This is a genomic window from Streptomyces sp. NPDC046876 (assembly GCF_040645035.1).
Classification (GTDB): domain Bacteria; phylum Actinomycetota; class Actinomycetes; order Streptomycetales; family Streptomycetaceae; genus Streptomyces.
On sequence record NZ_JBEYXK010000002.1, the window covers coordinates 191,774 to 241,954 of the forward strand.

Consider the following 50,181-nt stretch of genomic DNA (forward strand, 5'->3'; position numbering starts at 1 on the left):
ATCCGGTCGCCGGGTCGTTGAGGATCAGTACGGCGGACGCCCGCGGAATGCCGGCCGCCACATTCTCGGGGAAGCTGGAAATCCATTTCACCCCGTCGACCGGGGCCGCTCCCCCGAGCGAGGCCGGCAGCGCGATGATCCGCGAGGTCGGGCGATCGGGAAAACGCAGGAAATAGGAGGGCGGATTCACCGTCCCTCCCTCGCCGTGCACCCGGTAGGCGGATTCGATCAATCCCACCACCTCGGGCGCACGGCCTTCGAGGACTTCGTGCACCTGGGCGCCGGGGATCACGGCGAAGGAAGGCGCGCCGATCTCTAGGGGCATCGCGGACTCCACAAACTCGGCAGTTTTCTCGTCTGCGACGACGCTAGGCATCGGCTTTATCGGCGGGTTATTGGCCGGTTACGCCGCCTCCTGCGAAGGGCGGGTCCCCGGGCGGGCCCGAGGGGGCGGTCCGCTCCAGCGCGCGGGCCGCCTTCTCCTCCCACGGCGGGGAGCCGATCTCCCGGAACATCGCGAGGGCGGCGCTCAGGTGGGCGCGGCCCTCCTCCTGCCGGCCGCCGTCGCAGTAGACCTGGCCGAGGCCCAGGCAGATCTGCCCCTCGACCATCGGGCTCTGGGTGCGCCGGGCGACGTCGAGGGCCTCCAGGTACGTCCTCTCGGCCGACTCGCCGGCCCCGGCCGACAGCCGGGTCTCCGCGAGTCCCAGCAGCGCGTACGCCAGGCCCAGCAGGTCGGACTTGGCCTTGACGATCCGGATCACCCTGGTGAAGGCCTCCTCCGCCGGCTCCAGCTGCCCGAGGGCGAGGTAGGAGACGGCCAGCCGGTAGGTGGCCAGCGCCAGGCTCCGCTCGTCGCCGTCGATCCGCTCGCACAGCCGCACGGCCTCCCGGCTGAGCTCCACGGCGTTCTCCGGCCGGCCCTGGTCGAGGGCGAACTGGGCCATGTTGTGCAGGGCGTACGCCTCGGCGGCCCGGTCCTGGTGCTCCCGGAAGACGGGCAGGGCCTCCTCCAGCCGGGCCGTGCCCTGCTCGTAGTCGCCGCGGATCCGGTCGATGAAGGCGAGGTTGCTCAGCACCAGGGCGCGGCCGAGGGCGTCGCCCGCCTCGGTGTAGAGCCGCAGGGCGGTCTGCTGCTGCGCGGTGGACTCGGTCAGCCGGCGCAGCCGCAGTTCGACGACGCCCAGCTGCTGGTGCATGGCGGCCTGGCCGCGCAGGTTGCCGGCGGTGCGGGCCGCCTCGAGTGCGTAGTCGCTGCAGGTGCGCCAGTCCTCCAGGTAGTTGCGGGACTCGAAGAGCACCTCCATGGACATCACGAGGTCCCAGGCGAGGTCGTGCATGCCCATCCGGGCGGACTGCTCCACCACCGCGACGAGGGAGAGGCGCTCGGCCTCGAACCACTCCAGGGGCGCCGACAGCAGCTCCTCCAGCAGCACCGGGTCGATCTCCCGGCGCGGTACGCCGCCGTGGACGATGCCGTAGTCGCCGCCGTTCTCCCTGCGGTACGCGTGTTCGGCGATGGTCAGACAGGTGCGGAAGACCCGGTCGCAGGCGGCGATCCGGTCCTCCTCCGGCTCCTCGGCGCGGGCCAGCTCGTCCGCGTACAGCCGCATCAGGTTCTGGAAGCGGTAGCGCAGCTGCCCGGTGGCGTCGACGCCGACGACCTCCAGGAACTGGGCGTCCACGAGGTGCTCGATCAGCCGCTCGGCGTCCAGGACGTCGACGTCCATCAGCGCGGCGCCCACCCAGGCGGTGAAGTCGGGCACGCCGAGCAGCCCCAGGTAGCGGTAGAGCAGGGCCGCGTCCTTGTGCAGGTAGCGGTAGCTGAGTGCGAAGCTGGCCCGCACCTGGGACTCGCCCTGGCTCAGCTCGTCCAGGCGGCGGCGCTCGTCGCTGAGCCGGGTGACCAGGTGGCGCACCGACCAGTGCGGCTTGGAGGCCAGCCGGGCGGCGGCGATGCGCAGGGCCAGCGGCAGCCGGTCGCAGAGCTCCACCAGGCGCCGCGCCTCCTGGGGCGCCGCGGCGACACGGGTCTCGCCGACGATCCGCCCGAGCAGCTCCACGGCCCTGTCCTCGGGCAGCAGGCCGAGGTGGACGCGGGCCGCCTGCGGCCAGGTGACCAGCTGCTCCAGCTGCTCGCGGCTGGTGACCAGGACGGTGCAGCCGCTGCTGCCGGGCAGCAGCGGGCGGATCTGGGCGAAGGTGCGGACGTTGTCGAGGACGAGCAGCACCCGGCGGTCGGCGAGCACGCTGCGGTAGAGGGCGGTCAGGTCCTCCAGCCGGTTGGGCACGTCGTCGCTCTCCACGCCGAGGGAGCGCAGGAAGCGGCCCAGGATGTCGCCGGCGGCGGTGGGCGCCTGGTGCTCGTCGTAGCCCCGCAGGTCGGCGAAGAGCCGACCGTCGGGGAACTGCTCGGCCACCCGGTGCGCCCAGCGCACGGCGAGGCCGGTCTTGCCGACGCCGGCGACGCCGGTGATCAGCCCGATGGTGGGGGCGGCGTGCCCGTCGGCCTGTCGGCCGGTCACCAGGGAGTCCAGCGCTGCGAGTTCCCCGTCGCGGCCCGCGAAGCCGGGGACGTCGGGCGGGAGTTCGGACGGCACGATGGCCGCGCGGCTCCCTGAAGTCTCGCCGGGGGCGTCGGCGGCGGGCTGCGGGGCGGCCGCCGCGGGGGCCGGGGTGAGGGAGGGGTCGTCGCGCAGGATCGCGTCGTGCAGCTCCTGGAGTTCGGGCCCGGGCTCCATGCCGAGCTCGTCGATGAACTGGCGCCGCGCCTCCCGGAAGGTCTCCATGGCCTCGGCCCGCCGCCCTGAGCGGTACTGGGCGAGCATCAGATGGCGCCGGACCCGCTCGCGCAGCGGGTGCTCCCGTACGGTCGCGGCCAGTTCGGGCAGCAGCAGCTGGTGCTCGCCCAGGTCGAGCTGGACGTCCGTCAGCGCCTCGTAGGTGTTGATGCGGATCTCTTCCCAGCGCGCCGCCTCGTCCTCCACGAACTGCCCGGAGACCCCGGCCAGGGCGGGGCCGCGCCACAGGGCGAGCGCGGCCGCGTAGTGGCGGGCCGCCTCGGTGGGCTGCCGGGCGCGCACGGCCGCCTCGGCCGCGGCGACGAGGTCGGTGAAGGTGACGGCGTCCAGCTCGTGCCCGTCGGTGCGCAGCAGATAGCCGGGGTGAGAGGTGACGATGATCTCCTCGGCCACCCCCTCGGCCTTCAGCGCCTTGCGCAGGGCGGCGATGACGATGGCGACCTGGGTGCGCGCGGTGGCCGGCGGGCGTCCGTTCCACACCACATCGACCAGAGTGTCCACCGGCACGATGCGCCCCGGGCTCAGGAGCAGAAGGGCCAGAATCGTACGTTGCCGGGCACCCCCAACCGGAAGAGTTCGCTCCCCCACCGTGGCCATAAGTGGTCCGAGAATTCTGAAGCTGATTCGCTCGCCCAATGGATCTCCCCCCGTCACCGACCGGGCTCGGCAGCATGATCACCCTACCCTTCCGGCCATCGGTGGACAGCGCCGATACCTATGCCGTTCGGCCTGCACACCCCCGTGACCGAAACACGGTCGAGGGCCCCTCGATTGGCTTGAATTCGCCGCTGTGGCGCTGCCCGGAACCAGGGCTGCCCCCCTGTTTTCGCCGGCGTGCGACGCGGGCGCGTCCCGGGGATGCGGAGGGTTCGCGGGATTCGGGCGGTTCGCGGGTTTTACGCGGCGGGCCGGCCCTCGCGAAGATGTGGACGGCGCCGGCGCGCCGGGCGGCAGGACGCCCTCCGCTTCGGCCCGGCGCGCACGACGGGCGCGGCCCCGGCCGCCTCCGCCGACCACCGGATCGCCCCCGTCACAGGTCCCCTGCGACGCCACGGCCACACCGCGTCCGGAGCGCCTGCGACGGGGCCGCCGCGAGGCGGCTGCCGCCTCGCGGTGGCCCGTCCCCGTCTCGGGCTGCGGTCCCACATTGACCTGCGGGAACTTTTAGGTAAGCCTTACCTCGCTTCCCGCGGGATTCCGCTTAGGACCCCGCTCCCGCCCGTTCGCCCCCGGAGCCCCCCTGCCATGCTGTCCCCGGCCGCCTCCAGCCCCGCCACGGCCCTGGCCCCCCGCGCCCCGCAGCCGCGGCCCGTCCGCCTGTACGACTCCTGGTGGACGGTGTCGGCCGCAGCCCTGGTGGCGGTGGTCGTGCTGACCGGCGCCCTGTGGTGCTCCGCCCACGTCCAGACCGACCACTCCCTGCACACCGCTGCGCTCTTCGTCCACCTCGCGTCACTGGTGCTCGGCTTCGGCGCCGTGCTCTCCGCGGACTACTACGGCCTGCTGTGGGCCACCCGCCGCTGCTCCTTCGAGGAGGTCCTCGCGGCCACCGCGCGCCTGCACGTCCCGATCTGGGCGGGGCTGGGCGGCCTCGTCGCCAGCGGGATGCTGCTCCACCCCGACCTCGGCTCCCCCGTGACCCTGGTCAAGATCGGCCTCGTCCTGGCCCTGACCCTCAACGGCCTCCAGGCGGGGCTGCTCGGCCGCCGCCTCGAGGCCTCCGGCGGGGAGGTCGGCCGAGGCAGGCTGGCCTGGGGCGGAGCGACCGCCCTCATATCCCAGGCGTGCTGGTGGGGCGCGGTCGTGATCGGCTTCCTCAACACCAACGGCTGACGGCCCGCCACCGGTCCCGGCGGGCGCCGCCGCGATCCCGTGCGGCGAACGCCCCTGCGCCGAAGCCCCGTTCGGGGTGGCGACGATCACGTGCCCCTCGCTTAATGTGAGGGGGCGGACCGGGGCAACGGCGCCCCGGTCGACTGCAGTCCTGTTCATGCAAGACGTGCGGAGGATCGTTCCCATGGGTGACGCGAACGCGGATCGGCGGCCTCCGGGCGAGCTCGAGGCGAGTGTGCTGGCGACCCTGTGGGCGGCCGGAGGCCCGCTGACGCCGGGCCAGGTGCAGGAGGCGCTGAACACCTCGCACGCGCGCACCACCGTCACGACGATCCTGACCCGCCTGTACGACAAGGGCACGGTCACCCGCACCCGCTGCGGCCGCGGTTTCGCCTACCTCCCGACGGAGGACGCCTCCGGCCTGACCGCCCGCCGGATGTACTCGGAACTGGAGCGCAACGAGGACCGCGGCGCGGTCCTGAGCCGCTTCGTCTCCAGGCTCAGCGACGAGGACGAAAGGATTCTGCGGGCGCTCCTCGACGCCGAGGGCGGACCGGCGTGATCTACACGGTGTGGCTCCCCCTGCTCCTGCCGTTCCTGGCCGGGCCGGCGGCCCGCCGACTGGTCTCGCGCCTCGCGCCGCGGCAGGCGGTCCGGGTGCTGGCCCTCACCTCGGCGGGCCTCGCGGCGGGCAGTACCGCCGCCCTCGCCCTGCTCGTCGTCCCCGGCGCCACCCACGTGCCCGCCGTCGCCGAGCTGGGCCGGCTCCTCACTCCGGTCACCCCGCATGCGGCGGTCCCGCCCGGCGCCCCGGCGGTCGCCGGCGCGTGCGTCGCCCTGGCCCTGCTCGTGGTGTGCACGAGCCTGCTGGTCCGCGGGCTGCTGAGGCACCGCGCCCAACTGCTGCGGGCGCGGCGGCTGGCGGCCCGCGCCGGCAGCGAGCTCCTCGTCCTGCCCGACGAGGCCCCCGACGCGTACGCCCTGCCCGGCCGCCCGGGCCGGATCGTGGTGACCGCGGGCATGCTGCGCGCCCTGTCCCCCGGGGAACGCGAGGCGCTGCTCGCGCACGAACGCTCCCACCTGCGCGGCCGCCACCACCGCCACACCGCCGTGATGACGCTGGCCGCCCTGTGCCACCCGGCGCTCGGGGCGCTGCGCGAGCCGCTGGCGTACGCCCTGGAGCGCTGCGCCGACGAGGACGCCGCCCGAGCCGTCGGCGACCGGCGCCTGACGGCCCGTGCGATCGCCAAGGCCGCGCTGGCCGCCCGTACTCCCGGCTCCGGCGGGCGGCCCGGCGTCGCGCTGGCCGCCACGGCCGGCCCGGTCCCGCGCCGGGTGGCGGCCCTGCTCGACCAGGGGGCCGCTTCCGGTTCCGCCCGCAGCCGGCGCGGCACCGGAATCGCCCCGGCCTGCGCCCTGCTGTCGTGCCTGGCACTGTCGGCGGTGTCGGCCGTGGACGCCGCCGGCGACCTCCACACGAGCATCGAGATCGCCCAGGGCGAGCGCCGCCCGCGCTGACCGGGGCGGCGCCGACCGGGCCGCCGACGGGCCGGATTCCGCAGCCGTCGGCGGCGCGGTCCGCGGAAGACGTCTTCCACAGCGGGATGCGTGCTACGAAATCCGCAGCAACGACCCCTCAAGACCCATGGAATCGCAAGCTACCGGCCAGTTTCACTTTCAAAAACATTGTCCGCGGCCTTGCGTGTCGGCGGGTGCGTCCGCCAGGATCAGTGCCGACCGGGCCCCGGAACGGCCCGCTCCGCCTCGACTCCCGTCCGTGCACCGGCAATCCCGTGCCGTCGGCCGCCGGCTCGCCCGCCCCATCCGCGCGGCCGCCCGCCCGCCTCCGAGGCCCTCTCATTCACCTACCTCAAGGCAAGGCAGAGATGGCACCACTGGCCCCGCGCCGCAGACCCCGCACGACCGAGCACCCCGTCGACGAGGTCCTCCCGCTCCCACGGCTCGCGCTCTACGGCTTCCAGCACGTCCTCGCGTTCTACGCCGGAGCCGTCCTCGTCCCCGTCCTCCTCGGCAGCAGCCTCGGGCTCTCCCGCCAGGAGCTCGTCTACCTCATCAACGCCGACCTGGTCACGGCCGGCATCGCCACCGTCATCCAGGCCTGGGGCTTCTGGCGGATCGGCTCCCGCCTGCCGCTCGTCCAGGGGGCGACCTTCACGGCCGTCTCCCCGATGATCGCCATCGGCCAGGGTGCCGGCGGCGGCACCGCCGGCCTGCTGGTGGTCTACGGCGCCGTGATCACCGCCGGGCTCGCGACCTTCCTGCTGGCGCCCTTCGCCGGCCGGCTGGCCCCGTACTTCCCGCCCGTCGTCACCGGCACCCTGCTGACCGTCATCGGCATCACCCTCATCCCCGTCGCCCTCCAGGACGTCGGCGGCGGCGCCGGCCTCATCGGCACCCCCGGCTACGGCGACCCCTCCCACCTCGCGTACGCCGCCGGCACCCTGCTGTTCATCCTGCTCGTCTCCCGGCTCGGCGGGCCCTTCCTCGGCAGCATCGCCGTCCTGCTCGGCCTGGTCGGCGGCACCCTGGCCGCCTGGCTGCTCGGCGACGCCGACCTCGGGGCCGTCGACCAGGCGGACTGGCTCGGCGTCAGCGCGCCCTTCCACTACGGCCTGCCGCACTTCTCGCTGTTCCCCATCCTGGCCATGGTCGTCGTCATGATGATCACGGCGGTGGAGACCACCGGCGACGTGTACGCGATGGGCGAGATCACCGGCCGGCCCGTCGACGGCGAGACCGTGAGCCGCGCCCTGCGCGCCGACGGCGTCTCAACCGTCCTGGGCGGCCTCTTCAACTCCTTCCCGTACGTGGCCTTCGCCGAGAACATCGGCCTCGTCCGCATCACCCGCGTCACCAGCCGGTTCGTCGTGGTCGCGGCGGGGCTGTTCATGATCGCGCTGGGGCTCGTGCCCAAGGCGGGCGCGGTCGTCGCCTCGATCCCGCACCCGGTGCTCGGCGGCGCGGCCGTCGCGATGTTCGGCATGGTCGCCACCGTCGGCATCCAGATCCTCGCCCGGGTCGACCTCAAGGAGGAGCGCAACGCCCTGATCCTGGCGGTCAGCCTCGGCGCCGCCATGCTGCCGACCGTCGTCGGCCCGTTCTTCGAGCGGATGCCCACCGAACTGCGGGCGGTCCTGGGCAGCGGGATCACCCTCGGCAGCCTCACGGCCGTCCTGCTCAACCTGTTCTTCCACGGGTTCACCGCCCGCAGGTCCCGCGAGGAGATCGACTGGGACGCCCTCGCCGAACCGGACGCCCCGGCGAACCGGTGACCGCGGGCATGCACCCGGATCCCGACCTCCCCCCGTTCTCCCCGGCCGAGGCCCGGGCCGCCCGCCTGCGCATCGGCCTGACTCCCCAGCAGGTCGCGGGCCAGCTGGCCCAGCTGGGGCTGCCCCGCAGCCCCGAGACGGTCCTGGCCTGGGAGTCGGGCACGGCGGCCCCCTCGGAGGCCGACCTCTTCGCCCTCGCCGACGCCCTGTGGTGCCCGGTCCCCGCGCTCATGGCGCTGCGGCCCCGGACGCTGCGCGAGCACCGGCTGGCGCGGCAGTTCACCCGGGAGCGGCTCGCCCGGCGCATCGGCATGCCGGCCGAGGACTACGCCCGGGCCGAGGCCGGGCGGCCCTGGCCCGGCAGCGACCACCAGACCCTGCTGCTGGCCGACGCCCTGGGCCTGCCCCCCGACACCCTGCACCGCATCCTCGACCGCGACGGGGAGCTCCTCACCCTGCTGCGCGCCGCGGTGGAGGGCCGCTGGAAGCAGTACACCGTCCCGCTGGCCCGGCTCACCGGGGCCTCGCCGGACGAGGTGGCCCCGGCCCTGCGCACCCTGCACCAGGAGTTCGCCCGGTTCAACGAGCGCTACCTCGGCCATCTCGTGGCCCGCAGCGGCGAGGCGCGCCTGCGCGAGGTCGCCGCGGACCGCGCGGCCTGGCTGCGGGCCCTGCCGGAGCGCTTCCGCCGGCTGACCGGCCCGCGGTGAGCGCGGGGCCGGGCGCGCCCGGCCCGGCCGGGCGCCCGCCCCCGGCGTGGTCGCGTACCCCGGTCCGGCCGGGGCTTCAGGTGGTGTACTCCGAGTTGAGGCGGACGTACCCCTCGGTCAGGTCGCAGCCGTAGACGGTGAAGGAGCCGTCGGCGATGCCCAGGTCGATCCCGATCAGGACCTCGTCGGCGGCCTTCAGGTAGTCGGCGACCTCGGCGCGCCGGGCCTGCTCGTCGCCGGCCGGCGGGTAGACCTCGACCGCTCCGAAGGAGACGCGGACCCGGTCGGGCGCGATGTCCGTGTCGTCCTGGCACTTGCCGACGGCCATCACGACGCGGCCCCAGTTGGGGTCGGCGCCGTGCACGGCGGTCTTCACCAGGGGCGAGTTGACCACGGCCTTGCCCACCCGCTTGGCCTGGGCGTCGTCGCGGGCGCCGGTGACCGTCACCTGGATCAGTTTGGACGCGCCCTCGCCGTCCGAAGCGATCATCTTGACCAGGGCCAACGCCACCTCGCGCAGGGCCTCTTCGAACGCCTGCGGGTCGACCGGGCCGGCCAGGCCGTTGGCGAAGACCGCGGCGCTGTCGGAGGTGGAGGTGTCCGTGTCGATGGACACCGCGTTGAAGGTCACGTCCATCACCCGCTTGAAGGCGGCGGTCAGCCACGCGCCGTCGAGCTCGGCGTCCGTCACGAAGAAGGTGAGCAGGGTGGCCATGTCGGGCTCGATCATCCCGACGCCCTTCGCGATGCCGGTCAGCACGGCGTCGCCGACGGTTGCGGACACGCACTTGGGCCGGGTGTCGGTGGTCATGATGGCCCGCGCGGCCGCGTCCATGCCGGCGGCCGGCTGCTCCGGCGGCCAGGCCAGGCCGTCGAGGTGGCCGAGGATCGACGGCAGCGGGTACTGGACGCCGATCACCCCCGTGGAGGCGATGAGCAGTTCGGCGGGGTCGATGCCGACGGCGCGGGCGGCGGCGTCGCGGACCGCGGCGGCGTTGCGGGCCCCCTCGGCGCCCGTGGCCACGTTGGCGTTGCGGGCCACGACCACGACGCCGCGGGCGGAGCCGTCGGCGACGGCCTCGCGCGACAGCAGGACCGACGGCCCGGCGAACAGAGAGCGGGTGAAGACGCCCGCCGTCTTCGCGGGGACCTCGGAGGCGATGATGCACAGGTCGTCGCGGCCGTCGTCGGCGATCCCGACCGGCGCGGTGTGGACGACGAAGCCCTTCGGCAGTGCGTGCGTCACGGCAGTCCTTCCCTCGGATGGATGCGAAGCGGATCTATGTGCATCAGTATGCGTGATCTTGAAAATCTATGCAATGCGCGCCGAAAGCGGGCCGGCACGGCCATGACCCGTGCCGGCCCTTCCAAGCCTTATGCGGCGATCTGGAGCTGCTGCGCCAGGATCGACTGCATCGTCTCGCGCAGCCGGCGCCCCGGCATGATGCCGATCTCGTCCATCAGCGTCCGCTTGGCCTGGTGGAACACGTTGAGCGCGTCAGCCTGGCGGTCGGCGCCGTAGTAGGCGTACATGAGGGCCACGTAGAGGTCCTCGCGCAGCGGATCCCCGGCGATCAGCCCGTCCAGGCGGGCGATCGCCTCCTCGTTCCGGCCGAGCTTGATGTCGAGCCGCGCCCGCTGCTCCAGTGCGGCGAGCCGCTCCCGGTCGAGCCCGTCGGCGCGGGCCCGGAGCCGGGCGGAGGTGATGTTGGCGAGCGCCTGCCCGTGCCACAGGGCCAGGGCCTCGTCGAGGCGGTCGGACGCCTCCCGGTACCGGCCGGCCTGGGCCGACTCCTTCGACTCCCGGACCATGTCGCGAAAGACGTACACGTCCACCCGGCCCGCCGGGACGTGGAGCTGGTAGCCGAGGGCGTGGGAGGCGAGGATCTCCCGACCGACACCCACCCCCTCGAATGCGGTGCGAATCATCCAGGCGCTGTTCTGCAGCTGTCCGGAGACCGTCTTCGGGGGATCCGCGTCCCACGAATCCTCGACGATCGACTCCTTCGTCACCATCTGTCCCGCATGCAGAGCGAGGCTGGCCAGGAACTTCAACTGGCGCTGGCCCTGTACCGGAACCCGGGCTTCTGCATTGAAGGCGGTTACCGGTCCGAGGAGCCGGACCGTCACGCGCGTCGCAGTATCGATGTCATCCCCCTGATCATCGTATTCCCACATCCGCAAGCGACTTTTGGTCGAAAAGTCGTCTTCCGGATGACTTGACCAGGTTATTACTCAAGATCCGCTTTCGCAAACGAGGATCAGCTGCTCAGCGAAATCGCTGCATAGTCGTACATTCCGTACACCTGGGACATGCGCACGTTGGCGGCCCGACTGCCCCTGACCACCACGGACTTGACGTACATGTAGGGGCACATCACGGCCGCCTCCATCGCCGCCCGGTCCACGGCCGCCCACAGGGCCTCCCGCGCCTGCGCGTCGAAGGTCCGGGCCCCCGCATCGAGCAGGGCGTCGATCTCCTGGGACGCCAGTTCACCCAGGTTCTGGTTCCCCGCCTCCTTGATCGCGCGCGAGTCCGCGATCTGCTGCAGGTAGCCGAAGCCGTCCGGGAAGTCCGCCGCCCAGCCGAACATCACGATGCCGATGCCGTGCTCCCGCAGGTACGCCGGAACGCCCGCCGTCTCGGTGAAGTAGCCGCCCGAGGTGAACGGCACCACCTCCGCCTCGATGCCCACGCGGCCCAGGCCCCGCGCCAGTGCGAGCGCCGCGTTCCACTCCTTGCGCCGGTCCTCGCGCGCCGCGATCCGGGTCCGGAAGCCCTCCGGGAGCCCGGCCAGCGCCAACTCCCGGCGGGCGGCGTCGAGATCGCCCGTGCCGTCCGGGCCCACCGGGTACCGGTCGTGGGGCTCGTGGCCCGGCACCGTGGGCGGCAGGAGCGTGGTGGCGATGTCCCCGGCCGGCTCCCCGCCGTACGCCGCGCGCATCGCCGCCTTGTCCGTCGCGTACTGCACCGCGCGCCGCGCGTGGACGTCCCGCAGCGGCCCGACGTTCTGGTTGATGCAGTACAGCCACACGAACCCGGTGTGCGGGTTGTCCACGCCCTCCCGGGCCGCCGGATCCGCCAGCAGCCGGTCCTGGGTCTCGGGCTGCACGCCGACCCCGGCCAGGTCGATGTCCGCCTCTCCTGCCAGGAGCATCCGGTCCACCTCCGGGCCCGACACCCCCAGCCGGACCGTGACCGCGTCCGGCAGCGCCGTGCGGACGGGGTCGGTCTCCCGGACCCAGTGCGGGTTGCGGGCCAGGGCGAGGCGGTCCCCGGGCAGGTACTCCTCGATCAGGTACGGGCCCGAGGAGACCGGCCGCCACCGGTACTCGGGATAGGTGTCGGCCCGCTGCGGCACCGGGATCGTGGTGGGCAGCGCGGCCAGGTAGTCGAAGCCCGCGAACGGCTCCTTCAGCCGGAACACCACGGTCCGGTCATCGGGGGTGGCGATGCCCTCCGGTCCCGTCAGGTACTGGCGGAAGTAGGCCGGGCCCCCGCGGGTCACCGCGCCCGGGTAGACCTCCTCGGGGAAGTTGGCGCGCAGGACGGCGTAGCGGACGTCCTGCGCGGTGACGGGGATGCCGTCCTCGAAGCACACGCCCTCGCGCAGCCGGTAGGTCCAGGTGCGGCCGCCGTCGGACGGCTCGCCGAGCGAGAGGGCGAGATCCGGCACCGGCTGCGGCCGGCCGTCCTCCCCGGTCGCGTAGCCGACCAGGGGCCGGCCGAGGAGGCGGATGAAGTTCCAGGTGTACGCGTAGTACGTGTCGGCGGGGTCGAGGGAGTCGAAGTCGTCGGTGCGGACGAAGCGGAGCGTTCCGCCCGTGCTGTCCGACGGGTTCACGGTCCCGTGCGACGCGGCGTCGAAAACCACAGGGTCTCAGTCCCAACTGTGTAGCAGGTCGTGCGGTCTTGGTGGTGCGGGCGGCATGCCCCCGGTGCGGCGGGGTGGCGCGGGGCGTGCCGGCGTGGTCAGCGGAGGGGGTGCGGCGGGTGGTCAGCGGAGGGCTTCGAGGAACCGGGCGGCCACCGGGCCGGCGTCCTTGCCGCCCGAGCCGCCGTCCTCGATCAGGACGGACCAGGCCACGTCCCGGTCGCCGAGGTAGCCGATCATCCAGGCGTGCGTCTGCGGCGGCTTGGCCTCGCCGTACTCGGCCGTGCCGGTCTTGGCGTGCGCCGTGCCCGGTACGTCCTTCAGCGCGGCCGCGGCCCCGTGGGTGACCGTGGCGCGCATCATCTCCCGCAGCCCTTCGGCCACTGCGGCTTCCAGGGCCGGGGCGGTGTGCCGGTTCCTGACGTGGTCCGGCACCAGGACGGGCTGCTTGAAGGCGCCCTCCTTCACCGTGGCCGCCATGGAGGCCATCACCAGCGGCGACGCCTGGACCCGGGCCTGCCCGATGGTGCTGGCGGCCAGCTCGTTGTCCGAGGCGGGGAGCGGGACCGAACCGTCGTAGGAGACGGCCCCGATGTCCCACGGGCCGCCGATGCCGAAGGACTCGGCGGTCTCCGGCAGGGCCGGCCCGGCCACCTTGCGGCGGGCCTCGACGAAGAAGGTGTTGCAGGACTTGGCGAAGGAGTCCCGCAGGAGCGATCCCTCCGGCAGGACGAACTGGTTCTGGTTCTCGAAGCGCTGGCCGTCGACGGAGGCGAACTTGGGACACGCCGCCACGTCCGTCGGCTTCATGCCGGCCTTCAGCAGCGCCGCCGCCGTGACGACCTTGAAGGTCGACCCGGGCGGATAGCGGCCCTCCAGCGCCCGGTTCATCCCGCCGGGCCGGTTCGCGGCGGCGAGGACGGCGCCGGTGCGCGGGTCGATCGCGACGATCGAGGCGTTCTTGTCCAGGCCCTCCAGGGCGGCCGAGGCGGCCCGCTGCACCTTCTGGTCGATCGTCGTGCGGATGTCCTCGCCCTTGCCGGACGGGCCCTGCGTCAGCGGTTTGACCACGGCCCCGGACCGTCGGTCGGCGACCACGACGGACTTGCCGTACGCGGCGCCGCCGGACAGCTCCTTCTGGTAGCGGGCCTGCAGCCCCGAGACGCCCTTGCCCTGCTCGTCGACCGCCCCGGTCAGGGACGCGGCCTCCAGCGGGGCGCCGTCCTTGTCGAGGATCCGGCCGCGGCCGCTGTTCGCCGCGAGCGCGAGGGTCTGACCGGCCTCCATCTGCGGGTGCACCACGGGCGTGGAGAACTGCACCTTCCAGGCTCCGGCGCCGTCCTTGACCACCTTCGCCTCGGAGTCGTACACCAGCTCCCCGGCCCCCGCGGTCTGCAGCGAGACCTTGAACGGCACCTTCACGGCGCCCCTGTCGCCCTTCGACGCACGGTCGCGGTCCGCGGTGATGACGGCCTTCGTCGGCGCCATGTTCTTCATCACGGACTGGAGCAACGAGACGGCGCTGTCCGGCGAATCGGTCAGACCCGCCGCGTCCGCCGGCCGGTTCGCCGCCCACGCGTCGAGGAACTCCTGGAGGTGGCCGGCGGCCGCGGCCACGTCCTTGTCCTGCGGGGCCGGGGAGAGGAAGCGGTAGCCCGCGTACGCTCCCGCGCCGAGCACGGCCGCGGCCGCCACGGCTGCGCCCGCGCGCCTGCCCCGGCCCGTTCTGCGGCGGGATGAGACGTTCTGGTCAACCGCATGGTCAGACATGTCGGTCAGGGTAGGCAGGGGCCGTCTCCGGGCTCTCTCGCCGGTCTCCCGGTGCTCTCCCGGCGCGCCCGGGTACTTGATCTCGTGCCCGGGAACGTGTTGGGGTGGCCCCACCGCGAACCCGCCGCCCTGCGCGCGGGTTCGCCGACCGGTCGCCCATACGGCCCGGCCGGGCCGACCGCCCCGGCTCCGCCGCGCGACCCCTCGTCCCAGCCTCTACCGAGAGTGCATCCATGCAAATCGCACGACGTACCGTCGTGTTCACCGCAGCCGTTGCCTCCCTGCTCACCGGAACGCCGGCCATGGCGTACGCACAGCAGGCACAGGGCACGCAGCCGGTGCACGACTTCAGCAAGGCCATACGCGAAACCGTGTTCGTGACCACGGACACGGACACCGACGGCGACGGCCGGAAGGACAAGGTCCGGGTCCAGGTGATCCGCCCGGACACTCCCCGCAAGGTCCCGGCGATCATCGAGGCCTCCCCGTACCACGGCGGCTTCGCGAAGGCCGACTTCCACCCCGCCGATGTCACCGGCACCCCGCAGCTCGCCCCCTGGGCACCGGGCGAGGCCGCCAAGGACGTCGACCAGTACCCGCCGTACTGGGACAACTACTTCGTCTCGCGCGGCTACGCCACCCTCGCGGTCTCCACGCTCGGCACCGGCGGCTCCACCGGCTGCCCCGGCACCGTCTCCCCCGAGGAGGTCAAGGCGATGACGAAGGTGGTGGACTGGCTGAACGGCCGGGCCGGCGCCACCACCGCGGTCGACGACAGCGGCACCGAGGCCAGGGCCACCGGCTGGTCCACCGGCACCGCCGCAATGACCGGCACCAGCTACAAGGGCACCCTGGCCCTGGCCACCGCCACCACCGGTGTGCGCGGCCTGAAGACCGTCGTGCCGATGCTGCCGGTGTCCGACTGGTACGGCTACTACCGCGCGAACGGCGGGAACGTCGGCCCCAAGGGCTACCCCGGCAACGACGCCGACATGCACGTGAAGCTGGTCCTGACCCGCGACCGGCCCGAGGCCTGCGCCCAGGCGGTCGCCGACGTCCAGGCCCGGATGGGGCACGACAACGGCGACCTCAACGCCTTCTGGCGGGAGCGCGACTTCGGCTCCCGCACCGACCGGATCCGCGCCTCGGTGTTCCTGGTGGCCGGGCTGAACGACTGGAACGTCCGCCCCAAGCAGAGCCTCGACCTGTGGTCGAAGCTCCAGCGCTCGGGCGTGAAGTCCCGGCTGTGGCTCACGCAGGGCCAGCACGACGACCCGCTGGACATCCGCCGCCAGGCGTGGCTGGACTCGGTCCACAAGTGGTTCGACCAGGAGCTGATGGGCCTGCGCTCCGGCGCCGACGGCGAGCCCCGGGTGCAGGTGCAGCGCCCGTCGGGCGCGTGGGACGCGTACCGCGAGTGGCCCGCCCGCGGCGCCCTCGACCGGACGCTGAAGCTCGGCGCCCTGCAGGGCCCGAAGGCGCGGGCCTGGACGGACGACCCGTCGCGCAGCGGCGACGAGCTGGCCACCGCCCCGGAGGGCGAGGACCCGGCGCGGCTCGCGTACCTCACGGAGCCGCTGAAGGAGGCCGTGCGGATCTCCGGCACCCCGAGGATCTCCGTGCGGGCGGGGGTGGAGGGCCCCTCCCCGTACCTGTCGGCGTTCCTCGTCGACTACGGCCCGGCGAACTATCCGGTGAAGCTGAACGCCGGCCAGGAGAACTGGTGCTTCGGCGACAGCGCCCCGGGGAACACCGGGTGCCGCCCGCTGAAGGAGTTCAGCCGGGAGGACAAACCGTTCAAGATCATCACCCGGGGGTGGGCGGACGTCCGCAACCGCACCAGCCCCGCCTGGCAGAGCCCGGTCGAGCCGGGGAAGGCGTACACCTTCCGCTGGGACCTGGAGCCGACCGAGCACGTCGTCCCGGCCGGACACCGCATCGGGATCGTCCTCACCTCGACCGACCGCGACCACACCCTGCGGTACCCGGCGGGCACCCGGGTGACGCTCGACCCGGCGGCCTCGGCGGTCACCCTGCCCCTCGCCTCCGCGCGCTGACCGGGCTCCGGACGTGAAAAAGGGCCGTCCCGGCACTCCACCGGGGGTGTGGAAGTGCCGGGACGGCCCGGCTCCCCGCCTTGGTCGCGGATCGGGGAGGCTCACCGCGAGGACGCGGCCACGGCGTCCTCTGTGGTGTCGCCCACGCTAGGGTCCGCTCCTCTTTCCGGACTCTCCGTACTCTCCGGAATCTCCGGAATCTCCGGACTCTCCGTCCGGCTCCCGGGGAGCCGCAGAAGCAGCACCCAGGCGCAGGCGGCCGCGCAGCCGCCGACGAGGACGACAGCGGCCGGATCCGCGACGCGGGTGGCGGCGGAGGCCAGGGCCGCGCCGAGCGGGATCATCCCCCACACCAGGGTGCGCAGGGTGGCGTTGACCCGGCCGAGCAGCCCCGGCGGGGTCACCGACTGGCGCAGGCTGATCTGCGCCACGTTGTACACCACCGCCCCGGCGCCCACGCCGAACAGCGCGACCGCGGTGGCCCAGACCGGGACGCGGCCGGTGAAGCCGGCGAGAAGGGCGAAGGGGGCGGGCAGCATCAGGCCGACGGTGATGGACCGGCCGGCGCCGAGCCGCTGCGCGAGGCGCCGTACGGTGAAGGAGCCGGCCAGGCCGCCTGCGCCCAGGGCGGCCATGACCGCGCCGGCTGCCGTTCGGGAGAGGCCGTGCGCGAGCATGAGGGGGATCAGGAGGGCGGCCGCCGCGGACCAGGCCGCGTTGAACAGGCCGGTTGCGGCTGCGATGCGGCGCAGGGCGGGGTGGGCCGCGACGAAGCGGAGGCCTTCGGCGACGTCCCGCCAGACTCCGGCCCGTGCCGCCGCCGGGCTGGGGTTCGGGGCCGCTGCGCGGAGCTTCTCCCCGCCCCGCCCTTTCTCCGTATCCCGGGGCTGCGCCCCGGACCCCTCTCGCCTCAAACGCCGGCGGGGCTGGAGGGTTTGGGGCTGCGCCCCGGACCCCTCTCGCCTCAAACGCCGGCGGGGCTGGAGGGTTTGGGGCTGCGCCCCGGACCCCGTTCGTCTCAAACGCCGGCGGGGCTGGATGTGGGGGGGCTTGAGGGTGAGCAGCAGGAAGGCGGCCGAGACGGCGTAGCCGAGGGTGGAGACGGCGAAGCCGAGGGGGGCGGCGTGCCAGGCGAGGGTGCCGGCGAGTACCGGGCCGAGGACGGCCGCGGTGGACTCCGCCGCGGACAGCCGGGCGTTGCCCCTGACCAGGTCACGGGTCGGCAGCAGCGCGGGGACCGCCGACTGGGCCGCGACGTCGAAGAACACCGCGGCCACCCCGACGGCGAACGCGGCCGCGTACAGCAGCCCCAGCTCGAGGCGGCCCGCGGCCCACGCCATGGCGACGCACAGGGCGGTGGCGCACCGCACCCCGTCCGCGGCGACCATGACGGGGACCTTGCGGCAGCGGTCGACCCAGGAGCCGGCGGGCAGCCCGACGAGCAGGAACCCGGCGGTCTGCACCGCCATCAGCGCCGCCGCCTGCGCCGCCGAGGCCCCGCAGGCGGCCAGCGCGGTCAGCGGGAAGGCGGTCTGCGCGATCCTGAAGCCGAACTGGGAGGCGGTGTGGGCGGCGAGGAGCCGCCCGAACTGGGGGGTCATCGGGCGGTGCTCAGCTCCCAGGCCCAGCGGGCGCCGGCCGGCACGAACCCGAAGGCGGCGTTGACGCGCAGCATGTGCGCGTTGCCCGAGGCGTTCCAGGTGTCGACGTGGGCCAGGCGGGTCTCCGTGGCGCGGGCGCGGGCGAGGTTGAGGGCCTTCACCTGGCGGCCGAGGCCGCGGCCGCGGTGCGCGGGATCCACGATGGTGATCGCCTGGAGGGCGTTGTCCGGGTTGGCGCGGGTCATCGACAGCGCCGTCCAGGCGGCCATCCGCCCGGTGGTGCGGTCGAGGATCGCGCACTGGTGGGCGCGCCGGCCGCGGGTGATCCGCATGCGCTCGAAGTCCCGGATGCGGGAGATTGCGGCGGGCTGCGGCTCCCATCCCGGGTCCCCGGTCGGGGCGGTGGCCGAGAGCGCGGCCTCGAGCCGTGCGGCCTGTTCCACCAGCGCCTCGGGGACCTCGCTGCCCCAGTACCGGACGGACATCGACTCGGGCAGCGGCTGCGGCAGCGGCGCGCGTGCGACGTCGAGGCGCAGGTGGTCGAGGGTCCACGCCGGCCGGGCGCCGACCGCCGCGGCCAGGTGGTGGGCCGCTGCGGTACCGGTGTCGCCGGCCGGCCCCGCGGGACCGGAGTCGGCGGTGAAGAGGATCCGCGAGCGCTGCGCCGCCTCGGCCCGGTCCCGTACGAACTCCACCAGGCGGCGCCCGGCGCCCTGCCGGCGCAGGGCCGGGTGGACGGCGAGGACGGCCGCGGTGACGGCCTCGGTGTTCTCCTCCTGCGGGAACTCCAGGCGTACGGAGGCCACGCACCGCCCGGACCCGTCGCGGCCCGCCCACTCCTCGACCCTGGTGGCCGGGGGCGGGACCATCAGCGAGCCGCCGAAGTCGGCGAAGCAGGGGGCGGGCAGGTGGGGCGTGTCGGCCTGGTGGACGAGGGTGCGCAGCTCGAAGACGTCGTCGACGGCGTTGCGGTCGGCGGGGTCGAGGGGCGTGAGGTCGAGGCGGGTGGGGTCGAGGTTCATCGTTGTACTCCCATGGCCTGGATGTCGTAGAGGCCGAAGGCGGGGTGGACGTAGACGTTCGTCAGGTCGGGGTGGCGGTAGTGCAGCGTCCGGTCGTGGGCCATGGGCAGCATGACGGCGCGGTCCATCACGGCCTTCTCGATGCGGCGCCACACCGCGCGGCGGGCCGCGGCCCCGGTCGTGGTGCAGGCCTCGTCGATGAGGGTGCGCACCAGCGGGTCGTCGAGCTCGGCGAAGTTGAAGTTCCCGCCGCCGCGCTTGATCTGCCGGCCGTCGACGAGCGGGGCGAGGAAGCCGTACTCGGTGGGGTAGTCGGCGCCCCAGTCGGTGACGCCGAGGCCGAGGCCGAGCCTGCGGACGGTCTGCGGGCTGCCCAGGCCGGTGCGGTAGTAGGAGGCGGTGTCGAGGACCTCCACCCGGGCCCGGATGCCGACCCGGGCCAGGCCGGTGGCGAGGGTGCGGGCGACCAGCTCGAACTTGCCGGGCTGGGTGGCGATCACCGTCTCGAAGCCGTCCGGCAGCCCGGCCGCGGCCAGTTCGGCGCGCGCCGCGTCCAGGTCGCCGGTGAGGCGGGGTCCGGACGGGTAGCGGTCCTGGCTGCTGTGCGCGGGCAGGTTGGGCGGGATCAGGCCGGTGGCGAGGGAGCCGCCGACGCCGTCCCCGCCGCGGGCGTCCAGCAGGGCGGCCTTGTCTGCGGCGTAGAACACGGCGCGGCGGGCATGCAGGTTGTCGAAGGGCGGGACGGCGGTCTGCACGGTGATGTACTGCAGGAAGCCGGTGGCCGGGTTGTCGGCCTGCGCCCGCAGCGCCGGGTCGGCGAGGATCCGGTCGCGCGCGGCGTGCTGGATGCCGCGGCCCTCCACGTCCACGTGGAACTCGCCGGCGAGGAGGCGGTCGTCCATCTCGTTGGCCTCGACCCCGAAGGCCACGGTCAGCTCGTCGGGCAGGGCGGGCCGGACCGGGTCGGTGCTCCGCTCCCAGGCGTTGTTGCGCACCAGGTGCAGCAGGCGGCCGGGCTCGTAGCGGTGGATCCGGTACGGGCCGGAGCAGACCGGCCGCGACCCGTACGCCTCGCGGGTGTCGCGGTGTTCGGGCACGGGCGCCGTGTTCGGCTGGGCCATCAGGTAGTCGAAGTCGGCGAAGGGCCGCCTGAGGCGGAAGCGGACGGTGTGGTCGTCGGGCCGCTCGACGGCCGGGCAGCGCTGCCCGTCGTACGGTCCGCGGTAGCCGTCGTGGTCGAGGAGGTCGGTGAGGTACGTGGGGCCGCCGGGCAGGACGTGCTGGGCGAACACCCGCTCCACGGCGTACGCGACGTCGTGGGAGGTGATCTCCTCGCCGGTCTCGAAGCGGATGCCCCGCTTCAGCCGGTAGGTCCAGGTCAGCCCGTCGGCGGAGACCTCGCCCGGGCCCTCGGCGAGGTCGGGGACGACCTCCGGCCGCTCCGGGTCGGTGCCGAACGCCATCAGGGTGCGGTTCAGGGCGCGCTGCAGCAGCCAGGACCACACGTAGTAGGTGCGGGCGGGGTCGAGGGAGTCGACGTCGGCGGAGGCGACCATCTCCAGCCGCCCTCCGCGCCGGGTGGACGGATTGACCACCGCTCCGATCGCCGCGTTCCAGCCGGTCATGCGGGGAGCTCCTTGACGTAGAGGTACTGGCGGGAGAGGGCGCAGCCGCGGGAGGCCTTGGCCTCCGTGGAGCCGATGCCGTAGTGCACCCGGCGCACGCCGGCCGCGGGCGCCCGGTCGGCGACGGTGTAGTAGAGGAGCTCGTAGTACAGGGGCAGCTTGGCCCGGGCCTGGGCGGCGTAGTCGAAGCCGGCGCGGTGGGCGAACCAGTCCTCGCCGTGCGCCAGGATCAGCCCGAAGCCGGCGATCTCGCCGTCGAGGACGGCCTTGGAGACCAGGGCCCGGTCCCCCAGCTGCCGGTGGGCGGCCTCGAGGACCGCTTCGGAGCGGCGCGGGTCCCAGCCGGCCATGCCGTACTTCGCGAACAGCTGGGTCTCGAGCGCGGCGAGGCGGGGGATGTCGGCCGGGTCGAGCGGGGCGAGGGTGATCTCGGCCCCGCAGGCCTCGATGCGGCGGCGCTCGGACCGCACCCGGCGGGAGCGGGCGGCGGGCAGGCTCATCGCGTAGTCGGTGAAGTCCTGTCCGGGCAGCGTGAGGGTGGCGAACTCCCCCGACACGTGCGAGGTGTAGCCGCGCTCGGCGAGCACCTGTTGTGGGAGCGTGTCGCGGGAGTCCACGTACGGGAAGCACACCGAGCGGCAGCCCTCCCCGGCGGCGGTGCGCTCGGCCCGCTCGGCCATCAGGTGGACGGTGTCCGCGTCGGCGCCGGGGCCGAGCAGCAGGCGGGTGCGGCCCAGGTGGCGGCCGCCCAGCATCATCGAGGGCATCAGCCGGTCCAGGTCGCCGAAGGCGGCCGACACCTCCGCGGCGCCCGCCATCCCCTCGGCGGCGCAGTGCGCGATCAGCAGGTCGGTGCGGCCGAGGGACCAGGGCGACTCCCGGGTCGCCAGCACCAGCGGGAGCCCGGCCAGCAGTTCTCCGCCGGCGCGGGCGGTGAGGTACCGCATCCAGGCGCCGGACGAGTCGTGCAGCACCCGCATCCAGGGCGGGGTGAGGAAGAAGTCCTCCGCGCCCGCCAGCGCGTCCCAGCCGACTTCCCTCGCGTGCTCGGGAGTTGGCCACTCATCTACCACAACATCTGTTCTCACGCATGGATCCTGGTCCGCTCCACTCTTTCGTCACTCTCCGTCCGCTCCCGGATACCGGAACGAGAGCCCGGAAAGAGACCGGCAGCCCAAGGTGGCCCCACCACACCGAAATTCGGACAGGAGACTGGTTTTACATGTCCCGCGTATCCACCGGCCCCAGCGAGCACCCGACCGCCGCCCACGCTCTTCTCAAGCGCCTGAAGGAGCACGGCGTCGACAAGGTGTTCGGCGTCGTCGGCCGCGAAGCGGCGTCGATCCTGTTCGACGAGCAGGACGGCGTGGAGTTCATCCTCACCCGCCACGAGTTCACCGCCGGCGTCGCCGCCGACGTCCTGGCCCGCATCACCGGCCGCCCGCAGGCCTGCTGGGCGACCCTCGGCCCCGGTATGACCAACCTGTCGACCGGCATGGCCACCTCGATGCTGGACCGCTCCCCGGTCATCGCCCTGGCGGCGCAGTCCGAGTCGCACGACATCTTCCCGAACGACACCCACCAGTGCCTCGACCTGGTGAAGATCGCCGAGCCGATGACCAAGTACGCCGTCGAGCTGGAGCGCCCGGCGGAGATCACCGACCTGGTGGACTCCGCGGTCTCCGCCGCGATGACGGAGCCGGTCGGCCCCTCGTTCATCTCCCTGCCCGTCGACCTCCTCGGCTCCTCCGAGGGCATCGACATCACCAAGGACCACGGCCCGGCCCGGACCCCCGAGAAGCCGATCGGCGCGGTCCAGCCCGGCTGGGAGTCGGCCGCCGACCAGGCCGCCGAGATGGTCAAGGACGCGAAGAACCCGGTGTTCGTGGTCGGCGCCGCCGCCATCCGCGCCGGTGCCGTCCCGGCCATCCGCGCCCTCGCCGAGCGCCTGAACGTCCCGGTCATCACCACGTACATCGCCAAGGGCGTGCTCCCGCACGGCCACGAGCTGAACTACGGCGCTGTCACCGGCTACATGGACGGCATCCTGTCGTTCCCGGCGCTGGAGACCCTCTTCGGTCCCGCCGACGTCATCCTGACCATCGGCTACGACTACGCCGAGGACCTGCGCCCCTCGATGTGGGAGCGCGGCATCGAGAAGAAGACCGTCCGCATCTCCCCCACCGCCAACCCGGTGCCGCGGATCTACCGCCCCGACGTCGACGTCGTCACCGACGTCCTCGCCTTCGCCCGGCACCTGGACGCCGCCACCGGCGGCCTCGCCGCGAAGGACCGCCACGACATCGCGCCGCTGCGCGAGCGCATCGCCGAGTTCCTGGCGGACCCCAAGCACTACGAGGACGGCATGCGCGTCCACCAGGTGATGGACTCCATGAACACCGTCATGGCCGAGATCGCCGCGCCGGGCGAGGGCACGATCGTGTCCGACATCGGCTTCTTCCGCCACTACGGCGTGCTGTTCGCCCGCGCCGACCAGCCCTTCGGCTTCCTGACCTCGGCCGGCTGCTCCAGCTTCGGCTACGGCATCCCGGCCGCGATCGGCGCCCAGATGGCCCGCCCGGACCAGCCCACCTTCCTCATCGCGGGCGACGGCGGCTTCCACTCCAACAGCGCGGACCTGGAGACCATCGCCCGCCTGAACCTGCCGATCGTCACCGTCGTCGTCAACAACGACACCAACGGCCTGATCGAGCTGTACCAGAACATCGGCCACCACCGCAGCCACGACCCGGCCGTGAAGTTCACCGGCGTGGACTTCGTCCAGCTGGCGCAGGCCAACGGCGTGGAGGCCACCAAGGCCTCGACCCGCGAGGAGCTGCTGGCCGCCCTGCGCAAGGGTGCCGAGCTGGGCCGCCCGTACCTCATCGAGGTCCCGGTCAACTACGACTTCAGCGCCGGCGGCTTCGGGGCGCTGAAGGTCTGACATGGCTGAGCAGGTATTCCCTGCCGCCTACGGCTTCCTGGTCTCCGCCCGCACGGGCGGGGACCAGGGCCCCACGGCGGCCTTCGCAACACGGGGCCGGCACACCCGTACCGCCGAGCGCCTGCGCTCCCTGACCGTCGAGGCGACCCTGGTCCACCCGGGCGCCTCCGCCGACGGCGCGGTCGCGCGCGGCGCCGACGCGGCCCTGTGGCTGGCCGGCGAGCTCTACAACCGCGACGAGATCCGCTCCGTCCTCGGCGCCGGCGCCGGGGCGGGCGCGTCCGACGCCGAACTGGTGCTGAGCCTGTTCGAGGCGTACGGGCTGCACGCATTCCGGCTGCTCAACGGCCGGTACGCGGCGGTGCTCTGCCAGGAGCAGCGCGTCCTGCTCGCCACCGACCACGCCGGCTCCGTACCGCTGTACACCCGGCCCGTGCCCGGCCACGTGCTGGCCGCGACCGAGGCCAAGGTGCTCGCCGCGCCCTCCGACGGCCAGCTCGGCTTCCCGATCTCGGGGGCCCGGCGGATCCGCCGGCTGCCCGGCCTGTACCAGGTGCCGGCCGGCACCGTCCTGGAGATCGACACCGCCTCGGGCTCGGTGCACGCCCACCCGACGTGGGTGCCGCCGGTCTCCCGGCGCATCGTCGACGAGGACACGGCAGTCGAGCAGGTCCGCACCGCGCTGCGCACGGCGGTCGAGCGGCGCCTCGAGGGCACGGAGCGCCCGCTGGTGGTGCTCTCCGGCGGCATCGACTCCTCCGGGGTCGCCGCCCTCGCCGACGCGGCCGTGGCCGGCCCGCTCGACACGCTGTCCATGGGCACCGACACCTCGGACGAGTTCCCGCAGGCCAGGGTGGTCGCCGACCATCTGGGCTCGGAGCACCGGGAGATCACCATCCCGGTGGCGGAGCTGCTGGCGCAGCTGCCGCACACGATCCACGCCGCCGAGTCCCTGGACCCGGACGTGATCGAGTACCTGCTGCCGCTCACCGCCCTCTACCGGACCCTGGACGGTCCGGCCCGGCGCGTGCTGACCGGGTACGGGGCCGACATCCCGCTCGGCGGCATGCACCGCGAGGACCGGCTGCCGAAGCTGGACACGGCCGTCGCGCACGACATGGCCACCTTCGACGGGCTGAACGAGATGAGCCCGGTGCTCTCGGCGGTGGCCGGGCACTGGTCCACCCACCCGTACTGGGACCGCGACGTGCTGGACCTGCTGACCGGCCTGGAGGCCGGGCTCAAGCGCCGGTACGGGCGGGACAAGTGGGTGCTGCGGGCCGCCATGGCGCAGCTGCTGCCGGCCGAGACCGTGAACCGGCCCAAGCTCGGCGTCCACGAGGGGTCCGGGACCACGTCCGCGTTCTCGCTGCTCCTGCTGGACGCGGGGGTCGGCGAGGCCGACGTGGCCAACGCCAAGACCCTGGTGGTCCAGGAGCTGTTCGACCGGATCGTCGTCGCCGGCGAGGACCCGGACCAGGTCCCCGTCGCCGAGGTGGTCTCGCTCGTCGCCGCGCACTTCAGGGAGCTGCGGGGATGAGCGCGAGCGCGTACACCGGCTTCGCGGGCAAGCGGCTGGCCCTGGTGGAGTCCATGCTCCACGCCGCCTTCTACGACGGCATCCAGGCGGCCCGCTCCCACGGCGCCGAGGTCTGGCTGCTGGTCCAGGGCGAGGACTGGTACACCGGGGGCCGCCCGTTCTCCGAGCACCCCCTGTCGAACGTGGACCGGGTCCTGCACGTCGACACGCACGACTGGCGGGCCATCGCGGCCGCGCTCACCGACGGCTCCGGCGCCCCGCTGGTCGACGGCGTGATGTCGTTCTCCGACTACCACACCGAGGCCACGGCCCGGGCGGCCGAGCACCTGGGCCTGCCCTCGCAGGGGCTGGAGGCCGTACGGGCCGCCAACCACAAGCACCTGCTGCGCGCCGCGCTCGACGGGGACCCGGCCAACCTGCGGTGGCGCCTGGTCACCGAGGAGGCCGGGCTCGAGGAGGCGCTCGCGCACGTCGGGCTGCCCTGCATCGCCAAGCCGCCGTCGGAGGCGATCAGCTACGGGGTGCGCAAGTGCACCACGGCCGCCGAGGCGGCCGCGGCCTGGCGGGAGCTGTCGGCCGTACGGGAGTCCCTGCGCGGCCAGCCGCGGCCGGGCCACGTCCTGTTCGAGGAGTACGCGAGCGGGTTCGAGGTCTCGGTGGAGTCGATGACCGTGGGCGGGAGCACCCACTTCTTCGGGGCCACCTCCAAGGACCTGCACCGCACCACCCTGCTGGAGGAGGGCCACTCCTTCCCGCTGGCGCTGGACGCCGGCGTCTGGGAGGAGGTCCGCGGCTGCGTGGACCGGGCCCTGAAGGCGATCGGCTACCGGCAGGGCCCGGCGCACACCGAGGTGATGGTGACCGCGGACGGCCCGCGGATCGTCGAGGTCAACCCGCGGCTGCCCGCGCACATGATCTCCACGATGGTCACCGACGTGTGCGGGACCAACCCGCACCTGGACGCCAAGCTGCTGGCCCTCGGCGCCACCCCGGAGCCGGGCCTGCCCGGTGCCGGGGCCGCCGCCGGCGCCGCCGTCCACGTGCTCTTCCCCGAGGAGCCCGGCGAGTTCACCGGTGTCTCCGGCATCCCGGAGGCCGAGTCCCTCGGCGCCCGCGTGCACCTGCACGCCGAGCCCGGCGACCGCGTCGCGACCCGCCTCGACAACTCCGCCTCGGTCGGCTTCGTGTACGCGCACGGCGCCGACGCGGCGGCGGCCCTGGCCACGGCCCGCGCGGCGGCCGCCCGTATCCGCATCCACACACGGAAGGAAGGACGGCGATGACCGAGGTCCCGCGGATCGGTTCCCAGCGGATCGACTCGCACATCTCCCCGCGGTATGCCCAGCTCCCCACCTTCATGCGCCTGCCGCTGGACCGGGCCCCCAAGGGCAACGACGTCGTGGTCATCGGCGCGCCGTACGACGGCGGCACCAGCTACCGCCCCGGTGCCCGGTTCGGGCCGCGGGAGATCCGCGCGGAGTCGGGCCTGATCCACGGCGTCGGCATCGACCGCGGCCCGGGCGTCTTCGACCTGATCAAGTGCGTGGACGCCGGCGACATCGACCTGACGCCGTTCAACCAGCACATCGCGATGGAGACCGCGCAGCGGCACCTGACCTGCCTGCTCAAGGACAACGCGGCCTTCCTGATGCTCGGCGGCGACCACTCGCTGACCCTGGCGGCGCTGCGCGCCGTCCACGAGCAGCACGGGCCGGTGGCCGTGGTCCACCTGGACGCGCACTCGGACACCAACCCGGCCATGATCGGCGGCGAGTTCCACCACGGGACCCCCTTCCGGCACGGCATCGAGGAGGGCCTGATCCGGCCGGAGGCCATGGTCCAGCTCGGCATCCGGGGCCACAACCCCAAGCCGGACAGCCTCGACTACGCGCGCGGCCACGGCGTCCGGATCGTCACGGCGGACGAGTTCGCCGAGCTCGGGGCCGCGGGCGCGGCCCGGCTGATCCGGGAGCGGGTCGGCGACCTGCCGGTCTACGTCTCCGTCGACATCGACGTCGTGGACCCGGCCTTCGCCCCGGGCACCGGTACGCCGGCCCCCGGCGGCCCGACCTCCCGCGAGGTCCTGGCGCTGCTGCGGACCATCGGCGACCTCAACCCGATCGGCTTCGACGTCATGGAGGTCTCGCCGCTCTACGACCACGCCGGGATCACGTCGGTCCTGGCGACCGAGATCGGCGCGGAGCTGCTGTTCCAGTACGCCCGTGCCCACCAGAAGAAGGAGAACAGGACATGACGATCATCGACGTGACCGCACACCGGGAGGCTCTCCTCGACCTGGCGTCGAAGCTCCCCGACGTACCGCGGGCCGACCTGTACCGGTTCCTGGAGGTGGCCGGGAAGCTCTCCGCCGAGCTGCCGCAGGAGGTCGCGGACGCGCTGGACGCCTTCGGCCGGGGCGGCAACGAGGACGGCTACCTGGTGCTGCGCGGCCTGCCCGTCGAGGCCGACGAGGACCTGCCGGCCACGCCGACGAGCACCCCGGCGCCGGTGGAGCGCGGCCGCCTGAACATGGAGGCCTTCCTCGGCCTGTTCGGCCGCCGCCTCGGCCTGCACACCGGCTACGCGGAGCTGCGTTCGGGCACCGTCTACCACGACGTCTACCCGTCGCCGGGCGCCCACCACCTGTCGTCGGAGACCAGCGAGACGCTGCTGGAGTTCCACACGGAGATGGCCTACCACACGCTCCAGCCGAACTACGTGATGCTGGCGTGCTCCCGCGCCGACCACGAACGCACCGCGAAGACCCTGGTGGGCTCGGTCCGCAAGGCGGTCAAGCTCCTCGACGCGGAGACGGTGGAGCGCCTGTACGACAACAAGCAGCCCTGCGAGGTCGACGTGGCCTTCCGCGGCGGCATCGAGGACCCGGGCGCCATCGCCAACGTCAAGCCGCTGTACGGCGACCGCGAGGACCCGCTGCTCGGCTACGACCGCGAGCTGCTGAAGCCGAACGCGGGCGCGGACGCCGAGGCCGTCGCCAAGCTCTCGGACGCGCTGGACGAGGTCACGGAGGCCGTCTCCCTGGTCCCGGGCGACGTGCTGATCATCGACAACTTCCGCACCACGCACGCCCGGACCCCGTTCACCCCGCGCTGGGACGGCAAGGACCGCTGGCTGCACCGCGTCTACATCCGTACGGACTCCTACGGCCAGCTCCCCACGGGCGAGGAGCGCGCGGGCGACGTGGTGGCCTTCACCCCGCGCCGCTGACCTCATCCCGCTGACCACCGCATGACCACGGCCGCGCCCGCCCCCGACCGGGGGTGGCCGCGGCCCGCGCCTGCCAAGGCCGACACGGCCGACACGAGGAACACAGGGAATCACGTGGACAAGAAAGTCCTGGAAGCACAGCAGTGGGTCAACAAGACCTACGCGGGCAAGGCGGGCTACAACCCGTGCCCGGAGAACGGCCAGACCGGGTGGCCCACCATGCTCTCCCTCACCCGGGCCCTCCAGATAGAACTGGGCATCGCGACCCCGTCGGACAGCTTCGGCCCGACCACGGAGGCGAAGCTCGCGGCGCTCGGCCCGGTCAAGGACGGGTTCGCCAACAAGAACATCATCCAGATCGTCCAGCACGCCCTGTTCTGCAAGGGCTACTGGGGCGGCGAGGGGGGCGTGTACGGCCTGGCCACCCAGAAGGCCGTCATGCAGATGAAGGACAACATGGGCCTCTCCAAGGGCGGGCCCGACGTCGAGCCGAAGTTCTTCAAGGCCCTGCTGACCCTGGACGCGTACGTCGTGGTCTCCAGCGGCACGGACAAGGTCCGCGAGATCCAGCGCTGGCTGAACGGCCGCTACTCCAACCGCTCGTCGTTCAACATCGGCCCTGCGGACGGCATCTACTCGCGCGACGTGCAGAAGTCGCTGATGCGGGCGCTCCAGTACGAGTTCGGTGTCCCGGACGACTCGGCGTCGGGCAACTTCGGCCCGACCACCCAGAACGGCCTGAAGGCCCACCAGGTGGGCAAGGGCGACTCCGGCATTTTCGTGCAGCTGTTCTCGGCGGCCTGCGTGTTCAACGACCTCAAGTACACGGAGAACAACGAGACCCACTCCGCCACGTTCACGTCGTCGTACGACGACAACCTCCGGAAGGCGGTGGCCGAGTTCCAGAGGTTCTCGGCATTCCCCAAGGCGGCTCAGGACGGTCGGGCCAACTACGACACGTGGTGCCAGTTGCTGGTGTCCATGGGCAACCCGGACCGCCCGGTAAACGCCTGCGACACCCGCTTCACCATCACCGCCTCGCGCGCCAAGGCCCTGAAGGCCGCCGGCTTCGACGTCGTCGGACGCTACCTGGACGAGGAGGTACTCAGGCCTGAGGACGACCTGAACAAGGAGATCATGCCGGGTGAGTTGGAGGACATCTTCAACGGTGGCATGAGGGTCTTCCCCATCTCCCAGTACCACGCTCGCAAGCTGGAGCACTTCACGTACTCGGAGGGCTACCGGCACGCCTCGAAGGCGCACGACCGCGCGGCGGACGTCTACAAGATCGGGCGCGGCTCGGTCATCTACTTCGCCGTGGACTACGACGCGACGGACCCGGAGATCACCTCCAACATCCTCCCGTACTTCCACGGCGTCCAGGCCGCGCTGGCCGCGAAGGGCAAGCGCTACATCGCCGGTGTGTACGGCTCCCGCAACGTCTGCCAGCGGGTCAGCAACGAGGCGTACGCCGCGCACTCCTTCGTCTCGGGCATGTCCTGGGGCTTCTCCGGGAACCTCGGCTTCCCGATGCCGGAGAACTGGTCGTTCACCCAGATCAAGGAGTTCAAGTTCACCGCGAACGGGGACACCTTCGACCTGGACCGCAACGTCATGCGGGGTACGGACAAGGGCGTCGGCCGGGAGAACGTCGGCCAGGTCGCCACGGAAGCCGACGCCGCGATCAAGTACATCGACGACCTGTACGCGGCGGCCGTCCAGTACGGCAAGGGCAACCCGAACGAGCTGGTCTGCGAGTACCTCCGCTCGGACGACTACAACGACACCAAGTGGCGCGGCCTGCTCTACCTGAGCGATGCCGAGTGGGTGAAGTACGCCGACTCCAAGGTCGGCAAGCGGATGACCGACTTCAAGTGCCCGTCGTACGGCGTGGACATCGGCCTCGCCCACTTCGGCGCCTGCGCCAACACCGTCATCACCAAGGGCTCGATCAGGGGCAAGGGCGCCAACCGGGGCGACTTCGCCGGCTGGGGTGGTGACCTGTGCACCTTCTACGTCGAGTGGCGCCAGGCCGCCGACTCATACGCCTCCGGCTACCTGTTCTGCCAGGACCGGCTTGCCAAGATCAACACCACGTCGTCCTTCGGCTTCGACGACATACTCGAGGACGTCGACGGCTACCTCATCGGTACGGCCGCCGGCATCAAGAACAAGCCGATCAACGAGCTCTTCCGAGCTCACTACGGCACCGGGCCCAACCCGGGCCACCTGCGCCGGTTCCGCGATTTCTACAACCAGCGGTACGAAGGCAAGATGGAGGTGGTGAAGGCGGCCGCGAACCACATGCTGCAGGGCGTGTTCACGGACGACGACCTCCTGCAGGTCTACCGCCAGGGCATCTTCTACTACCTCGGCAAGAACATCCTGACCCCGAACCTGATCCCCAACGACAAGCTCGACCCCTTCGTGGCCGGCTACGCGGACCAGTTCCAGAGGATCATGGGCCAGGAGAACGCCACGGCCAAGGCATTCACGGCCGCACGCAGGTAGTACCCCGGAGGGGACATGATCGCACTAGCACTCATCGCGCTGCCGTTCGCGCTGCTGGCCGGCATCGGACACGGCGGCCGCCTCACCTACCGCGGGATCCGGGCCCGGGCCTGGGCGGCGCCCGGCACCTGGGGCGGGATCGCACTCCTGGCCGCCTCCGGCGCCACGCTGGCCTTCGCCTGCGGGCTGTTCGCGGGCTTCGGCGGCATGGACCGGCGCGAGATCTGCGGCGACCCGTACGACAGCGCGTTCGTCGGCCGACACAACCAGGATCCGCTCTTTCCGCTGCACAGCTGGTGCAGCCCCGGCCACGACCTCGTCCCCTCATGGGTCAACCCGACCGTCGTGGGCCTCGCCGCCCTGACCGCGCTCTGCATCGTCATGACCGCGGTCACCGGCGCGGCCCGCATCACGCACACGTTGTCCGCCCGGCGCGACCGGGCGGAGGAACCGAAACAGAGGGAACACAACACATGACCAACCCGGTACGCAGCGACCTGTCGCGCCGCCGCTTCGTCGGCACCGCGGCCGGAGTGGCCGGCGGCGCCGTCCTGTGGGGCGTGGCGTCCTCCGGCACGGCGGTGGCGGCCCCCAAGCCGAGCGAGACCAAGCCGTCCACCTGGTCGGGCGGCAAGACCGCCAACGGCTGGCCGGTGGTGAAGACCGTCCCCACCCACTTGATCGAGGGCAGCTCGGTCTCCGTCCCCGTCCTGGACGGCGACGTGGCCACGATCCTGCTGCACCTGGCCCGCCGCTTCCACTACGAGGTGGACTCCCTGCGCCAGGGCGAGGTCACCGGCCACTCCGGCGACCGCAAGGTGGCCCAGCCCTACGAGTCGAACTACCTCTCGGGTACCGCGATCGCCATCCGCCCGCAGGCCTACCCGGCGGGCGCCCAGGGCGGGCTGTACCCGCACGAGCTGGTCATCGTCCGCGACATCCTCACGGAGCTCGACGGCGCCGTGGCCTGGGGCGGCGACGAGAAGACGGCCAAGGAGTCGCACTTCCACATCGCCCTGAAGCCCGGCCACCCGAAGATCAAGAACGTGGCCCGCAAGATCCGCGAATGGAACGAGGCCCCCGGCAAGGGCGCCGGCACGGTCGACGCCTTCGAACCGTCCCGCCGCCAGGCGGCGAAGGCGTTCACCCGCTAGAACTCCTCGTGCCGCCACAAGAGGGCCAGGGGCCTGACCGCACAAGCGGCCAGGCCCCTGGCCTCGTCGTGCCCCGTATCAGCCGAACAAGAGCGGCGAGCCGGTGAGCTGCTTGGTGATGACGCCCTTGCCGTCACCCTCGATGTCGTACGACACGGTGGAGTCCGAGGACCACCACATGTTCTTGTCGTACGTCGCGGACGGCGCGAGGCACTTGTTCTCCTTCTCCAGCGCCGACCAGCCCAGGTTGTCGTTCACCATCTTGGTCAGGTCGCAGGTGGTGGTGGACACGACCGTGTCGGCGCCGCCCCACTCGCGCTTCTCCAGCCGCGTGGTGACCTTGAACGAGGTGAACCGCTTGCCCTGGTCCTCGGCCACGTCGACCATCATCTGCCAGTTGGTCCAGGTCCAGGCCGACACCTTCCCGTTGGACACGTCGGCACAGTTCATGAACGAGTAGAGCGACTGCGGCTTCTTGCCCGGAAAGGCGATCTCCACGGACCCGGAGCTCTCGCCGCACGAGCTGACGGCTGCGGCCGGCGAGGCGAAGGCGATACCGCCCGCGAGAATGCCGCCGGTCGCGGCGAACGTGGCGAGGTACTTCTTCATCTTCACGGAGTTCTTCTCCTGCTCGAAACGAAAGGGGGATCCAGCCGAAGGAAAGGGCGGTCCGGCGGTCTACTTCACGACGTCGCGCTGGTGCTTGTCGGTGACCTTGCCGTCCTTGAACCAGAACCAGCCCTGCGGGGCGAGGAACCCGGTGCCCTTGCCGGTCCAGCACGCCAGCGTGGACGTGGCACCGGCGGTGGACGGGAAGGCGGACTGGGCCACGTCGGTCACCACGCACGAGTTCGTGCCGACCGTCTTGCGCACCTGCTCCTCGGTCATCCCCACGGCGACCTTCTTGTACTGGGCAGCCGTCATGGACGGGGCCGTGGGCAGCTCCATCCGGTAGTGGTGCTTGCCGGTGAGCTTGCCGCTCTCGTCGAAGTGGAAGCCCGCGTACGGAGCCCACTCCTCGATCCCGGACACCCAGCAGTTGAACGAGGGCACGGTCGACTCCGCGGTCACCGGCTTGCCGTTGTCCTCACAGGCGGTGGGCCCGACGATGTCCATCAGCTCCTGCCGGCTCATCCCGAACTGAACCCGGTCGTACTTCTCCTTGGTCATCCCGGAGAACCCGGCCGCGCTCGAGGCCCCGGCGGCTCCCACCACGAGCCCGACGGCCACCCCGGCCACCACGGCGGCCTTCTTGATCCCTGCCACGCAGAAACTCCTCAACTCCTGACAAACCCCCACCCGTCGGCGAAGGCGCAGCCATCGTGGCAACGCCCCCTCTCCCCCGGATCTCGACCGGCTCTACGCCCCTTCACCAGCCACCGGCAGGCCGACGAAGGTGCTGGCACAGTCCGGGCACTCGGCACGGCCGAAGAGATACGTGATCCCTTCGGCCACTTGCGCGAGCCCGAGCGCGCGAGCCGTTCGTGCATTCGCCGGCCCAAGCCGCCGAGTTCATCAGCAGGAGAGGGCGACGGCGGACGTCTCCCTTCGTCCCAGTCCCGATAGCCCGAGTACCGACCGTGAATACCGACCGCGACGGTGACGCTGTAGAAGCCGTCTTCGAAGTCGTACTCGGCCACGCTCCAGCCACTCGCGCCCGCGAACGCGAGATGCGCTCTGAAGAGGGCCATCGCGGTCGCCGGTGAACGGCTGCCGCCCTCGATGCGCAGGGCGAGCATCCGCCGGAGCTCGGCGATCACGGGCGCCATGTCCCGGACGAGCTCGTCGGCGCCGTGGTCCCGGTGGACTCCGGCCACGATCGCGCCGACCAGGTCCAGCGCCCGCTCTGCAGCAGCCGCGTCGCCGTGGCGAGCGATGTCGTGAGCCTTTCGGTGGCCAGGAGGTGCCAGAGTTGCCGCCAGGCAGCCTCATCCCCGAACGGCGGTCGCAGGACCCGCTCGAGAACGGAAGCAACTTCGTCGACCGGCCCCCGTCCGTACGCCGCCGACTCAGATGCCGTCGCACGGCGAAAGCCGAGGAGGGGGATCCCGTCCGGGTCCACGTCTTCGACGGATGGGTGGCCTTCCAGGAGGAAGCCGAAGAAGGCGCGGAGGGCTTCGTTGCCCAGTTCCAAGGGGTGGAAGGGCAGCGCGTACGGCTCCTCCTCCCACTCCGGGTCGGGGTCCACGGGCCGGTCGCCCGCCCAGAAGGGCGTCTCGAAGGGGAACGGGTCCCCGATGTCCTCGACGATTCCGCCGTCAGGCGAGAGGCTCAACGAGCGGCGGAGGCGGCCGTCCTCCCAGACCGCAAAGGCGAGCCAGTCGCTGACGCTGTGCATCGCGTGCAGGATCACGCGACGCCCCGCCGCGGCCTCCAGCACGTGCACGGACACCTCGGACGGGCGGACGAACATCAGGCGCCGGTCGCAGACCAGGTCCACGCTCGGAAAGCTCCCCGCGTACGTGAGGCGCTCCGCCGTCTTCGCTCCCATCGCCGCAGACCAGCGGCGCCCACTGACGACGGTTACGCGTTGAGGAAGTGGTGGGTGGGGTGGGGGTGCATGAGGAAGTCGTGGTGCGAGATGTTCCAGGCGTAGGCGCCGGCCAGGGCGAAGGCCACGCGGTCGCCTGCGCGGAGGCCGGGGGCCGGGACGTTGCGGGCCAGGAGGTCCTTCGGGGTGCAGAGCTGGCCGGTGAGGGTGACCTCGGGGCGGGCGGTGGCCGGCCGGGGCCAGGGGTGGGGCCAGGGCTCGTACGGGAGGACGGAGCAGGGCTGGTCGTGGCCCTTGGTGGCCGGGGTGCGCAGGTGGTGGGTGCCGCCGCGGACCACCGCGAAGGCCTCGCCGTGGCTGTCCTTCACGTCCAGGACCTCGGTGGCGTACCAGCCGCAGTAGGCGGTCAGGGCCCGGCCCGGTTCGATGCGGAGGGTCAGGCCGGGGTGGGCGGCCGTGATGCGGGCCAGGCCCTCGCCGTACGCCTGCCAGTCGAAGAGGACGTCCGGGGCCGCGTAGGACACGTGCATCCCGCCGCCCACGTTCACCTCGCGGAGGGGGAAGCCGTGGCGGGCGGAGAGGGCCTCGGACCAGGTGACGATCGACTCGGCGGCTGCCAGGAGGGCTGCGGCCTCCAGGCCGCTGGCCAGGTGCGCGTGGACGCCCAGGAGTTCGAGGTGCGGCCAGGTGCCGGCCGCGAGGAGGGACGCCGCGGTTTCGGCGTCGGCCGGGTCCAGGCCGAAGGGCGTCGGGCGGCCGCCCATCGCCAGCGAGCTGCCCGCGAGGGAGGAGCCGGCGAGGGGCAGGTTCACGCGCAGGAGGATCCCGACGCGGGATCCGGGGGCGGTGCGGGCCGACAGGGCCGCCAGCACGCGGAGGTCGTGGAGGCTCTCCACGTGGTGGCGGGCCACGCCCGCCTCCAGCGCCGCCGCCAGCTCCGCCGGGGTCTTGCCCGGGCCGCCGAAGGCCAGCGGGCGGCCCGGTACGGCCTTGGCCACGTGGGCGAGTTCGCCGCCCGAGGAGACCTCGTAGCCGTTTACGTACGGGCCGAGCGCCGCCAGCAGCTCCGCCGCCGGGTTGGCCTTGGCGGCGTAGTACAGCTCGACGCCCGCCGGCAGGGCCGCCCGTACCGACGCGGCGTGCTCGCGCAGCGCCGCGAGGTCGTAGACGTAGGCCGGCAGTTCCGAGGGGTCCAGGGACAGGATGCGGTCCGTGACCGGGGCGGTGGGCGTCATCGGGTCGCGCCCCAGGTGGACTCGCCGTGCGCCGCCTCCGAGAGGACCGCCTCCGCGAACGGCGATGCGAGGCGTACGTAGCCGGCCTCGCGGTCGGCCTTGCGCTCCCAGCGGGTCAGGAGGTTGGCCTTCGCCGGCAGGGGCACGCCGGCCAGCAGGGCGGCCAGGCGCGGCGGGCAGCCGCTGCGGTCCGCGTAGGCCCGGAGGGTGGCGCGGACCCGGGCCCACAGCGCGGCCTCGGTCTGCGGGTGCAGGTCGGCGAGGGCCGCGAGCATCTCGGCGACGTGGTTGACCAGCAGGCAGTAGACGACCCGGTCCCAGCCGCGCCGGGCGTCGTACGTCATGGGGCCCGCGACCTCGGCGGGCAGCGAGGCGAGGAGGGCGGCGTGCCGCTCGGGCAGGAGCTTGGTGCCCTCCAGGTCGCGGAAGAGCACCTGCGCGGGCATGCCCTCGTCGTCGACGCAGACGACCACGTTCTGGAGGTGGGGTTCGAGGACGAGGCCGTGGTCGAAGTAGGCGGCCATGACCGGCGGGACCAGCAGCCTGAGGTACGCCGTCCACCAGGCGAGGGCCGTCTGCGGGCCGGCGCCCGCCGGCAGGCGGGAGATGTGGCCGGGGCCCGTCGGGTACTCGTCGGCGACGGCGGCGGCGAGCAGGGGGGTCGTACCCGGCAGGAGCCGGCGCGACAGGCCCTCGCGGACGATCACCCCGAAGCCTTCGAGGAGCGAGCGGTCCGGGGTCCCGTCCGGGCCGGGCAGGGCGAGGCTGCGGTAGGCGGGCTCGCGGAGCACGGCGCTGCCGGGGAAGCGGGCCGCCAGGTCGGTCAGGGCCGGCTCCAGCAGGCGGGTCAGGGCGACGGCGCCGGACAGTTCGTAACTGGCGTTCTTGCGCAGGCAGTTGGTGATGCGGACGTTCAGGCTGAACTTCAGGAACGTCTCGCCGTCGTAGAGCGTGCGGACGGACGCGGTGGCGGCGAAGGGAACCCCGCCCCGGCCGAGGTCCAGGATGTCGCCCCGGTCGAGGGCGGCCCGCAGGGAGGGGTGCTCGCGGAGCATCTCGTACTGCCAGGGGTGGGCCGGCAGCAGCCGGTAGCCCTCCGGGACGTCGGGGCGCAGCCGGTCCAGGGGGGCGGTGGCGCCGTCCTCGACGGACTCCTCGGCGATCAGGTGGGCGCGTACGGCGAGGTGGCGCAGGGGGAAGGCGGCGCCCGCCTCGGGCGCGTAGGACGGCCAGGAGGCGGCGTCGCCGCTGCGGGCCTTGGGGGTGGGGTGGAAGCGGTGGCCGAAGAGGAGGGACTGCTCCGAGGCGAGGTACGTCACCAGAACGGCGTCATCGGCGACATCGGCGGCATCGGCGGCATCAGCTTCATCGGCGGCGCGGGCGGCCAGGGCCGCGGTGACGGCCTCGTGGCTGGAGACGATCTGGTCCAGGAACTCTTCGTTCCGTACGCCCGTACGCAGCGACAGCTCGTCCTGGGTGTATTCGGCCAGGCACCGCCAGTCGATCTCCGTCCAGACCTCGCCGCGCTGCTCCAGCACCGGGCCGGTGAACCGGTGGGCGCCCAGCAGGGAGGTGCGGCGCAGGGCGACCCGCAGCAGCACGCCGCGGCGGGGCAGGCGCAGCAGCAGGTGGCCGTCGGAGACGGCGCTCTGGTGCTCCGGGCCGGACACCTCGCGCAGCAGGCAGTTGAGGAGGGTGTGGGCGACGACGGCGTCGGCACTCGGCAGGCCGGCGGGCGCGACGGAGGCGGTGGGGGCCGCACCGGCGGTACGTCCGGCGGGCGCGGGGACGGTGGCGAGCGACTTGTTCAGCGGGGGCATCAACGGCTCCAGCGGGTGCGGATGGAACGGAGACCGCTACGAGAGCGGGGCAGGGCGAGGGCGCACGCGGTCAGCACGGCCACGGCGCCGCCGGTGAGCACGGGCGCGGCCGGGCCGTAGTGGCCGGTGCCCACGGCGGCGGCCACCCCGGCCACGACGGCGCCGGCCTTGGAGAAGAACTCCCGCGCGCCGAACAACCGGCCGGGGGAGCGCCCCTTGGCGCATGCGGCGGCCAGCACGGACAGGCACACGAGCCCGAGGGTCATGCCCGCGCCGAGCAGCAGTCGTACGGCGGTCAGCGTGGCCAGGGCGTCGGCCACGCCGTGCCCGGCCAGGCCGAGCGCGATGCAGGTGAAGCCCAGCGCCAGGCCGAGCCGGGGGCGGCGGTGGCAGGCGGGGTGCACCGCCATCGCCGTCAGCAGGTAGACGAGGTGCGGGAGGGCGAAGAGGACACCGGAGAGGAACGGGGAGGTGCCGGGTATCCGCTCGTCGATCAGCCGGATCAGGTAGGGGTAGGAGATGACGGTGGAGAAGACGAAGGCGAACTCGAGGGCGTAGAGGGCGCGGAGATCCGACACCGGAGAGGGCTTCTCGGCCGCCCCCGCCTCCGTCTCCGCCTCCTCCCCCGCCTCCGCCTCCTCCCCCGCCCCGGCCGCAGCCGCAGCCGCTTCGACAGCGGTCGCCTCGACAGCAGCCGCCGGCCCCTGCCCCCGCGACTCCGGCAGGGCCGCGATCAGCGCCGCTGCCGTCAGCGGCAGGATCGCGAGCAGGGCGTACTGCCGGTGCGGCGACAGCCACGGCGACAGCGCTCCGACGGCCATCGGCGCGGCGAGGAGGGCCGCCCGCGCCGCGCCCTGCATCAGGGTGAGCGCTCTGGACAGCTCCGGGCCCTCCAGGGTGGCGCCCAGATACCCGTTGGAGGCGGCGTAGGTCCCGCCGAGGACGCCCTGGAGCACCAGGGCCAGGGTGAAGGCGGCCACGGAGTCGGCCCACCCGGCCAGCACGAAGGACACGGCGAGCCCGAGCTGTGCGCGCAGCAGCAGCCGCTTGCGCCCGAACCGGTCGGCGAGCCGGCCCCACAGCGGGGCCCCGAGGCCCGCGAACACGGTCGGGACGATGTACAGCACGCCCGCCCAGCGGGCGGTGGGGTCGCCGAGCCCCGGCAGGATCTCGGTGAGGTACGGGGGCAGCCCGAGGGCGGCGAAGGACGCCACGAAGAAGCACCCGGCGACCGCGTGCACCTGCCGCCGCCCCAGCGTCGGCCGCACGGGCGCGGGCCGTAACGGAATCGGCCGGGACGGCGCCGGATCCCCCTCCGCCGGCTCCGGCGGCGGCGTCGCCGCCCTCGCTGCGGTGACCACTGGAACCAGGGCCGCTGCGGCACTCATCGCAGCTCCCTCCCTCGCCGTCGCAGGTAGTTGGGGCCGGTCGTGTAGTGCGTGTTGACGTCGGAGGCGCCCGAGCGCTCCTTGGTGAGCAGCGTTCCGGCGGTGACCATGGCCTTCACCGGCAGCTCGGCGGCGTCCAGCACCCGCTCCCGCAGCACCGCCCCCGGCTCGCCGGGAGCCGTCCCGAGCCGCTCGGCGGCCTCGGCGAGCCGTTCGCGTACGAGTCCCAGCACGGCCTCCGGCGAGGCGGTGCGGCCGTGCTCGGCCAGCCCGAAGGCGTACGAGCCCGCACAGAGGTGGAGGGTGATGGTGGTGAGCATGTCGGTGACGGCCCGGTGGTCCTCGCCCAGCATCCGCGGGTCCCGGAAGGGGGCCAGCAGCTCGTCGGCCTGCGCGCCCAGGGTCTGCCGCAGCCGAGGGACGTGGAAGCGGGGGCTGTCGTCGTCCTTGAACAGCAGCCGCACCCGGGTGCGGCCGTCCTGCGGGGCGCGGTCGAGCACCAGGGAGACGTTCTGCTGGTGGGAGGCCAGGGCGATGCCGTAGCCGTAGAGGGTGGTCTGCCAGTCGAGCAGCAGCGTGAGGCAGGCGTCGAGCAGGGCCACCGGGTCGCCCCCGTGGAAGCGGTCGGCCAGGTGGTCGATGACCAGCCGCCCGCCCGGGGCGGTGGCCAGCAGCGCGGCCAGCGGCAGCACGACGGCGCGGTCGAGGCCGGCCGGGTAGCGGCGGCAGAGGACCGCGAGCAGCTCGTGCCCGGCGTGGGCGTAGACCGTCTCGTCGGCGTGCAGGACGGTGTCCTCGAACCGCGGCTCCCGCGCGATGACCGCCTCCACCACCCGCTGTCCGGCGGCGCCGTGGACCAGGGTGACGGGCTTGATGGTGCGCCGGTTGCGCAGCCCCAGGGTGGCGGTGGCCAGCGGCAGCTTCAGGTGCAGCTCCGGCTCGCCGACGAGGCCGACCGTACGCATCGACAGGGTCGGTACGGCCTCCAGGTACGGCCCGTCGGCGAGGACGGCCGTGTCCTGGAGGCCCGCCCCGCGCAGCGCGTCCCGCAGCGGGGCGCCGAGGGTGAGCGGGTGGACCGGGAGCGCGAGGTGGCTGTCGGCCAGTTCGGGCAGGCCGAGGCCGGCGGGCGAGGGCCAGCTCGCGGGGAGTACCGCGGGACCGCCGGGGAGGGTGAGCGCCTCCCGCGGTACGGCGAGCCAGCGCAGGCCGAAGCGGGGGTGGAACTCGGGTGCGTAGGCCCGCAGCTGCGCGTCGTCCAGGCCGGAGCGGCCGCGCGCGGTGGGGTAGACCGGGTGGTCGAGGCGGGCGGCGAGGGTGTCGTACGCGAGGGAGGCGGCCGGACCGGTCCAGTCGGCGGGGTCGCTGCCGTAGCGGGCGGTCAGGTCGTCGAGGACCGCATCGGCCGTACGGTCGTGCAGCCGCATGGTGGCCAGCGTCTGGCGGCACTCCTCGGCGAAGGCCGCGAAGCCGGGGAGGTCGAGGGGATCGGCGAGTGCGGTGAGGGCGCCCAGGACCGCCTCGGATCCGGTGAGTCGGCTGCCGTCCGGTTCGCGGGCCAGCAGCGGCAGCCGGGCGGCGTACTCGCCCTGGAAGCCGTCCGCGCGGACGGGGACCAGCAGGGCGCCGCCGTCCCCGTCCCCGTCCCCGCCGTGGGGCGGGGGCAGGGGCAGGCGCAGCCAGCGGCCGTCCTCGCGCTCGACCGCGGTCGAACGGGTCCGCAGGCCCACGACGTCCTCGCGGATGAAGGCGCTCAGCACCCGCAGCAGCAAGGCCTCTTCGGCGGCGACGGCAGCGGGCACGGCGACAACGGCCGTGGCGGCGCGGGTCACGGCGTGATCTCCCAGCGCCCGGTGGCGAGGAAGTCGGCGTGGACGCGGTTGACGGCCTCCTGGTCGGTGCCGACGACCCGCACGGCGCCGAGGTAGTCGCGGTGGGTGTGGGCCAGCTCGCGCCACTCGCCCACGGCGCGCATCGGCCGGTACGTCAGCCGTACGCCGTCCGCCTCGCGGTCGGTGGCGGCGGGGGCGGCGGTCAGCGTGCCTGTGCGGTCGGCCATCGGCCACGAGATCCGCGCGGCACCGTCGCGGCGGGCGCCCAGGTCCGCCGGGAGCGGCTCGCCGAGGTGGGTCCGCAGCACCAGGTCGAAGAGCGGGATACCGAGCAGATCGGCGAGCAGCAGGTCGCACTGGTCGCCGATGGCCCGGTAGTTGACCTCGATGATGCGGGCGCGGCCCTCGTGCACCACGAACTCGGTGTGGCAGATGCCGAAGCCGATGCCGAGGGCGTCGAGCTGGGCGAGGACCTGGGCAGCGATCGGCTCGGGATGGGCCGGGACGAAGGTCAGCTGCTGTTCGATGAAGAGCGGCGGCGGGGTCAGTTCGGTGTGGAATCCGCCCAGGACGTGGCGGACGGCGCCGTCCCCGAGGGTCTCCAGCGTGTGGAGCCGGCCCGGGAGGTACTCCTCCACGACCAGGGGCGCACCGGGCCGTCCCGCCTGGATCTCCTTGCACTGCAGGAGCAGGTCCTCGGGGCCGTGGGCCATGACCACGTTCTCGCTGGCCACGCCCTCGCGCGGCTTGAGCACGCAGGGGTAGGGGACCGCGCCGGCGTCGGGCAGTTCCCCGGGGGCGAGTTCCACGGACCACACGGAGTCGGTGCCGGACGCGGTGAGGTGGCGGCGCATGTGGGCCTTGTCCTTCACCCGCAGCGCGGCCCTCCAGTCCTTGCCGGGCAGGCCGAAGTACTCGGCGGCCAAGGCGGCCTGTACCTGGAGGTGGTCGCTGTTGGAGAAGACCGCGTCGGGCTCGTGGTGCGTCGCCATCCGGGTGATGACGGCCCGGAAGTCGCGTACGTCGCACTTCAGGACCTCGACGGCGTCGCCGTAGCGCTCGCGGTGGGCGTCGGGCCGGTCGGTCAGCACGGTGACGTCCAGGCCGAGTCGGGCCGCGGCGGGGAGGAAGCCGTCGGTGACCGAGTCGGTGAGGGGGAGGGCGAGCAGGTACAGGCGCACGGGCGTGACCCCTTCCGGATCGTGGCAGCGGCGGGCAGCCGTGGTCACGGCAGCGGTCGGCTCGACGCCGTGAGCGGACCACACCGGCCGCCGCAGTTTAGGTTAGGCAAACCTAAGTAATCAACCCGACCGGAACGCGCACGGCTTGCCGCTCGCCGCGGATTGATCGACGATCACCCGATAGCTAAGGTAAGCCTTACCTATTCGCTGACACCGGCCCGCTCGTGAGGAACGCCGATGACGACGCCCCTGGACACCACGCCCCCGGTGCCGCTCACGTCCGTGCGCGGGGGCAGTCCACTCGCCGCCGGGTACCGCCGCCTCGCCGCCGTGTGCGAGGCGCTGGACCTGCGGATCGCGGGTGACGACACCGACGCCGACACCGGCGCCGGTGCGGACCCGGGCGGCGGGGCGGGCGCGCCCGGGGCCGGCAGATGGGTGACGGGAGCCCGGCTCGCCCGGGACCCGGAGGCCCTGACGGCCTTCGTCGGCGCCGAGGCCGCACGCATCCGCGAGCGGCACGGCCACGAACCCCGTCCCGACGTCGCCGCCTCCCGGGCCCTGCACGACTACGCCTGGTCCGTCGGCGTGCTGATGAGCGGCGCCTGGTACCTGGAGCGCCGTGTTCCGCGCATCCGCCCGGCCGAGGTCCGGGTCGACCTCACGACGGGCGCGTACGAGGTGACCCCGGGCCACGCCTTCGCCTGCCTGCCCGACGATCCGGCGGCGGCCCCCTCCGCGCCGTCCGGCGCGAGGATGTCCGACGCGAGGATGTCCGGCGTACGCACGGTCCCTGACGGGGAAGCGCTGCGCGCCGAGCTGCGGGCCGCCGTGGTCGACCACATGCGACCGGTCCTGGCCGCCTTCGCCCCACACGTCCGGCGCGGGCCGCGCGCCCTGTGGGGCATGGTCGCAGACGACCTGGTCTCCGGCATCTGGTACCTCGGCCGCGTCCTCGACCAGGAGGAACGGTCCGTCAGCGCGGCGGCCGAGCTGCTCCCGACGGCCATGGCGCCGTTCCCCGGCGGCGCAGACTTCCGCCTGCTGGTGGGCCGGGAGGGCCGCCGGTACCCGACCCGCACCCGGATCGGCTGCTGCCTGTACTACAAGCTCGACGCCGCCCGCCCGTGCGGCACCTGCCCGCGCACCTGCGACACGGAGCGGCTGCGGCGGCTGGAGGACGGGGGCTGAGCGGCGTCACGCCGTCCGGCTCACTCCGTCCGGCTCACTCCGTCCGGCTCACTTGGCCGGGTCGACCTGGAAGGTCTTCGCCATGTCGTCCAGGACCTTGTCGGCGCCCTGCAGGGACACCGACGTCATCCACGTCGCGTCGTCGACCTCGTGGACGTTGCCCTTCCGGACGGCGTTCAGGCGCTGCCACAGCGGGTTCGCCATGAACTTCCTCTTGCGCTCCTCGCCGCCCGAGAAGGCCGTCAGGAAGATGTGGTCGGCGTCGGCCTGCTGGATCTGCTCCTCGCTGATCTCGATGTTGAACTTCGCGGTGTCGCGCTGGTTCTCCGGCCGCAGCAGGCCCATGTCGCCCAGGATGATGCCGGTGAAGCTCTTCGGCAGGTAGATGCGGGTCGGGCCGTCCACGAAGCGGGTGATCGAGACGGTCGGCTTTCCGCCCTCGCCGCTGCCGCCGCCCTTCGCGTTGACGGCGTCGCCGATCTTCTTGGCGCGGGTCTCGTACGCCGCGAGCTTGGCCCTGGCCTTCTCCTCCCGGCCCAGCGCCGTACCGAGGAAGGTGATGTTCTCCTTCCAGATCGGGCCGGTCGTCTTGACGAAGACGGTCGGGGCGATCCGGCTCAGCCGGTCGTACAGGTCCGCGTGGCGGACGGTCGCCGAGACGATGAGGTCCGGCTTGAGGGCGGCGATGGCCTCGAGGTTGGGGTTGTCGAGCGGGCCGACGTCCTTGGTGTCCTTGACCGCGTCGCCGAGGTAGGCGGGGAAGCCCTTCTGGTCGCGGTACGAGCCGATGCCGCCGACGAGCGGGGTGTCGAGCGCGACGACGGCCTCGACCAGGCTGTTGTCCAGCGCGACGACGCGCTGGGGCCTGGACTTGAGCTCGGTGGTGCCCTTGTCGTGGGTGAGGGTGCGCGGGAAGCCCGCGTCCGCCGCGGCGGCCGGTCCGCCGGAGGCGTCGACCTTGCCGTCCCCGCTGCCGCCGCCACAGGCGGCCAGCGAGAAGGCCATGGCCGCCGTCAGGACGGCGGCGGCGATCCGGCCGGGCCGGCGGCGCTGGACGAAGGTGTTCATCGGATCTCCCCCAAGAGCTGACGGTGCGGACGAGCAACTGGCCTTGCGCTCTTCGGACATGACGGGACGACGCAAACCCATGGCCAAAGAAACTTAGGCAAGGCTTACCTACCTTGAGCGCTGCGAGAATAGCGGCTGCCCGGGCCTGAATCCACCCCGTGAAGGACCCCCCACTTTGGTTAGGCATGCCTTACCTTGTGATGCGTGACCTCGAAGCCCGTCGCCGGAAGGGCGGCCGACACCGGCCACCGCCCCGAGCCGCCGCCCCACCCGGCCGTTGGCCGAAACCCCGCCGGGAACGCCCCCGCCGGGCCCCGCAGCCGGGCGACCTCCCGTGCCGTGCTGACGGTCGGCCTCCTCGGCGCGCTCCTCCTTGCCGTCTGCGCGTCACTGGCCCTCGGCACCAAGTCCGTTCCGCTCTCCGACGTCCTGCATGCCATGGCCGGCGGCACGGAGGGCGACGCCGTGGTGATCCGGGAGCTGCGCATGCCGCGCACGCTCCTCGGGATCGTCGTCGGCCTGTCCCTGGGCGCGGCCGGCGCCGTGGCACAGGACATCACCCGCAACCCCCTCGGCGACCCGGGCCTCATCGGCATCAGCGCGGGCGGCTCCTTCGCCGTCGCCCTCGGCATCGGCGCGCTGGGGCTGACGAGTCCTTACCAGTACGTCTGGTTCGCCTTCCTGGGGGCCGCGCTCGCCGGCCTGCTCGCGTACTCCGTCGGCGGCACCGGCCACGGCGGCGCCACCCCGGCCAAACTGGCGCTCGCCGGGGCCGCCGTGACCGTCCTGCTCGACGCCGGCACCAACACCCTCGTTCTGCTCGACGTACGCACCCTCGACCAGTACCGCTTCTGGGCGGTCGGCTCCCTCGCCGGCCGTGACTCCGCGCTGGCCGTGGACCTCCTGCCGTTCGTCCTCGCCGGCCTGCTGCTGGCCCTCGGGCTGAGCGGCCGCCTCAACGCGCTCGCGCTCGGCGACGACCTCGCCAGGAGCCTGGGCACGAAGGTCCGCACCACGCGGGTGCTGGGCGCCGTGGCCGTGATCCTGCTCGCGGGCACGGCCGTGGCCGCCGCCGGCCCGGTCACCTTCATCGGCCTCGTCGTACCGCACGTCGTGCGGGCGTTCACGGGGCCCGACGCCCGCTGGCTGGTGCCGTGTTCGGCGCTGGGCGGCGCAGCCCTGATGCTGACCGCCGACGTCGTCGGCCGGATGGTCGCCCGCCCCGGCGAACTGGAGGCCGGAGTCGTGACCGCCCTGCTCGGCGCCCCCTTCCTCGCCCTCCTGGTCAAGCGGGGCAAGCTGAAGGAGCACACCCGATGAAGGGCCCGCTGCGCCTGGAAGCCGGCCCGATCGGCGTCGCCGTGCGCCCGCGCGCCGCCCTCGTCGTCCTCGGCCTCGCCGTCACCGGTTTCGCGGGGCTCGTCGCCTCCGTCTCCCTCGGTACGTACGCCATCCCGATCGGCGACGTGCTCGACGCGGTCCTCGGCTTCGGCCGGGGTGCCTCGGACCTGATCATCCACCAACTGCGGTTGCCCCGCGCCCTGACCGCCCTCCTGGTCGGCGCCGCGTTCGGCCTGGCCGGCGCCGTCTACCAGGCCGTCACCCGCAACCCCCTGGCCAGCCCCGACCTCATCGGCATCGCGGCCGGCTCCGGGGCGGGCGCGGTCGGGGTGATCCTGATCGGCGGGGTCACCTCGGCAGGATCCGCCGCCTTCGGCGCCGTACCGTTCGGTTCGCTCGCCGGCGCCCTGCTCACCTCCGCCGTGATCTACCTGCTCGCCTACCGCGACGGCACCATCACCGGCTACCGCTTCGTCCTCGTCGGCCTCGCCGCGAACGGCGCCCTGATCGCCCTGACCCGCTGGCTGCTGGCCCGCGCCGACATCGACCAGGCCGCCCGCGCCATGGTCTGGCTCACCGGCAGCCTCAACGGCCGCGGCTACGAGCACGTCCTGTGGTCAGGGCTCGCCCTCGCCGTGCTCATGCCGCTGACACTGGCGCTGGCGCGCCCGTACCAGCTGCTCCAGTACGACGACGACACCGCCCGCAGCCTCGGCATCCCGCTGAAGCACGCGCGGATCGCGCTGCTGGTGCTCGCCACCTGCCTGACCGCCCTGGCCACCTCGGCCGCGGGGCCGATCGCCTTCATCGCGCTCGGCGCACCGCAGATCGCCCGCCGCCTCTCCGGGACCGCCGGCATCCCCCTGGTGACCAGCGCACTCACCGGCGCGGTCCTGCTCGTCCTCGCCGACCTGGCCGCCCGCCTCGTGCTGGCCCCGACCGAACTGCCCGTCGGCGTCCTGACCGGCGCCGTGGGCGCCCCGTACCTGCTGCTGCTGCTCGCCCGGGCCAACCGGGCCGGAAAGGGAGGCTGACATGACCGCACCGCCGACCCCCCGCCCCACGGCCACCGCCGCCGACGGCCCCGAAACGCAGCCCACCGGGGCCGCGGCCCTGCACGGATCCGGCCTGCGCCTGGGCTACGGCAACCGGATCGTTGCCGAGGACCTCGACCTGCCGATCCCGGCGGGCAAGGTCACGGCCCTGGTCGGCCCCAACGCCTGCGGCAAGTCCACGGCCCTGCGCGCCCTGGCCCGGCTCCTCGAGCCGTCCGCCGGCGCCGTACTCCTGAACGGCGAGGACATCGCCTCCCTCTCCGCCCGTGACTTCGCCCTGCGCCTGGCCCTGCTGCCGCAGACCCCCAGCGCCCCGGACGGCATCACCGTGCGCGACCTGGTGGCCCGCGGCCGTACCCCGCACCAGCGCTGGTGGCGCCAGTGGTCCGCGGCGGACGAGGCCGCCGTGGACGCGGCCCTGGCCGCCACCGGCGCGAGCGACCTCGCCGACCGCTCGATCGACGAACTCTCCGGCGGCCAGCGCCAGCGCGTCTGGATCGCGATGGCCCTGGCGCAGGACACCCCGGTCCTCCTCCTGGACGAGCCCACGACCTACCTGGACCTGGCCCATCAGGTCGACGTCCTGGAACTGGTCGCCGGACTCAACCGCACCGACGGCCGCACCGTCGTCATGGTCCTCCACGAACTGAACCTGGCCTGCCGCTACGCCGACCACCTGGTCGCCATGCGGGACGGCCGCGTGCTGGCCTCGGGCCCCCCGTCCCGGATCGTCACCCCGGACCTGCTCCGAGAGGTCTTCGCCCTGGACGCCGAGGTCATCTCCTGCCCGGTGGCCGGCACCCCCCTGATCGTCCCCAGGGGCAACCTGCGCACAAGCCCGTCCTGAGCCCCCGGTCAGGTCCGGGCGGCCGCCGCGACGGCCGGTTCCGGGTGAGCGGCCGGCAGGTCGAAGACCTCGGCCAGCAGCTCGTACGAGCGCTGCCGGTCGGCCGGATCCGGCGTCAGCGTGTTGACGATCAGCTCGTCCACCCCGTGGCCCACGGCCAGCGCCGTCAACGTGGAGTGCACCTGCTCGGGCGTTCCCGAGACCAGGGCGGTGCGGTGCACCTTGGCCCGCTCCAGCTCCGCGCCCGTCCACCGGTGCCTGCGCGTCGTCTCGTACGAGGGCATCGGCAGGTCGTGGCCGAGGTCCTTGCGGGCCCGCCACAGCAGGAGGCTCTGGGCCAGCTCCTCCGCCCGGCCGGCGCTGTCCGCGGTCACCACGCGCACCGCCAGCGCGCCGCGGGTCCGCCGCCCCGTGGCGGCCTCGAACTCGGCGCGGTAGTGGCCGAAGGCGGCCGGGCCGCCGGCCGGGGAGAAGAAGTGCCCGAAGGCGAACTCGGTGCCCAGCTGCCCGGCCAGCCGCGCCGACTCCCGCCCCGCGCCCAGCAGCCACATCTGCGGGGCGACGGGGGCGTGCGGGACGACGCCGGCCGGGCCCAGCAGGGCGCGCAGCCGGGCCAGCCGCTCGGGGAAGTCGTGCGCGGGGCCGCCGGCCCGGCCGATGCCCAGGTCGACCCGCCCCGGGTACAGGGAGGCCAGTACGGAGAAGACCTCGGCGACCTTCCCCGGGTCGTAGCGGGGCAGGAGCACGCCGCCCGTCCCGATCCGCATCCGGGACGTGTGTGCCAGCAGGGCTCCGGCCAGGATCTCCGGGGCGCTGCTCGCGAAGCCCGGGGAGCCGTGGTGCTCGGCGGCCCAGTAGCGGGTGTAGCCGAGTGCTTCCGCGGCGCGGGCGAGGTCCACGGAAGCGCGCAGTGCCTGGTCGGGGGTGTGGTCCTCGCCGACCGGGGTCTGGTCCAGTACGGACAGCCGCAGCTTCGTCATGAGGTGTCGCCTTTCGGTTCTCAGTGCTGGTGGGCGGGGACGCCGGAGGCGCCGGCCATGGTCGCGGGCACGATCCTGAAGTCCGCCTTGAAGACGAGGTTGTGCAGGTCGGCGGCGGCGATGGCACGCAGGGTGGGCAGTTCGGCGGCGGCCTGCGCGTCGTCGAAGACGTTGAGGGGCCATTCGGAGACGGTGGCCCCGCGCAGGTGCGGGTGGTGGAAGCCCCTGCCGTAGTGCGCGTACAGGGTGACGGGCGGGATGTCGGCGGCCGACTGCTCGTCCCACCACAGGGTCCAGGCGTGGAAGAGGCTCCCGTCGTCGGCGTGCCGGACGCCGGTGGCGTCCACCACCCCTTGGCCGAGGAGCAGTTCGTCGTTGAGCTCGCCCAGGGCCTGGCGGGCGTACGGGTCCAGCAGCCGGGCGGCGGTGTGGAAGTGCTCCTCCTTGTCGGGTCGGGTGACGGCGCCGCCGTGGACGCCGTCGCGCAGGTCGGCGAAGTGGCGCAGCAGGGCGTCGAGGTTGGGGACGGCGTTGACTCGGGCGGTCATGGCAGCTCCAGACGGGAGAGGGAAGGGGAAGGGGAAGGCGCAGGAGGGTGGTCCGGGTGGGTGAGCAGGTGCAGGGCGAGGCCCAGCCAGCCCCGCAGGGACACCGGGGCCTTCCCGCCCGGCCCGGCCGGGCCGGCGCCGGGCTGCAGGAACGCCGCGTGGCCCGTCTGGTGGAACTCGCGCAGCGCGACCTCCACCCCGGCCGCCCGCAGCAGGCGTGCGTACTGGTGCACGTCGTCGCTGACGGGGTCCAGGTCGCCGGTGGCCAGGACGGCGGGGGCGAGCCCGCTGAGGTCGTCGGCCTCGAGCGGGGTGCTGTAGAGGCGGGTGCCGTCGGCGGCGACGGGCAGGCCGGGCGCCTGGTAGGCCCGCCAGGCCGAGGCCAGGTAGGCCGCGGTGGGGAACATGTCCGGGTAGCGGTGGTACGAGGCGCCCGCGCAGCCGGGGTCGAGCGGCGGGTAGGCGAGCACCTGGGCCGCCAGGGGTTCCCCGCGGTCGCGGCAGGCCAGGGCGGCGCAGGCGGCCAGGGTGGCGCCGGCGCTGTCCCCGCCGACGGCGAGGACGGGGCCGGTGCCTTCGGCCCGGGCCTGCTCCCGGGCCCAGGCGAGCGCGGCCAGGACGTCCTCGACCATGGCCGGGTGGCGCACCTCGGGGGCCAGCCGGTAGTCGACGCTGACGACGGCGAAGCGGGAGAACCGGGCGAGTTCGGCGGTCGCGTGGTGCCAGTCGGATGCCGACCCGGCGCGCCAGCTGCCGCCGTGGGCCCACACCAGCCAGCCCTGCGGGGCCGTTTCGGGCCGCAGCACCCGGGCGGGGAGCGGGCCTGCGGGGGACGGGACGCGTACCTGTTCCCAGCGGACGGCGCCGCGGCTGTCACCGGGGGCTGATCGCGCGGGTGTTGCCATCGAGGGGGTCCTTTCCAGGGGGCGCCGGGGGTACGCGGCCGTGCCTGGGGCCAACGTTCGCGGCGCGGGTGGGGCCGTCACAAGGCGGAGTTGCCTTAGTGGAAGCGGGGCTGTCAGGCGGTGTTCCTGGCGCGGAGGAAGAGGACCGTGGACAGTGTCCCGACCAGGACGATCGCGGTGTTCACGATGACCGCCGTGGTGATACCGGCGTGGATCTGGGTGTTCGCCGCGGCGATCGCGGACATGATCGGCGTGCCCATCGTGATACCGATCTGCTGGGTCATCGTCGCCAGACCCGTCGCCATGCCCTGCTCGTGGTCGGGCAGACCCGTCGT

The 50,181-nt window shown here is 73.2% G+C and carries 41 protein-coding genes and 1 pseudogene (1 of these 42 running past the window's edge); 19 read left to right on the top strand and 23 right to left on the bottom strand.

What is annotated here, in order from left to right:
- A protein-coding gene (sbnB, locus tag ABZ924_RS02500; RefSeq protein ID WP_361902829.1) for a 2,3-diaminopropionate biosynthesis protein SbnB crosses the window boundary here: on the bottom strand, positions 1-325 show its start. The gene continues 710 nt to the left of window position 1, outside the view; only the first 325 of its 1,035 coding nucleotides appear in the window; its start codon is at positions 323-325; the stop codon falls past the left edge of the window.
- A gap of 67 nt (positions 326-392) precedes the next feature.
- A complete protein-coding gene (locus ABZ924_RS02505) occupies positions 393-3,398 on the bottom strand; it encodes a BTAD domain-containing putative transcriptional regulator (protein ID WP_361902832.1) in 3,006 nt (1,001 codons plus the stop codon).
- Positions 3,399-4,046: 648 nt separating this feature from the next.
- On the opposite strand from ABZ924_RS02505, the gene ABZ924_RS02510 reads away from it, so the two are divergent.
- The 5 genes from ABZ924_RS02510 (at position 4,047) to ABZ924_RS02530 (ending at position 8,637) form a co-directional block, all read left to right on the top strand.
- Complete coding sequence (locus tag ABZ924_RS02510; protein WP_361902835.1) at positions 4,047-4,634, top strand: hypothetical protein; 588 nt, start codon at positions 4,047-4,049, stop codon at positions 4,632-4,634.
- Positions 4,635-4,818: 184 nt separating this feature from the next.
- Positions 4,819-5,196: a BlaI/MecI/CopY family transcriptional regulator gene (locus ABZ924_RS02515; RefSeq protein WP_361902838.1), complete on the top strand. Its 378-nt coding sequence runs from the start codon at positions 4,819-4,821 to the stop codon at positions 5,194-5,196.
- On the top strand, positions 5,193-6,152 hold the full coding sequence (locus tag ABZ924_RS02520; RefSeq protein ID WP_361902840.1) for a M56 family metallopeptidase: 960 nt from the start codon (positions 5,193-5,195) through the stop codon (positions 6,150-6,152). Before ABZ924_RS02515 ends, ABZ924_RS02520 begins: the two co-directional genes overlap by 4 nt.
- A 368-nt stretch (positions 6,153-6,520) precedes the next feature.
- Entirely contained in the window at positions 6,521-7,927 is a 1,407-nt protein-coding gene (locus tag ABZ924_RS02525) for a nucleobase:cation symporter-2 family protein (protein ID WP_361902843.1), read from the top strand.
- Between the two features lie 8 nt (positions 7,928-7,935).
- On the top strand, positions 7,936-8,637 hold the full coding sequence (locus tag ABZ924_RS02530; protein WP_361902845.1) for a helix-turn-helix transcriptional regulator: 702 nt from the start codon (positions 7,936-7,938) through the stop codon (positions 8,635-8,637).
- A gap of 76 nt (positions 8,638-8,713) precedes the next feature.
- On the opposite strand, the gene argJ is transcribed toward ABZ924_RS02530, so the two are convergent.
- Together argJ and ABZ924_RS02540 are read right to left on the bottom strand one after the other, a co-directional pair.
- Positions 8,714-9,883 carry a bifunctional glutamate N-acetyltransferase/amino-acid acetyltransferase ArgJ gene (gene argJ / locus ABZ924_RS02535; protein WP_361902848.1) on the bottom strand — a complete coding sequence of 390 codons (1,170 nt, stop codon included), beginning with the start codon at positions 9,881-9,883 and terminating at the stop codon, positions 8,714-8,716.
- A 128-nt stretch (positions 9,884-10,011) separates the two neighbouring features.
- A complete protein-coding gene (locus ABZ924_RS02540) occupies positions 10,012-10,653 on the bottom strand; it encodes an AfsR/SARP family transcriptional regulator (RefSeq protein ID WP_361902851.1) in 642 nt (213 codons plus the stop codon).
- Positions 10,654-10,662: 9 nt separating this feature from the next.
- Here ABZ924_RS02540 and ABZ924_RS02545 point away from each other — a divergent pair, with 9 nt between their 5' ends.
- Positions 10,663-10,860: a hypothetical protein gene (locus ABZ924_RS02545; protein ID WP_361902854.1), complete on the top strand. Its 198-nt coding sequence runs from the start codon at positions 10,663-10,665 to the stop codon at positions 10,858-10,860.
- A gap of 38 nt (positions 10,861-10,898) precedes the next feature.
- Here the strand turns inward: ABZ924_RS02545 and ABZ924_RS02550 are convergent, their stop codons facing one another.
- Positions 10,899-12,482 (bottom strand): ABC transporter substrate-binding protein, encoded by a 1,584-nt coding sequence (locus ABZ924_RS02550; RefSeq protein WP_361902856.1) that lies wholly within the window; start codon positions 12,480-12,482, stop codon positions 10,899-10,901.
- Positions 12,483-12,635: 153 nt separating this feature from the next.
- Complete coding sequence (locus tag ABZ924_RS02555) at positions 12,636-14,282, bottom strand: penicillin-binding transpeptidase domain-containing protein (protein ID WP_361902859.1); 1,647 nt, start codon at positions 14,280-14,282, stop codon at positions 12,636-12,638.
- Positions 14,283-14,515: 233 nt separating this feature from the next.
- On the opposite strand from ABZ924_RS02555, the gene ABZ924_RS02560 reads away from it, so the two are divergent.
- Positions 14,516-16,339 (top strand): CocE/NonD family hydrolase, encoded by a 1,824-nt coding sequence (locus ABZ924_RS02560; protein ID WP_361902861.1) that lies wholly within the window; start codon positions 14,516-14,518, stop codon positions 16,337-16,339.
- Between the two features lie 101 nt (positions 16,340-16,440).
- Here the strand turns inward: ABZ924_RS02560 and ABZ924_RS02565 are convergent, their stop codons facing one another.
- Genes ABZ924_RS02565 through ABZ924_RS02580 form a run of 4 tightly spaced genes read right to left on the bottom strand, consistent with a single transcriptional unit; the run spans position 16,441 to position 21,675 of the window.
- Complete coding sequence (locus ABZ924_RS02565) at positions 16,441-17,940, bottom strand: MFS transporter (RefSeq protein WP_361902864.1); 1,500 nt, start codon at positions 17,938-17,940, stop codon at positions 16,441-16,443.
- Entirely contained in the window at positions 17,937-18,962 is a 1,026-nt protein-coding gene (locus ABZ924_RS02570) for a GNAT family N-acetyltransferase (protein WP_361902867.1), read from the bottom strand. The genes ABZ924_RS02565 and ABZ924_RS02570 overlap by 4 nt, the downstream gene beginning before the upstream one ends.
- The gene (locus tag ABZ924_RS02575) at positions 18,959-20,587 is read right to left on the bottom strand and encodes an ABC transporter substrate-binding protein (protein WP_361902870.1); all 1,629 of its coding nucleotides are present in this window, start codon (positions 20,585-20,587) and stop codon (positions 18,959-18,961) included. Before ABZ924_RS02575 ends, ABZ924_RS02570 begins: the two co-directional genes overlap by 4 nt.
- Positions 20,584-21,675 carry a GNAT family N-acetyltransferase gene (locus ABZ924_RS02580; protein ID WP_361902873.1) on the bottom strand — a complete coding sequence of 364 codons (1,092 nt, stop codon included), beginning with the start codon at positions 21,673-21,675 and terminating at the stop codon, positions 20,584-20,586. The genes ABZ924_RS02575 and ABZ924_RS02580 overlap by 4 nt, the downstream gene beginning before the upstream one ends.
- Before the next feature lie 134 nt (positions 21,676-21,809).
- On the opposite strand from ABZ924_RS02580, the gene ABZ924_RS02585 reads away from it, so the two are divergent.
- From ABZ924_RS02585 to ABZ924_RS02620, 8 genes are all read left to right on the top strand, one after another.
- Positions 21,810-23,531, top strand: coding sequence for a thiamine pyrophosphate-binding protein (locus ABZ924_RS02585; RefSeq protein WP_361902876.1), 1,722 nt, complete (start codon positions 21,810-21,812; stop codon positions 23,529-23,531).
- A 1-nt stretch (position 23,532) separates the two neighbouring features.
- A complete protein-coding gene (locus ABZ924_RS02590; protein WP_361902878.1) occupies positions 23,533-25,071 on the top strand; it encodes an asparagine synthase-related protein in 1,539 nt (512 codons plus the stop codon).
- A complete protein-coding gene (locus ABZ924_RS02595) occupies positions 25,068-26,354 on the top strand; it encodes an ATP-grasp domain-containing protein (protein WP_361902881.1) in 1,287 nt (428 codons plus the stop codon). The genes ABZ924_RS02590 and ABZ924_RS02595 overlap by 4 nt, the downstream gene beginning before the upstream one ends.
- Entirely contained in the window at positions 26,351-27,325 is a 975-nt protein-coding gene (gene speB, locus ABZ924_RS02600) for an agmatinase (RefSeq protein WP_361902884.1), read from the top strand. The genes ABZ924_RS02595 and speB overlap by 4 nt, the downstream gene beginning before the upstream one ends.
- The gene (gene cs1, locus ABZ924_RS02605) at positions 27,322-28,299 is read left to right on the top strand and encodes a clavaminate synthase Cs1 (RefSeq protein ID WP_361902887.1); all 978 of its coding nucleotides are present in this window, start codon (positions 27,322-27,324) and stop codon (positions 28,297-28,299) included. The genes speB and cs1 overlap by 4 nt, the downstream gene beginning before the upstream one ends.
- A gap of 114 nt (positions 28,300-28,413) precedes the next feature.
- Positions 28,414-30,810: a glycoside hydrolase domain-containing protein gene (locus ABZ924_RS02610; protein ID WP_361902890.1), complete on the top strand. Its 2,397-nt coding sequence runs from the start codon at positions 28,414-28,416 to the stop codon at positions 30,808-30,810.
- A gap of 15 nt (positions 30,811-30,825) precedes the next feature.
- Positions 30,826-31,287, top strand: coding sequence for a hypothetical protein (locus ABZ924_RS02615; protein WP_361902893.1), 462 nt, complete (start codon positions 30,826-30,828; stop codon positions 31,285-31,287).
- The gene (locus tag ABZ924_RS02620; RefSeq protein ID WP_361902896.1) at positions 31,284-31,964 is read left to right on the top strand and encodes a hypothetical protein; all 681 of its coding nucleotides are present in this window, start codon (positions 31,284-31,286) and stop codon (positions 31,962-31,964) included. The genes ABZ924_RS02615 and ABZ924_RS02620 overlap by 4 nt, the downstream gene beginning before the upstream one ends.
- 78 nt (positions 31,965-32,042) lie before the next feature.
- On the opposite strand, the gene ABZ924_RS02625 is transcribed toward ABZ924_RS02620, so the two are convergent.
- From ABZ924_RS02625 to ABZ924_RS02660, 8 genes are all read right to left on the bottom strand, one after another.
- On the bottom strand, positions 32,043-32,579 hold the full coding sequence (locus tag ABZ924_RS02625) for a hypothetical protein (protein ID WP_361902899.1): 537 nt from the start codon (positions 32,577-32,579) through the stop codon (positions 32,043-32,045).
- A gap of 63 nt (positions 32,580-32,642) precedes the next feature.
- Complete coding sequence (locus ABZ924_RS02630) at positions 32,643-33,230, bottom strand: hypothetical protein (RefSeq protein ID WP_361902902.1); 588 nt, start codon at positions 33,228-33,230, stop codon at positions 32,643-32,645.
- A 490-nt stretch (positions 33,231-33,720) separates the two neighbouring features.
- Complete coding sequence (locus ABZ924_RS02635; protein ID WP_361902905.1) at positions 33,721-34,455, bottom strand: hypothetical protein; 735 nt, start codon at positions 34,453-34,455, stop codon at positions 33,721-33,723.
- Positions 34,456-34,487: 32 nt separating this feature from the next.
- Entirely contained in the window at positions 34,488-35,690 is a 1,203-nt protein-coding gene (locus tag ABZ924_RS02640; RefSeq protein WP_361902908.1) for a type III PLP-dependent enzyme, read from the bottom strand.
- A complete protein-coding gene (locus tag ABZ924_RS02645) occupies positions 35,687-37,510 on the bottom strand; it encodes an IucA/IucC family protein (protein WP_361902911.1) in 1,824 nt (607 codons plus the stop codon). The genes ABZ924_RS02640 and ABZ924_RS02645 overlap by 4 nt, the downstream gene beginning before the upstream one ends.
- On the bottom strand, positions 37,510-38,778 hold the full coding sequence (locus tag ABZ924_RS02650) for an MFS transporter (RefSeq protein WP_361902914.1): 1,269 nt from the start codon (positions 38,776-38,778) through the stop codon (positions 37,510-37,512). The genes ABZ924_RS02645 and ABZ924_RS02650 overlap by 1 nt, the downstream gene beginning before the upstream one ends.
- 116 nt (positions 38,779-38,894) lie before the next feature.
- The gene (locus tag ABZ924_RS02655) at positions 38,895-40,730 is read right to left on the bottom strand and encodes an IucA/IucC family protein (RefSeq protein ID WP_361902917.1); all 1,836 of its coding nucleotides are present in this window, start codon (positions 40,728-40,730) and stop codon (positions 38,895-38,897) included.
- On the bottom strand, positions 40,727-41,911 hold the full coding sequence (locus ABZ924_RS02660) for a siderophore biosynthesis protein (protein WP_361902970.1): 1,185 nt from the start codon (positions 41,909-41,911) through the stop codon (positions 40,727-40,729). Before ABZ924_RS02660 ends, ABZ924_RS02655 begins: the two co-directional genes overlap by 4 nt.
- Before the next feature lie 237 nt (positions 41,912-42,148).
- Here ABZ924_RS02660 and ABZ924_RS02665 point away from each other — a divergent pair, with 237 nt between their 5' ends.
- Entirely contained in the window at positions 42,149-43,102 is a 954-nt protein-coding gene (locus tag ABZ924_RS02665) for an iron-sulfur protein (RefSeq protein ID WP_361902920.1), read from the top strand.
- Positions 43,103-43,150: 48 nt separating this feature from the next.
- On the opposite strand, the gene ABZ924_RS02670 is transcribed toward ABZ924_RS02665, so the two are convergent.
- Positions 43,151-44,170: an iron-siderophore ABC transporter substrate-binding protein gene (locus ABZ924_RS02670; RefSeq protein ID WP_361902923.1), complete on the bottom strand. Its 1,020-nt coding sequence runs from the start codon at positions 44,168-44,170 to the stop codon at positions 43,151-43,153.
- Between the two features lie 204 nt (positions 44,171-44,374).
- Between ABZ924_RS02670 and ABZ924_RS02675 the strand changes: the two genes are divergently transcribed.
- The 3 genes from ABZ924_RS02675 to ABZ924_RS02685 are packed head-to-tail and all read left to right on the top strand — an operon-like array spanning position 44,375 to position 47,413.
- The gene (locus ABZ924_RS02675; protein WP_361902926.1) at positions 44,375-45,490 is read left to right on the top strand and encodes an iron ABC transporter permease; all 1,116 of its coding nucleotides are present in this window, start codon (positions 44,375-44,377) and stop codon (positions 45,488-45,490) included.
- Positions 45,487-46,545, top strand: coding sequence for an iron chelate uptake ABC transporter family permease subunit (locus ABZ924_RS02680; protein WP_361902928.1), 1,059 nt, complete (start codon positions 45,487-45,489; stop codon positions 46,543-46,545). Before ABZ924_RS02675 ends, ABZ924_RS02680 begins: the two co-directional genes overlap by 4 nt.
- 1 nt (position 46,546) lies before the next feature.
- Positions 46,547-47,413 (top strand): ABC transporter ATP-binding protein, encoded by an 867-nt coding sequence (locus tag ABZ924_RS02685; protein ID WP_361902931.1) that lies wholly within the window; start codon positions 46,547-46,549, stop codon positions 47,411-47,413.
- Positions 47,414-47,421: 8 nt separating this feature from the next.
- Here the strand turns inward: ABZ924_RS02685 and ABZ924_RS02690 are convergent, their stop codons facing one another.
- The 4 genes and pseudogenes from ABZ924_RS02690 to ABZ924_RS02705 all read right to left on the bottom strand — a co-directional run.
- On the bottom strand, positions 47,422-48,393 hold the full coding sequence (locus ABZ924_RS02690; protein ID WP_361902934.1) for an LLM class flavin-dependent oxidoreductase: 972 nt from the start codon (positions 48,391-48,393) through the stop codon (positions 47,422-47,424).
- A 20-nt stretch (positions 48,394-48,413) separates the two neighbouring features.
- The gene (locus ABZ924_RS02695; protein ID WP_361902937.1) at positions 48,414-48,941 is read right to left on the bottom strand and encodes a hypothetical protein; all 528 of its coding nucleotides are present in this window, start codon (positions 48,939-48,941) and stop codon (positions 48,414-48,416) included.
- Complete coding sequence (locus ABZ924_RS02700) at positions 48,938-49,846, bottom strand: alpha/beta hydrolase fold domain-containing protein (RefSeq protein ID WP_361902940.1); 909 nt, start codon at positions 49,844-49,846, stop codon at positions 48,938-48,940. Before ABZ924_RS02700 ends, ABZ924_RS02695 begins: the two co-directional genes overlap by 4 nt.
- A gap of 113 nt (positions 49,847-49,959) precedes the next feature.
- Positions 49,960-50,181, bottom strand: a pseudogene (locus ABZ924_RS02705) (MFS transporter); the annotation flags it as partial.

Coding starts and splice junctions, on each gene's coding strand:
- ABZ924_RS02645 (WP_361902911.1), bottom strand. CDS start 37,510: ATGCCCCCGCTGAACAAGTCGCTCGCCACCGTCCCCGCGCCCGCCGGA.
- ABZ924_RS02700 (WP_361902940.1), bottom strand. CDS start 49,846: ATGGCAACACCCGCGCGATCAGCCCCCGGTGACAGCCGCGGCGCCGTC.
- ABZ924_RS02505 (WP_361902832.1), bottom strand. CDS start 3,398: ATGGCCACGGTGGGGGAGCGAACTCTTCCGGTTGGGGGTGCCCGGCAA.
- ABZ924_RS02530 (WP_361902845.1), top strand. CDS start 7,936: ATGCACCCGGATCCCGACCTCCCCCCGTTCTCCCCGGCCGAGGCCCGG.
- cs1 (WP_361902887.1), top strand. CDS start 27,322: ATGACGATCATCGACGTGACCGCACACCGGGAGGCTCTCCTCGACCTG.
- ABZ924_RS02590 (WP_361902878.1), top strand. CDS start 23,533: ATGGCTGAGCAGGTATTCCCTGCCGCCTACGGCTTCCTGGTCTCCGCC.
- ABZ924_RS02595 (WP_361902881.1), top strand. CDS start 25,068: ATGAGCGCGAGCGCGTACACCGGCTTCGCGGGCAAGCGGCTGGCCCTG.
- ABZ924_RS02525 (WP_361902843.1), top strand. CDS start 6,521: ATGGCACCACTGGCCCCGCGCCGCAGACCCCGCACGACCGAGCACCCC.
- ABZ924_RS02620 (WP_361902896.1), top strand. CDS start 31,284: ATGACCAACCCGGTACGCAGCGACCTGTCGCGCCGCCGCTTCGTCGGC.
- ABZ924_RS02555 (WP_361902859.1), bottom strand. CDS start 14,282: ATGTCTGACCATGCGGTTGACCAGAACGTCTCATCCCGCCGCAGAACG.
- ABZ924_RS02640 (WP_361902908.1), bottom strand. CDS start 35,690: ATGACGCCCACCGCCCCGGTCACGGACCGCATCCTGTCCCTGGACCCC.
- speB (WP_361902884.1), top strand. CDS start 26,351: ATGACCGAGGTCCCGCGGATCGGTTCCCAGCGGATCGACTCGCACATC.
- ABZ924_RS02670 (WP_361902923.1), bottom strand. CDS start 44,170: ATGAACACCTTCGTCCAGCGCCGCCGGCCCGGCCGGATCGCCGCCGCC.
- ABZ924_RS02585 (WP_361902876.1), top strand. CDS start 21,810: ATGTCCCGCGTATCCACCGGCCCCAGCGAGCACCCGACCGCCGCCCAC.
- ABZ924_RS02560 (WP_361902861.1), top strand. CDS start 14,516: ATGCAAATCGCACGACGTACCGTCGTGTTCACCGCAGCCGTTGCCTCC.
- ABZ924_RS02695 (WP_361902937.1), bottom strand. CDS start 48,941: ATGACCGCCCGAGTCAACGCCGTCCCCAACCTCGACGCCCTGCTGCGC.
- ABZ924_RS02685 (WP_361902931.1), top strand. CDS start 46,547: ATGACCGCACCGCCGACCCCCCGCCCCACGGCCACCGCCGCCGACGGC.
- ABZ924_RS02565 (WP_361902864.1), bottom strand. CDS start 17,940: ATGACCCCCCAGTTCGGGCGGCTCCTCGCCGCCCACACCGCCTCCCAG.
- ABZ924_RS02540 (WP_361902851.1), bottom strand. CDS start 10,653: ATGGTGACGAAGGAGTCGATCGTCGAGGATTCGTGGGACGCGGATCCC.
- ABZ924_RS02545 (WP_361902854.1), top strand. CDS start 10,663: ATGCAGAGCGAGGCTGGCCAGGAACTTCAACTGGCGCTGGCCCTGTAC.
- ABZ924_RS02665 (WP_361902920.1), top strand. CDS start 42,149: ATGACGACGCCCCTGGACACCACGCCCCCGGTGCCGCTCACGTCCGTG.
- ABZ924_RS02570 (WP_361902867.1), bottom strand. CDS start 18,962: ATGAACCTCGACCCCACCCGCCTCGACCTCACGCCCCTCGACCCCGCC.
- ABZ924_RS02680 (WP_361902928.1), top strand. CDS start 45,487: ATGAAGGGCCCGCTGCGCCTGGAAGCCGGCCCGATCGGCGTCGCCGTG.
- ABZ924_RS02510 (WP_361902835.1), top strand. CDS start 4,047: ATGCTGTCCCCGGCCGCCTCCAGCCCCGCCACGGCCCTGGCCCCCCGC.
- ABZ924_RS02515 (WP_361902838.1), top strand. CDS start 4,819: ATGGGTGACGCGAACGCGGATCGGCGGCCTCCGGGCGAGCTCGAGGCG.
- ABZ924_RS02635 (WP_361902905.1), bottom strand. CDS start 34,455: ATGGGAGCGAAGACGGCGGAGCGCCTCACGTACGCGGGGAGCTTTCCG.
- ABZ924_RS02615 (WP_361902893.1), top strand. CDS start 30,826: ATGATCGCACTAGCACTCATCGCGCTGCCGTTCGCGCTGCTGGCCGGC.
- ABZ924_RS02575 (WP_361902870.1), bottom strand. CDS start 20,587: ATGACCGGCTGGAACGCGGCGATCGGAGCGGTGGTCAATCCGTCCACC.
- ABZ924_RS02690 (WP_361902934.1), bottom strand. CDS start 48,393: ATGACGAAGCTGCGGCTGTCCGTACTGGACCAGACCCCGGTCGGCGAG.